Annotated in this window: 40 protein-coding genes, 1 tRNA gene and 3 pseudogenes (2 of these 44 only partly in view); 33 read left to right on the top strand and 11 right to left on the bottom strand. The window is 45.2% G+C overall.

All coding sequences use genetic code 11. From position 1 onward, the window contains the following. From FFV09_RS02325 to FFV09_RS24505, 10 genes and pseudogenes are all read left to right on the top strand, one after another. A protein-coding gene (locus FFV09_RS02325) for an SDR family NAD(P)-dependent oxidoreductase (protein WP_141446190.1) crosses the window boundary here: on the top strand, positions 1-810 show its end. The gene continues 7,254 nt to the left of window position 1, outside the view; only the last 810 of its 8,064 coding nucleotides appear in the window; the start codon falls outside the window, past its left edge; the stop codon is at positions 808-810. After that, positions 789-4,022, top strand: a pseudogene (locus FFV09_RS24520) (non-ribosomal peptide synthetase); the annotation flags it as partial. The gene FFV09_RS02325 and the pseudogene FFV09_RS24520, both read left to right, overlap by 22 nt. 153 nt (positions 4,023-4,175) lie before the next feature. Then, positions 4,176-5,774 (top strand): annotated as a pseudogene (locus tag FFV09_RS24515) (beta-ketoacyl synthase N-terminal-like domain-containing protein); the annotation flags it as partial. Between the two features lie 48 nt (positions 5,775-5,822). Continuing rightward, positions 5,823-8,147, top strand: coding sequence for an SDR family oxidoreductase (locus FFV09_RS24510; RefSeq protein WP_425472301.1), 2,325 nt, complete (start codon positions 5,823-5,825; stop codon positions 8,145-8,147). Next, positions 8,134-11,982 (top strand): type I polyketide synthase, encoded by a 3,849-nt coding sequence (locus FFV09_RS02315; protein WP_141446188.1) that lies wholly within the window; start codon positions 8,134-8,136, stop codon positions 11,980-11,982. The genes FFV09_RS24510 and FFV09_RS02315 overlap by 14 nt, the downstream gene beginning before the upstream one ends. Before the next feature lie 303 nt (positions 11,983-12,285). Then, positions 12,286-14,730, top strand: coding sequence for an excinuclease ABC subunit UvrA (locus FFV09_RS02310; protein ID WP_141446187.1), 2,445 nt, complete (start codon positions 12,286-12,288; stop codon positions 14,728-14,730). Positions 14,731-14,749: 19 nt separating this feature from the next. Further along, the gene (locus FFV09_RS02305; RefSeq protein WP_141446186.1) at positions 14,750-15,757 is read left to right on the top strand and encodes a serine hydrolase domain-containing protein; all 1,008 of its coding nucleotides are present in this window, start codon (positions 14,750-14,752) and stop codon (positions 15,755-15,757) included. A 52-nt stretch (positions 15,758-15,809) separates the two neighbouring features. Further along, positions 15,810-16,943 (top strand): ACP S-malonyltransferase, encoded by a 1,134-nt coding sequence (gene fabD, locus FFV09_RS02300; RefSeq protein WP_141446185.1) that lies wholly within the window; start codon positions 15,810-15,812, stop codon positions 16,941-16,943. A 2,172-nt stretch (positions 16,944-19,115) separates the two neighbouring features. Next, on the top strand, positions 19,116-19,793 hold the full coding sequence (locus FFV09_RS02295; protein WP_141450286.1) for an MBL fold metallo-hydrolase: 678 nt from the start codon (positions 19,116-19,118) through the stop codon (positions 19,791-19,793). A gap of 1,485 nt (positions 19,794-21,278) precedes the next feature. Further along, positions 21,279-21,347, top strand: a pseudogene (locus FFV09_RS24505) (hypothetical protein); the annotation flags it as partial. A 274-nt stretch (positions 21,348-21,621) separates the two neighbouring features. On the opposite strand, the gene FFV09_RS02285 reads toward FFV09_RS24505, so the two are convergent. Together FFV09_RS02285 and FFV09_RS02280 are read right to left on the bottom strand one after the other, a co-directional pair. Further along, a complete protein-coding gene (locus tag FFV09_RS02285; protein WP_141446183.1) occupies positions 21,622-22,722 on the bottom strand; it encodes a hypothetical protein in 1,101 nt (366 codons plus the stop codon). Between the two features lie 142 nt (positions 22,723-22,864). Further along, positions 22,865-24,808 carry a DUF927 domain-containing protein gene (locus tag FFV09_RS02280; protein ID WP_141446182.1) on the bottom strand — a complete coding sequence of 648 codons (1,944 nt, stop codon included), beginning with the start codon at positions 24,806-24,808 and terminating at the stop codon, positions 22,865-22,867. A gap of 241 nt (positions 24,809-25,049) precedes the next feature. Between FFV09_RS02280 and FFV09_RS02275 the strand changes: the two genes are divergently transcribed. The 5 genes from FFV09_RS02275 (at position 25,050) to FFV09_RS02265 (ending at position 29,897) form a co-directional block, all read left to right on the top strand. Continuing rightward, positions 25,050-26,183, top strand: coding sequence for a site-specific integrase (locus FFV09_RS02275; protein WP_141446181.1), 1,134 nt, complete (start codon positions 25,050-25,052; stop codon positions 26,181-26,183). A gap of 84 nt (positions 26,184-26,267) precedes the next feature. Then, positions 26,268-26,396, top strand: a complete 129-nt coding sequence (locus FFV09_RS24310; protein WP_281288468.1) for a hypothetical protein — start codon at positions 26,268-26,270, stop codon at positions 26,394-26,396. Between the two features lie 739 nt (positions 26,397-27,135). Continuing rightward, entirely contained in the window at positions 27,136-27,708 is a 573-nt protein-coding gene (locus tag FFV09_RS24050) for a transposase (protein ID WP_246098452.1), read from the top strand. Then, positions 27,609-28,496, top strand: a complete 888-nt coding sequence (locus tag FFV09_RS02270) for an IS1182 family transposase (RefSeq protein ID WP_246098539.1) — start codon at positions 27,609-27,611, stop codon at positions 28,494-28,496. The genes FFV09_RS24050 and FFV09_RS02270 overlap by 100 nt, the downstream gene beginning before the upstream one ends. 459 nt (positions 28,497-28,955) lie before the next feature. Continuing rightward, on the top strand, positions 28,956-29,897 hold the full coding sequence (locus FFV09_RS02265; protein WP_141446179.1) for a copper amine oxidase N-terminal domain-containing protein: 942 nt from the start codon (positions 28,956-28,958) through the stop codon (positions 29,895-29,897). A 197-nt stretch (positions 29,898-30,094) separates the two neighbouring features. Here the strand turns inward: FFV09_RS02265 and FFV09_RS02260 are convergent, their stop codons facing one another. Beyond that, positions 30,095-30,397: a hypothetical protein gene (locus FFV09_RS02260; protein ID WP_141446178.1), complete on the bottom strand. Its 303-nt coding sequence runs from the start codon at positions 30,395-30,397 to the stop codon at positions 30,095-30,097. A gap of 1,268 nt (positions 30,398-31,665) precedes the next feature. Here FFV09_RS02260 and FFV09_RS02255 point away from each other — a divergent pair. From FFV09_RS02255 to FFV09_RS02210, 12 genes are all read left to right on the top strand, one after another. Then, complete coding sequence (locus FFV09_RS02255) at positions 31,666-32,127, top strand: hypothetical protein (protein WP_141446177.1); 462 nt, start codon at positions 31,666-31,668, stop codon at positions 32,125-32,127. Between the two features lie 45 nt (positions 32,128-32,172). Beyond that, positions 32,173-33,084, top strand: coding sequence for an SU10 major capsid protein (locus tag FFV09_RS02250; RefSeq protein ID WP_141446176.1), 912 nt, complete (start codon positions 32,173-32,175; stop codon positions 33,082-33,084). 114 nt (positions 33,085-33,198) lie between these two features. Further along, a complete protein-coding gene (locus FFV09_RS02245; RefSeq protein ID WP_141446175.1) occupies positions 33,199-33,375 on the top strand; it encodes a helix-turn-helix domain-containing protein in 177 nt (58 codons plus the stop codon). Between the two features lie 91 nt (positions 33,376-33,466). After that, positions 33,467-34,324, top strand: a complete 858-nt coding sequence (locus FFV09_RS02240) for a hypothetical protein (protein ID WP_141446174.1) — start codon at positions 33,467-33,469, stop codon at positions 34,322-34,324. Positions 34,325-34,340: 16 nt separating this feature from the next. Further along, on the top strand, positions 34,341-34,511 hold the full coding sequence (locus FFV09_RS23645) for a hypothetical protein (protein WP_170314906.1): 171 nt from the start codon (positions 34,341-34,343) through the stop codon (positions 34,509-34,511). Between the two features lie 189 nt (positions 34,512-34,700). Next, positions 34,701-35,999, top strand: coding sequence for a hypothetical protein (locus tag FFV09_RS02235; protein WP_141446173.1), 1,299 nt, complete (start codon positions 34,701-34,703; stop codon positions 35,997-35,999). Between the two features lie 371 nt (positions 36,000-36,370). Next, on the top strand, positions 36,371-36,544 hold the full coding sequence (locus FFV09_RS23640) for a hypothetical protein (RefSeq protein WP_170314905.1): 174 nt from the start codon (positions 36,371-36,373) through the stop codon (positions 36,542-36,544). A gap of 2 nt (positions 36,545-36,546) precedes the next feature. Further along, the gene (locus tag FFV09_RS02230) at positions 36,547-36,957 is read left to right on the top strand and encodes a hypothetical protein (RefSeq protein ID WP_141446172.1); all 411 of its coding nucleotides are present in this window, start codon (positions 36,547-36,549) and stop codon (positions 36,955-36,957) included. A 67-nt stretch (positions 36,958-37,024) separates the two neighbouring features. After that, positions 37,025-38,632: a terminase large subunit domain-containing protein gene (locus tag FFV09_RS02225; RefSeq protein WP_141446171.1), complete on the top strand. Its 1,608-nt coding sequence runs from the start codon at positions 37,025-37,027 to the stop codon at positions 38,630-38,632. A gap of 17 nt (positions 38,633-38,649) precedes the next feature. Next, positions 38,650-40,020 carry a phage portal protein gene (locus tag FFV09_RS02220; protein ID WP_141446170.1) on the top strand — a complete coding sequence of 457 codons (1,371 nt, stop codon included), beginning with the start codon at positions 38,650-38,652 and terminating at the stop codon, positions 40,018-40,020. A 622-nt stretch (positions 40,021-40,642) separates the two neighbouring features. Next, positions 40,643-40,993: a hypothetical protein gene (locus FFV09_RS02215; RefSeq protein WP_141446169.1), complete on the top strand. Its 351-nt coding sequence runs from the start codon at positions 40,643-40,645 to the stop codon at positions 40,991-40,993. A gap of 161 nt (positions 40,994-41,154) precedes the next feature. Further along, positions 41,155-42,954 (top strand): Ig-like domain-containing protein, encoded by a 1,800-nt coding sequence (locus FFV09_RS02210; protein WP_212635457.1) that lies wholly within the window; start codon positions 41,155-41,157, stop codon positions 42,952-42,954. A 171-nt stretch (positions 42,955-43,125) separates the two neighbouring features. On the opposite strand, the gene FFV09_RS02205 is transcribed toward FFV09_RS02210, so the two are convergent. The 3 genes from FFV09_RS02205 to FFV09_RS02195 form a co-directional block, all read right to left on the bottom strand. After that, positions 43,126-44,049: a tyrosine-type recombinase/integrase gene (locus FFV09_RS02205; RefSeq protein ID WP_141446168.1), complete on the bottom strand. Its 924-nt coding sequence runs from the start codon at positions 44,047-44,049 to the stop codon at positions 43,126-43,128. Positions 44,050-44,174: 125 nt separating this feature from the next. Continuing rightward, positions 44,175-44,246 (bottom strand) — tRNA-Val (locus tag FFV09_RS02200). A gap of 92 nt (positions 44,247-44,338) precedes the next feature. After that, entirely contained in the window at positions 44,339-45,247 is a 909-nt protein-coding gene (locus FFV09_RS02195; protein WP_141446167.1) for a helix-turn-helix domain-containing protein, read from the bottom strand. A gap of 160 nt (positions 45,248-45,407) precedes the next feature. Here FFV09_RS02195 and FFV09_RS02190 point away from each other — a divergent pair, with 160 nt between their 5' ends. Beyond that, a complete protein-coding gene (locus FFV09_RS02190) occupies positions 45,408-47,756 on the top strand; it encodes a glycoside hydrolase family 3 C-terminal domain-containing protein (protein WP_141446166.1) in 2,349 nt (782 codons plus the stop codon). Positions 47,757-47,901: 145 nt separating this feature from the next. Then, positions 47,902-48,171: a hypothetical protein gene (locus tag FFV09_RS02185; protein WP_141446165.1), complete on the top strand. Its 270-nt coding sequence runs from the start codon at positions 47,902-47,904 to the stop codon at positions 48,169-48,171. A 90-nt stretch (positions 48,172-48,261) separates the two neighbouring features. On the opposite strand, the gene FFV09_RS02180 is transcribed toward FFV09_RS02185, so the two are convergent. The 3 genes from FFV09_RS02180 to hxlA all read right to left on the bottom strand — a co-directional run bounded on the left by FFV09_RS02180 (position 48,262) and on the right by hxlA (position 50,430). Then, positions 48,262-48,966: a Na-translocating system protein MpsC family protein gene (locus FFV09_RS02180; RefSeq protein WP_170314904.1), complete on the bottom strand. Its 705-nt coding sequence runs from the start codon at positions 48,964-48,966 to the stop codon at positions 48,262-48,264. Between the two features lie 230 nt (positions 48,967-49,196). Further along, positions 49,197-49,778, bottom strand: coding sequence for a 6-phospho-3-hexuloisomerase (gene hxlB / locus FFV09_RS02175; RefSeq protein ID WP_141446163.1), 582 nt, complete (start codon positions 49,776-49,778; stop codon positions 49,197-49,199). A 4-nt stretch (positions 49,779-49,782) separates the two neighbouring features. After that, positions 49,783-50,430, bottom strand: coding sequence for a 3-hexulose-6-phosphate synthase (gene hxlA, locus FFV09_RS02170; protein WP_141446162.1), 648 nt, complete (start codon positions 50,428-50,430; stop codon positions 49,783-49,785). 299 nt (positions 50,431-50,729) lie between these two features. Here hxlA and FFV09_RS02165 point away from each other — a divergent pair, with 299 nt between their 5' ends. Further along, on the top strand, positions 50,730-51,104 hold the full coding sequence (locus FFV09_RS02165; RefSeq protein ID WP_141446161.1) for a winged helix-turn-helix transcriptional regulator: 375 nt from the start codon (positions 50,730-50,732) through the stop codon (positions 51,102-51,104). A gap of 227 nt (positions 51,105-51,331) precedes the next feature. After that, positions 51,332-54,577, top strand: a complete 3,246-nt coding sequence (locus FFV09_RS02160; RefSeq protein ID WP_141446160.1) for a bifunctional cytochrome P450/NADPH--P450 reductase — start codon at positions 51,332-51,334, stop codon at positions 54,575-54,577. A 218-nt stretch (positions 54,578-54,795) separates the two neighbouring features. Here the strand turns inward: FFV09_RS02160 and FFV09_RS02155 are convergent, their stop codons facing one another. Next, positions 54,796-55,524, bottom strand: a complete 729-nt coding sequence (locus FFV09_RS02155; RefSeq protein WP_141446159.1) for an MBL fold metallo-hydrolase — start codon at positions 55,522-55,524, stop codon at positions 54,796-54,798. Positions 55,525-55,788: 264 nt separating this feature from the next. Between FFV09_RS02155 and FFV09_RS02150 the strand changes: the two genes are divergently transcribed. Beyond that, a complete protein-coding gene (locus FFV09_RS02150) occupies positions 55,789-56,337 on the top strand; it encodes a stalk domain-containing protein (protein ID WP_141446158.1) in 549 nt (182 codons plus the stop codon). Between the two features lie 122 nt (positions 56,338-56,459). Then, positions 56,460-56,780: a DUF1292 domain-containing protein gene (locus tag FFV09_RS02145; protein ID WP_141446157.1), complete on the top strand. Its 321-nt coding sequence runs from the start codon at positions 56,460-56,462 to the stop codon at positions 56,778-56,780. A gap of 345 nt (positions 56,781-57,125) precedes the next feature. Here FFV09_RS02145 and FFV09_RS02140 read toward each other — a convergent pair whose 3' ends face one another. After that, positions 57,126-57,671 carry the 3' portion of an aminotransferase class I/II-fold pyridoxal phosphate-dependent enzyme gene (locus FFV09_RS02140; protein ID WP_141446156.1) on the bottom strand. 933 nt of this gene lie beyond the right edge of the window, so 546 of the gene's 1,479 nt are visible here — the last part of the coding sequence; its start codon lies beyond the right edge, outside the window; the stop codon is at positions 57,126-57,128.

Here is a 57,671-nt window from a genome sequence, read left to right as displayed (position 1 = left end):
GCGATGCCGAGTCGGTTAGCCATTGTAACGAAAGGCAAAGAAGAACTTATTCAGGGGCTGAATGATTACTTGCAAGCCGATCAGGGCAGTCAACAGATCAATAGCGTAGTTCCGATTTTTACCGGCAACGCAGAGGAGGCATTACAAGTAAAAGCGCTTTCCTTTATGAATGAAAAAGAGTCGCTGGTACAACAGTTTGTGCAGAGCGGAAATCTCGACATCATCGCCATACACTGGGTAAATGGCGGCAAAGTGGCATGGAATGCATTATTTAATGAGGATAGAGCGCGGCTCATCCCGTTACCGACCTATCCGTTCAAAAAGGAACGTTATTGGATTCCAGCGGAAACAAAAAGACGTTTAACGGAGCGTGATAAGTCGAATGAGGAAGTTCGAGTGGATGATAATGCTTTGGTCAACGTCGTGATGTCAACTCAGGAAGAGCTCGAGAGGTATCTCATCGGGTTTTTCTCAGAGAAGCTCGAAATCGCTGAACAAAGTATCAACGTGAATCGTGACCTGCAAGACTATGGTGTAGATTCGATTCTGATGATGAAATTTATTCGGAATGTCGAACAACATTACGATCTCACGATTTCAGGTCGCGAACTTCTTCAGTGCCCAACGATTCGTTCCATTTCAGCATACTTGGTTCCAAAACTGGGAACTAGTCAACATAACAATCAGGATACTAAAGAAAACATGCAGCGCGAATACAAAGATCTAGAAGTTATCGAAGCAATGGAGAAGTTTATTCAAGGCATTATCAAGCTTGATGATCTAGAAAAATGTATAGGAGTAGATGGATAATGATAGCGAAAGAGTTGTTGGACAAGTATAGAGAAGGCAAATTATCAACATCCGAGCTACGTCAAAAGCTTCAAGAGCTGACCCCTCAATTTTTGGCAAAAAAAACGCTATCCGAGGGACAGAAGGGTCTATGGATGCTGGAGAAAGTAGCACCCGGCATGAGCGCCTACAATCTGCCGATCTGCTTCCGTATTCGAAAACGACTGGATGTTAATTTGTTCAGGCAAGCGCTGGAGTATATGTTGGAGCAGCATCCGATATTAAAGACTGTCATTGAAGAGGAAAACGGTGTTCCTTTTCAAACCTCTCGGCAATCACAGAAACTAGCAATCACGAGAGGGGATATTTCCCATTTGTTTTATGAAGAGATTATCCCATTTATTCGTACGAAGGCTAGCGAGTCCTTCTCGTTTAATGCAGGTCCATTAATGCGAGTTCATGTGTTCGAGCGATCCGAGACCGAGCACTGGGTGTTAATCAATGTCCACCATATTATTTTTGACGGCAGTTCAGTTGCAATTCTCGTAAAGTCCTTATTGGATGCTTATATTGCTCTTGCAAAGGGGGAATCGCTAACAAGCGTTTCCTCTTCCTCACACTATTATGATTTTATCGATTGGGAACAGGAAATGCTGGCAAGCAGGAAAGGGGAAGAGCATCGTGCCTACTGGAAGCAGCAATTGTCGGGTACACTGTCGATCTTAGACCTCCCAACCGATCTGCCGCGTCATTCTGCAGCCACATTTAAAGGGAAGACGCATCGCGTTTCTATTCCGTCCGAGCTTAAAGATAAAATCAAATCGTTTTCCAAACTTCAGCGCATCAGTCTGCCGGCTTTTTTCCTAGCTGTGTTTAAGGTGCTGCTACATCAATATTCAAATCAGCGCGAGCTGATTGTCGGAATGGCAAGCTTAGGAAGGCCGGAAGAGAGATTCGAGTCGTTAATCGGTTATTTCATCAACATGATTCCAATTCGTAGTCGAATTGACGAAGAGGAAGGCTTTACGAAGTTTGCTGAACAGTTACAGTTGACGATGCTCGACGGAATGGATCATTCGGACTATCCGTTCTCTGCAATGGTAAGAGAACTGAATTTGCCTCGCTCGATATCGAATGCGCCGGTATTCCAGGTCGGATATTTCTATCAAAATTTTATTTCTTCCAGCCAGATGAAGCAGTTTGCGGATTATCATAACGCTCTAGATTTTGAGCTAGTGGAGGAGATTCATCAGGAAGGAGAATACGGACTTGCGTTAGAAGTATTTGAGCACGGCGATCGCTTCCAACTTAATATGAAGTACAATCCTGACCTTTACCATGACTCAACGATCAAGCGGATGACCGAATACTTTGTACGATTAACGGAAGAAGTGATCGGTAACGGGGAGCGTGCGCTTGGACAATATCCGCTACTTTCAGCGGAAGAAGAACAAACCATTCTCTTGAATTGGAATGCGACAGAGATCACGTACTCGAAGAACAAATGCGTACATGAATTATTTGAAGAACAGGTTAGGAAAACGCCCGAGGCGACCGCAGTTATCTATGAGAACGTGTCGCTCACCTACCGGGAATTGGACGAGAGAAGCACGAAGCTTGCAATCTATTTGCAGCGACAAGGGGTTAAGCCCGATAGCCTGGTGGGGATCAGCTTCGAACGATCATTACATATGATCGTTGGTTTGCTAGGGATTCTTAAATCCGGTGGCGCCTATGTTCCTTTAGACCCGGAATATCCGTCTGAACGCTTGAGCTATATGATCGAAGACAGCCAGATATCCATTGTTATCAGTCAATCGGCATTAATGAACAAGTTGAATGAACTATTAAGTAATGAAGTTACAGCCATCCCGCTGGATACGTATTGGGAGACCATCGAAAAAACGGCAAGTGGCCAGGTGGTAATGCAGAAACCATCAGGGTCAGATCATTTAGCCTACGTGATTTATACGTCCGGCAGCACAGGTAACCCAAAAGGAGTTATGATTCCGCATGTCGCTCTGACTAATTTCCTGCAATCGATGGGACGGAAACCCGCTATTACGTCCGAAGATAAATTGCTCGCCGTAACTACGTATTGCTTTGATATTGCCGGCTTGGAATTGTATCTGCCTCTAATCAGCGGTGCGGCCTGTTATATTTGCAGTACGGCTAAACAAAAGAACGTCGAGTTACTTCAGCAGGAAATTAAAGTCGTTCGACCTACGATAATGCAAGCGACGCCCGCGATGTGGACGGCGCTTTTTCTTTATGGTTGGCGGAACGAAGAACAAATTAAAATTCTATGTGGAGGCGAAGCTCTTCCGGAGCGGTTAAAGCAGTTCTTTTTGGAAACGAATAGCGAAGTCTGGAATATGTTTGGACCGACGGAAACGACGATATGGTCTACGCTCAAGCAGATTAAACCGAATGAACCGATCACAATCGGCAAGCCGATCGCCAATACGCAAATCTATATTCTGAATGACCGAATGATGCCGGTCCCTGTTTCCATTCCGGGCGAGCTCTATATTGGCGGAGATGGATTAGCCAGAGGGTATTTAAATTTGCCTAAGCTTACGTCGGAACGGTTCATCGACAATCCATTTCAACCAGGTACCAAGCTTTATCGGACTGGAGATTCGGCAAGATGGCTCGCAGGCGGCGAAATTGAATATTTAGGACGGATCGACAACCAAGTGAAACTGCATGGATTCCGGATCGAACTGAACGAAATTGAAACAAGACTCAATCTATATCCGGGGATTCGTGAAAGTGCCGTCGTTATTCACAATCATCAAGAGCATGTACAGCTAAGAGCGTATTATGTGCGCAGTGGTCAGGAGCGCCACTGTGATCTCGTTCTGAAAGAACTGCGTAGGTATATGAAGAAATGGCTTCCTGCTCATATGGTTCCGAGCGTATTTACGGAGATTGAGTCGATCCCGCTGACGCCAAATGGCAAAGTGAACCGATTAGAGCTATCCAAACGAAATGAAGTACAACCGGATCGCGTAGCAATGAATGCGATGTCGGAGTCGGAAACCGAACAAATTATTGTGGCGATTTGGAAGGACGTTATCGGCGTTGATGAAATTAGCATGGAAGACGGATTTTTTGATGCAGGCGGAGACTCCTTCACTGCTGTAGCGGCAGCGGATCGGATTAGCAGGAAGCTGGACTGCGAAATTAAGGTAACGAACCTCTTTGAGCATGCCAATGTTAGAGAGTTAAGTAAATTTATCCTGGATTTAAAAAGTGAGGGACAGCTCCATGTTCAAGTGAAGAGTCTTCCTGAAGCCATACAGACTCCGTTGTACCCCACAGGTAAAAACAGCAAGGGCGGTAACCAGCAACACGAGTATCCGGCCTATGTTGAAGATAGCATGGCTATCATAGGCATCTCGTGTCAGTTTTCCGATGCCAACAACTACCGTCAATTTTGGGAGAACTTGCGGGAAGGAAAAGAAAGTGTTCGTCTACTATCCGAAGAAGAGTTAAACGAGTTAAACATCGACAAACAGCTTATTGAGAATCCGTCGTATGTGCCTATCCAATTAACGATAGATGGCAAAGAATTGTTCGATCCCGAGTTTTTCAAAATTTCGCCTAAGGATGCGGAAATGATGGATCCGCAGATGAGGCTTTTACTGCTTCATTCCTGGAAAGCGGTAGAGGATGCCGGTTACCGTGCTCAGGATATTCCGAACACAGCCGTGTACATGTCCTCAAGCAACAACTTCTATCAGGCGCCAGACGATCCGAAACAGGTTCATGTCGTCGATGACGCCGATACGTATGTATCATGGATACTAGGCCAAGCGGGGACGATTCCGACGATGATCTCATACCAACTGGGACTGAAAGGACCGAGCTTTTCTGTCCATTCCAATTGTTCCTCGTCTTTAGCAGGGATGTATTCCGCGTTTCAAAGCCTGCGTTCGGGAGAGAGCGACTACGCTCTAGTCGGGGCATCGACAATTCACTCTTCAACTAGTGCTGGCTATGTCCATATGCCAGGTCTGAATTTTTCGGGAGACGGTCATTTGAAAGCCTTTGATGCTTCGGCTGACGGGATGATTGGCGGAGAAGGCGCCGCTGTCATCGTACTGAAGTCTGCGAAGAAGGCCATCGAAGATGGGGACAATATCTATGCACTGTTAAGAGACATTAAGTTGAATAACGACGGGTCGGACAAAGTTGGATTTTATGCACCCAGCATAAAAGGGCAGGCCAACGTCATTCAAAGTACACTGGAATCAACGAAGATCGATCCGGAAACCATCGGCTACATCGAAGCGCATGGAACGGGCACCAAGCTGGGCGATCCGATCGAAATTGCTGCACTTAGCCAAATCTACAATCAATACACGACAAAACGGCAATTTTGCGGAATCGGATCGGTTAAAACGAACATTGGACATCTGGATACTGCCGCAGGCTTGGCGGGTTGTATTAAGGTCGCATTAAGCTTGTATCACAATCAGATCCCCGCGTCACTGAATTTCAAGGAAGCGAATCGTGAGATCGATTTACGTCACTCACCTTTCTATGTAGTAGATCAGCTACAAAGTTTGGAGAATCGCCCTCATCCATACCGGGCGGCACTTAGTTCGTTCGGGATTGGCGGGACAAATGCTCATGCCATTTTCGAGAAATATACCGAGATGAAACCGGTTGAAAGCCTTGCAGAATCAGATTACGGTCTTTCTTATTTGATTCCTCTATCAGCCAGAAACGACGATCGTCTCAAAGCGTACGCGCTTGAGCTCCTTCACTATATGAGAAGCGGCAATCGCCATCCGAATTTATCGGATATCGCATTTACGCTGCAGGTTGGCCGTGAAACGATGAGTAGCCGAGTTATCTTTCTGGTCAATGATACCGAAGATTTAATCGGCAAACTGGAGGCTTATGTGGAAGGCAAGATGAACATCGATAATTGTTTTGAGAAGCAGGCCAAGCAGGCCGAAGCATCTATTCAATGGTTTGAGCGGGATGAGGATTCAACTGAGTTGATTGGCAAATGGATCATGAAGGATAAAAAGAAAAAACTAGCTATGCTGTGGGTAAACGGGCTGAATCTGGATTGGACCTTATTCTATAATAATGCCCCGCGTCCTCGCCGCGTCAGTCTTCCGACGTATCCGTTTGCGCAAGAGAGGTATTGGAAAGCGGAATCCTCTACTAAGCCTGTGGCGGCAATAGCAAAGGAAGCAGCCCAAAAGCTTCATCCGTTCATCGACCGTAATACGTCGGATTTTGTGGCGCAGAAATATACGACAACACTAACAGGTAACGAATTTTTCCTTGTGGATCATGTCATCCATCATCAAAAGGTTTTGCCAGGCGTAGCCTACATCGAGATGGGTAGGGCAGCCGGTGAGCTGGCGGCAAAGCGGAAGATCCATAAGATTAAGCAGATCGTTTGGGCACGTCCCATCATTGTGGGGACGTCTCGTGATATGGAAATTGTACTTACCCCGCTTGATCATGAGATCGAATTTAAAGTATGTACCTACGAACAGGAACAGCAGGTCATTCACGCGCAAGGAAAGCTTGAAGTTCACCCGGATATGGATACAGAGCGGAATATCGAGCAATCACATGAAATCTTTGATATAGAGAGCTGCTTGGAAAGATGCTCAGATCGTATCGAGCATACCGATTTCTATGAATCGAATGCTTCTGCGGATGTCTACCAATACGGCCCGACATTCCGGCCAATTAAGGCGCTTTATTATAACGAATCCGAAGCGATATCGCGAATCGAATTGCCGGTTGAGAGAGAAGGGAACTTCGATGCCTTTACGCTGCACCCTTCCTTGCTGGAAGGGTGCCTGCAGACGATCGTCGGGCTGCTACAGGGAAGAGATACTTCGCCTTTCATGCCGTTCTCCATTGATGAGGTCGAAGTGATACGGCCATTCCCGAAGCAATGCTATGTCTATGCGACACGGACGGATCAGGATTCTAACAAGACAGGTGCTTCAAAGTTCAATTTGAACTTATATGATCCACAAGGCCGTATAGTGGCCTTCATTCGGAACTATTCGATTCGAACCATTACGACTACATTGGAAACGGGTCCTTCAACTTCAGATAAGCTGGAAACCTTGTATTATCACAACTCTTGGGAGAAGGCGACTTTGGAGCTACATCCTGGCAACATATCCGGGCCGCTACTTATTTTTACCGACAGCGAACAAGCGCGGGATGCCTTCAAATCGGATTTTCCTATCATTCTCGTGAAGCCTGGCGAAGCATTCAAAGATGGCCTCAACGATAATTATGTGATTAATCCGGAGCGACAAGACGATTATCGCAAGCTTCTCTCTGATCTTAAGCAGAAAGATAGACTGCCAAGTCAGATTGTTCACATGTGGTCGCATCATTCGTCTTCTTATGAGCTGGATGTGGTAATGAACGAGGGAATATACTCGTTGTTTTATTTGACGAAGTCTCTAACGGAAGTCGCTCCGTACGAAAAAGTGAAGCTACTACTTATCTATAACGAGGAGAGCACCATTGCTTCGGCTCTCAGCGAAGCGATAAGCGGCTTTGCCAAAACCGTCCGGCTGGAGTATCCGAAATTAGCTTACAAAATTGTCCGGCTTCAATCGGAAGCTGTTCTTACTGAACACATTGCAGCAGCCGAATTCGCAGCGGAGGATGGCGATGAAATTCGGTACACAGAAGAAGGTCGATTCGTGAAGCGTTTAAAAGAAGGGAATTTCGAACAAGAGACCACCGATAAGCCGATGCCCTTCCGAAACAACGGCGTCTATCTTATTACCGGAGGGATGGGCGGGATCGGGCTTGTGTTGGCTAAGCATCTTGCTAGCACGACACAAGCAAGATTGGCGCTGATTGGTCGATCGTCTCTGGACGACGAAAAACAAACTTTACTTGAGGAGCTGGAATCGTTAGGCTCGGAAGTTCTCTATATTCAGGCAGATATGTTCGTACGCGAAGAGGTCGAAAGTGCGCTAGCCCAAATACGGGCCCGATTCCAGGCGCTGCACGGTATCATCCATTGTGCAGGTGTCCTTGATGACAAGTTAATCGTAAATAAATCTTACGAAGAAATGAAGGCTGTGCTGGCTCCTAAAGTGAATGGCACCATTTGGTTAGATGAGGCTTCCAAAGAGGAATCGTTAGATTTCTTTATTTTATTCTCATCTGTGTCGCACCTGGGTAATGTCGGACAGTCAGATTATGCCTATGCCAACAGCTTCCTTAATTCCTTTGCGGAATATCGTGAGAATCTTCAGATTCGTAACAAACGTTCAGGTAAGACGATCAGTATAAACTGGCCCTACTGGGAAGAAGGGGGAGTTCGGAATGCGATTAAGTGAAGAAACGATCAAGCTACTCAAAACAACAAAAGGCATTCATCCGGTTACGGGCGAAGTCGGACTACATGCACTGCAGCAAGCCATGTTACAAGGTAATAATCAGATCATGGTTTATCATGGCGACCCAGTTAAGATTAGACGCAATGCAGGGCTTCAACCGGTTGAAGCCAAGCCGAAGCAAGTAGTAGACCATCCTCCTGTAGTGCGAACAGATAATAAAGCGCTGTTTGAAAAGGTTAACGAGGATTTGGTGGAGATCGCTTGCGGATTACTAAAAATGCAAAACATGGATATCGATCATGACCTGATGCAGTACGGCTTTGATTCCATAAGCATTACAGTATTCACTAATAAAATTAACGATCTGTACGAGCTGGATGTGATGCCGACGGTCATCTTTGAGTTAGAGCAGCCAACGATCCGGTCATTGGTACAGCATTTGTGCGAGAAGCATGCGGATCGTCTTCGTCACTATTACCGGCATGACCTCGTAGACAGTGCCGTTGCGGCTAGAGCCGATCGAGCTACGAATGTGATGTCGGATCCGGTCCCGCAACCTTCTTCTTTCGAAGAAAATGAACTGTTCAAAGCGGAAGCAGCTAAACCGATGCGGTTCAGTCATTCCGAGCGAAACGCGCCCGTCCATCAGAACACAAAGGATGTGGAAGAGCCGATCGCAATTATCGGCATGAACGGGATTTTTCCACAAGCCGATAATCTTGACGAGTTCTGGGATCATCTCGTACAGGAGAAGCAGCTAATGACTGAAATACCTGAAGAACGATTCGATTGGCGAGCGTTTGGCGACCCCAAAGTCAAGTGGGGCGGGTTTATGAAGGAGGTCGATAAATTTGATGCGGCCTTTTTTGGCATATCCGCTCGTGAGGCGGAAGTAATGGACCCCCAGCATAGACTATTCCTTCAGGTCGCATGGGGCGCGATTGAAGAAGCGGGATATAAGCCATCCGATTTATCGGGAACAGACACCGGAATTTTTGTCGGCATCGGTACCCAGGATTATGCTCAGCTTATCGATCAGCATTTAACCGAGCATAATCCGTATGCGCTTACGGGAAGAACGCCTTTCATGCTTGTCAATCGGATTTCCTCCATGTTGAATTTGCACGGACCGAGTGAGCCTATCGATACCGCATGTTCTAGCTCGCTTGTAGCGCTGCATAAAGCAGCGGAAGCGATACGTAGAGGCACGTGCAGAATGGCAATTGCCGGTGGCGTTAATGTGATCTTAACGCCTTCGGTTCATCTCTATTTCAGCGAGGCGGGGATGCTCAGTGATAACGGAGAATGTAATGTCTTCGACAAAGATGCTGGCGGTACGGTTCGAAGTGAAGGCGTAGGCGCGATATTGCTGAAAAGAATGAGCGATGCCATTGCTGATGGGGATCACATCCATGGGGTCATTCAAAACTCAGCACAGAATCATAAAGGTAAAAGTGCATCCTTAACCGCTCCGAATGCGAACGCACAGGCTGACCTATTAATAGATGTGTACGGCAAGGCAAAAGTGGATCCGACAACCATCGGTTACATTGAAACCCACAGCACAGGGACTCGGTTAGGTGACCCCATTGAGATTGCCGGTCTAAAAAATGCTTTCAGCGAGCTGTACAGCAAGAATGGTGTTTCATCATTCCAGCCTCATTGTGCCCTAGGGTCGTTGAAAACGAATATCGGGCATCTGGAAACAGCTGCAGGGATTGGCGCTGTCATCAAAGTGCTTCTTTCGTTGAAAAACAAAACGATTCCGGGTACGCCGGGCTTTAAAGAGCTGAACCCATATATTAAATTATCCGAAAGCCCCTTCTACATCAACGAGAAGAGTACGCCATGGGATCGAATTCAGCCTGATATTCCGCGCAGAGCAGGAGTCAGCGCATTCGGTTTTGGCGGCGTAAATGCTCATGTCATGATCGAGGAGTATATAGATGAGCATCCGGACCGGTCACGAGAGAAGATCATGCCAGAAAGTCCCGCCCTCATCGTACTATCCGCAGCCAATGGAGAACGTCTAACTGAACAGGCTAAGCAGTTGGTGGACGCGATGAAAAAAATGCAATTCCAGGATGAGGATTTGCGGGACATCGCTTACACGCTGCAGGTCGGGCGCGAGGCACACGAGGAACGATTGGCGTTAACCGCAGCTTCCATCGATGAACTTCGGATGAAGCTTTCAACATGGCTTCAGGGAGATAACATCCGGGGTAACGCAGTATTCCAGGGGAAGGTTAACAAACGTGATGATGTCCTTGCCCTGCTGGCGCAAGATGAAGGCATGGGGGATGTCATTGAAGCATGGTTCAAGAAGGGCGAGTATAACAAGTTATTGAGTTTATGGGTGAGAGGTCTGGCTCTAGACTGGAACATGCACTATCCAAACGCTAAGCCTCGGCGCGTATCCCTCCCGACCTATCCTTTTGAGCGGCAGCGTCACTGGTTACAGATTTCCAATCCAGAGGTGCGTCATCTGGATAAGGAATCCGGTAATCGGCATATGGCAACCATCGCCTCAGTAAAAGAGAGCATAAACAGCATTACAGAAAGCGGCGTAACCCGCATCTCGATTGGTAACAGGATCATCAACCTATTTGCTTCGTTATTAGGCGTCAATGCTTCCGAAATCGATAGAGATCAATCCATGGTGGAACTGGGAGCAGATTCAATCATTCTGACGCAAGTGCTGCAGCAGTTGCAATCCATTGATTCGTCCATTGATTTTGAGACCATATATAATTGCATCTCGATTCGAGAGATTATTAACGTCATTTCTATATCCGAAGATCCAGAAAACGAGATGACCGTTAGGGAATCAGCATACGAACAGGAAGAGCACATAGAGCCTTCCGCACCGATTCAGCTCGACCAGCGATTGGAGTATCCGGAGCTGATCAGATTAAACAAGTCAAATAAGAAAAGACCCGTATTCTGGTTCCACGGCGGTTTTGGTGGCGTTGAAATTTATCGGTTAATTTCTAATAAAATAGAGCGCCCTTTTTACGGCGTTCAGGCAAAAGGATATATGACTGACTATGAGCCAATTGAGGGAATTGAAGCGATGGCCGCCTATTATGTCCAGATGATTCAATCGGTTCAGCCGGAAGGTCCGTACGATTTTGGTGGCTTGTCTTTGGGCGGCATGATTGCCTATGAAGTGGCACGTCAGATGCAAGAGCAGGGCGAGACGGTGAATTCAATCGTCATGCTGGAATCGATATATGTAGACGAAGCGATGAGAGAGGAGTGGCTGACGATAGCACAAGGTAACTTAAAGAAAGACCGAATGTTAAGAGCCATCAACCTTCTGTTAGCTTTCTCGTCAGCTGATCAATTGGTACTCATTGCTGATCATGAAGTCCAAACGGACGTTTCCGACGAGGCATTCCTCGATCAGCTCGTTTTGCTGGCCGAACAAAAAGGCATCACGAAGCCTCCTCAACAATTGCGTAAGTCTGTAGTTCAATATGAGAAAATATTAGATACGCTTGATATGAGCACGGCTATTTATGACGGATGGCCTCTGTCTGATCCCCACAATGTACCGTGTTATTACTTCTGTAACCCAACGGGGACGCTATTTGGAGAAGACGAATCCTATTTCCGCCTCGTCGATAAAGGACGAGTCTATGATTACGTAAGCTTTGCTGCGAAATGGAAGGAGAAGATGCCTGCATTAACTGTTCTAAAGGTAAAGGCATCCAATCATTTGACGTTGTTGACTGAGCCTGAGTCACAAGAACGGATTGTTACATTTTGCGAGAAATTATATTCCGATGAACCTATACCCGATACCTATTTAAAATCGTTATCTATCGAATAAAAACGTGCTCTCTTTTTATTCGCATTTTGAGGAATCTACCAGAGGGGGGCGGATGGATAGACATTGAAACGTACAGTAGCACGAGGTTAGTACACATGGAATATGTCTGTAGTTTTTGAGTTGATCGCAGATGCTATAGGGCGTTATAGCTCTTTCTGTTTGAAGAAAAATAGCGTATTATTCATGGCTGTATCCTTCCTATCATCCACCTACTTTAGATCAAGCTCACAAAGGAGCTTGATTCTTTTTTTAGTATAATGTATACAAGAAAGGAAGCATTCTACATCAACGGGAGATGAATAAATGAAGAGTATAGACATTAAGGCAGCGCGTATTCACAATCTTAAAGAAATCAACATTTCTATTCCAAAAAACAAATTAATTGTTGCGACAGGCGTTAGTGGATCAGGCAAATCCAGTCTTATGTTCGATATCATTTTCGAGGAAGGGCGCAGGGAATATCTTCAATCGATCGGTATGTTCGCGGGACTTGAAGACGAACGAAAGTTCGACAGTATTTCAGGCCTAGGACCTACGGTCGCTGTTCAGCAAAGCATTGTTCGTCAAAGCAATCCCAGATCAACGGTCGGCTCAAGGACACAGCTGCTGGGCCTTCTCGGTCTCCTCTATGCTAGCGAAGGCCAAATTTCCTGTTCCGAATGCGAGGCACTCATTGAGAATGGCCTAACCTGCAGCGAATGTGGGAATGAAGAGGAGCGGCTGGAAATGAGCTACTTCTCACACAACAACGCCAACGGAATGTGCATGAAGTGCTCCGGACGAGGCGCTTACTATCATGTCAATATGGAGAAATTGGTTCCTAATGATAGAATTACGGTTCGCGAAATTTTTGATTCGATCGGCGTAACACCCGGCATCGGTAGAGTAATTGAGAGAAATCTCAAATCAAACATGGATATGCCGTACTCGCAATTGTCAGAAGATATTAAAGATGAAGTGATCAATGGCCACTATATTAATAATAATAGTGCCAATCAAAGCTTTTGCTTGTCCAGAATATTGCAGATTCGTCATAAAAAAGGCGAATATATGAATGGCTTGTACGAATTAATTGCCTGTCCCGAATGTGATGGGTTCCGTATTGGAGAAGAAGCACGCAGAGTATTCATCAACGGTAGACATATCGGAAAAGTAGGTAAGATGACCCTTGTAGAGCTGAAGACATTTTTCGATTCTGTGTTGGAACAAGGACGCTTTACGCAGTCTGGGATAAACCTGATTCAGGATATTCTGCGTAAGACATCTTCGTTAATCAATGCTCGCCTGGGGCATCTGTCCCTTTACAGAGAAATGTCTTCCTTAAGTGGCGGTGAAATTCAACGGTTATTCCTTAACTCGCATCTGGAATCGAAGATGGAGTCGCTCATTTACATTCTCGATGAGCCGACCGTAGGTTTACATGAATCGGAAAAGGCCGAGTTGCTTAAGTCGATCTATGCACTGAAGGAATTGGGCAACACCGTCATCGTTGTGGAACACGACAAAAGCACAATAGAAATGGCGGACTATATTATCGACATTGGGCCCAAAGCGGGGGTAGAAGGCGGTAAAGTCATCTATGAGGGCAGCTATGAGGGTTTGCTGCAATGTGAAGCCTCGTTGACTGGTCAGTATCTGTCCGGTAGGGTCAAGATGCCGGATCGAAGGTTGAAATCTGATATTTTCCAGGATGATGCATCCCCAAGGCTTACCATTCGGAATGCCAGAACAAACAATCTGAAAGATGTGACTGTATCGCTTCCGCTAGGAGTTATTGTTGGGGTCGCCGGTGTTTCTGGTTGTGGGAAAAGCTCACTCATTTCAGATACGCTAGTCCCCTTTTTAAGAAGCTATTTCCGGGATCAATCGAAGAGTAGCAGTGCAACAAATATTGAAGATAGCTCTAACGACTTCGAGGACGATTCCACCCTTATCGAAACGATAGCAGAGAGTCTGGACGGCGTAGAATACCTTTCGGGATTTGCGGAAGTCTCGCAGGCACCGATAGGAAGGAGTATTAACTCTAACCCAATCACCTTCATAAAAATTTGGGACAAAATCCGCAAGCTGTTTGCCGAGCAACCGGAAGCGCGGCAACTCAACTTGTCCGCGGGACACTTCTCGTTTAATTCGGATGGCGCTTGCCCAGAGTGCGGTGGTAGCGGCCGTAAAGCCGTTTTTCCAGGCGCGACGATGAAGATTTATACGACGTGCACAGAGTGCAAAGGCAAACGTTACAATGATGAGGCGCTGAAGGTTCGGTACAAAGGCAAAACGATTTCGGAAGTCCTCGATTTGCAAGTGTCGGAAGCCGTTTCCTTCTTTGAGGAGCATAAGGCGATCGTTGCAACCCTGGAAGTCATGGAACGGATTGGTATGGGCTATATCACGCTGGGACAACCGACCTCGACCATGAGCGGAGGAGAGGCACAAAGACTCAAGCTCGCAAAAGAAATCGGTAAAAAGAGGAAAGGGAATATCCTCTATGTGATGGATGAGCCAACAACTGGTCTAAGCTTATATGACACAGCTCAGCTCATTAAGCTGTTGAACGAGCTTGTCGCGAACGGAAATTCTGTTATCGTCATTGAACACAATCATGAGGTGCTTGAATCGTGCGACTGGATTATTGAACTTGGTCCCGAAGGTGGATCAGGCGGAGGAAGGATCATCGCGGAAGGGCCACCTCAAGCGTTAAAAAACAATCCTGATTCGATCACCGGCAAATATTTGGAGCTTCATTCATAAAATTGGGGGGATTAGCGAGATGAATCAACTAATGGAATGGGAAACGCAAGATGCTGAATCGGTTGGCATCAATCCAGAGAAGTTGAAAGAGCTAGATAACGGACTGAACTTCCAGCTTGGATTTATTAATAGCGTCATAGTTGTTAGAAAAGGAAGCATCGCGTATGAGAAATACTTTCACGGCTTTGGACCGGAGGATCCTCATGATGTGACTTCGGTTACGCAAGGGATCATCTCTGCCTTGATCGGAATTGGAATCGATCAAGGTCATATCCAAAGTGTTGACCAGAAAATCATTGACTTTTTTCCGGAGGCAACCGCAAGAGCAAGCGTTTTATTGAAAAGTACGCTGACCATTAAGCATCTTCTCACGATGACGGCGCCATATGCATGGAAGGGGAGCGATCCTTTGGATCGACTTCGGAGGCAAAAGAACTGGACGTCGTTTATTCTCGAAATGCTCGGCCAGAAAGGAAAAGCCGGTGATTTTCAGTACAGTTTGTCTAGCGCACATTTGCTGTCGGCCATCTTAACACGAAGCACAGGCGTCTCGACTCGCGAATATGCGAATGAACATTTATTTCGGCCGCTCGGTATTCGAGAAATTCCGGATCAGAAAATGAAGTCATTCTCGAAAGAAGACGTGCTTGGAAAAAACATTACTGGCTGGATCAAAGATCCTCAGGATTACAACATTGGTGGGTGGGGGCTGACGTTAACACCAAGAGAGATGGCCCGTTTTGGTTATTTGTATGTGAATCGCGGCAAATGGGGCAACAAACAAATTGTTTCGGAGAAATGGATAGAAGAGTCGTTGTCACAACATCTTGAGGATTATGGCTACTTATGGTGGTTACGGGAAGATAACGGAATTTTCACATATATAGCGGCAGGAATAGGAGGTACATATATTTACTGCATGCCTGAGAAAGAGTTGGTCGTCATCGTTGCTTCTAAGATGGACAAAATGATTATCGACCGCTGGGAGCTTCTGGAGGATTACATCATTCCTGGCCTAATCGATTAAGAAGCGTTTCAATTATTCGAAGTTATCAATGACAAAGAAAAAGGAGGCACATATGAAAACCTATGTATTCCCAGGACAAGGCTCGCAAGCGAAAGGCATGGGAGAAGGTCTCTTCGAAGCATTCCCTGATTTGGTCGAGAAAGCCGATGCAATTCTAGGTTATTCGATCAGAACACTTTGTCTCGACAATCCCGAAGGAAAGCTTCGTTTCACACAATATACGCAGCCTGCCTTATATGTAGTCAATGCACTGACGTACTTGAAAAAACTTAGAGATGGAAACCCGAAGCCAGATTTTCTGGCTGGGCATAGCTTGGGTGAGTACAATGCCATTTTGGCGGCGGGTGGTTTCGATTTCGAAACAGGCCTAAAGCTGGTGAAAAAAAGAGGGGAATTGATGAGCCGGGCCTCCGGTGGCGCAATGGCTGCTGTAGTTGGCCTCATCGAAGATCAAATAAAAGCGGTACTAGTAAACAACAAATTGACGGAAATTGATATCGCGAATTTGAATACAACGACGCAAATTGTCATCTCAGGAAACAAGGACGATATCGATCGTGCCAAGCCATATTTTGAAAGAGAAGGCGCTGATTATATCCCGCTGAATGTTAGCGCGGCATTCCACTCCCGCCACATGCAGGAAGCAAAGGATGAGTTTGAACAGTACCTGAAAGAGTTCTCCTATTCGGAACTTACGATTCCAGTTATTTCGAATGTGACCGCGAGACCTTATAATCCTGCAAAAATCATGTCCAATTTAGCTGAACAGCTGTGTTCATCGGTCAGATGGACCGATAGCATACGCTACTTGATTCGGCAAGGAGGAATGGAGTTTGAAGAACTTGGTCCAGGGGGGGTGCTAAGCAAAATCATTGCAAAAATTAAAGTTGAAGCTCCAGCCACTCAACAGAGGGTTTCCAGTAGTCCGAGAGTGACGAGCTCGAGTGTCCACAAGGAAGTGAATAAGGAAGGTCAAGCCGAATTTGAACGAAAAATTAATAAGGCATATCAGCAAACGTCGGACTGGAATCAAGCCTATCCAATTGGAATAAAGGTAACCTGCAAAGGATATGAGAATGCTTTAATAACAAGAACGGAAGCCATGGTGTTGTTTGGGCACAGAGCAGTCGTATACGTGGAGGGCTACAATGGCTATTTTGCTTTGGATGAATTGACGTGTCTTTAACTCTTATATATTTAATGAATTGTCAATCCAAGTGCAACCGTTCGTAAGAAAAAGGTTGCACTTGGATTGACAGCCTAAACATGTACGAGGCGGATTTTTCATAAAGTAAAAGCTTTTTTTAGTATGGGATGGGTTACATGTGCAAAACTCGTAGCCTTTAGGTGGGAAATCCGGAAGCAGGCCGTTTGATATTCTCGTTTGAGGCTCGCTACGAGGAGGAATATGGATGGGCGAAATAAACGTCCACGCTGTGCAGGCGCTCTAGCGATTCGTGACAAGCGAATTCCTTCCCTCAGTCTACCATCGCTGTTTGAATAGCTGACTTTGGACACTGCCTGGCCAGCACGCCAAATGCAATTTCTAGCTACAAAGTGGCCCGTTTCGGCCTCTTGATCGCTGGGTAAAATCGCGTTTTTCGCTCCACAAACGTAGCGGTGCAAGTCTTGCTTCTTTCCATGGCTGAAAACGACGGTTGTCCAGCTCTCTGTGATCGAATATTTCCCGGTTGCAATAGCCTTAAGGCGCTGCCAGATCGACTTTCCAATAGCAAAGCGTACAAGTTTGTCGGTTGGTTTCCGGCGTGTTCTTTATGCCAGAGAACCGCAGAATTTCTTCGGCTTAACCGGACGACATAGAACCAGGTGTATAGTGTTTTAAAAACCATCGTGAGGAGTTCTTAGGCTTTGCCGCAGTGCTGAATTTCTTCAAGCGAATACGTCCGTTCAAAGTCTGCCTCGGTTTCGCTTGCCAACTCCGGATTCAACTTTCTTTAGGGCTTCGAAGTTTTTCTTCTAGAAACGTAGGCATTATGTGCTTTCGGAGTCTTCTTACCCCTCGGGTGCTGCATTCGCTCAAGGTCTCGGCTGATGGTTCCTGCCGAGCGCCCGGTCAATGGATTGGACAACGGCTCCCTGACCGAGAAGTAGCTTTATTTCCCTCGTTTGATTGAAATGAAATGAATATCGTCCAGGATTGGATTATTCCGTGAATGTATTGGGGTGACTCTATTCTACACGAATCCAGTCCTGGGCCATTTTGTATTCAATTTTGATTATTGTACTTCATTTTACAAGTGGTCACACAAAATGAAAAATCACCTACACCTAGCAACTCGCTACAACGAGATAACGAGCACGTTCAAGAATTTCTTAGCTTTAATTTCGGCTTGTATGTATAAATATGTAATAAAATATAAAATTATAAAGTGATCTATTATAACGAATCGCCAAGCGAAGATAATTTTTGAATTTCTTAAACAAATCTTCGACTAGGTGACGTTGTTTATATAGCTAATGATCGGTATTTCGCTACACCTTTCAATGCTTTCGGCTTAGAATCACGGCGTTGGTTTCACTTTCCTTCAGTAGATTCAAAATGTTGTTCGTATCATGGAATTGATATGTCAAAATATTATTAAGTGGGTTTAATTTCCTGAAGTAAATCGGTAATCAGTCACGCAATCAATGACGTTTCCTGCCGCAAGTTCTATTTTAATTGGATTTTCCAAAGCACCGATGATGGCATAGGTTTTGGCAGTCGACCCTCCTTGGGACCATCCGATTGATTGTCTTGCCTCGTTGTGCCAGTTCCGTATTCATGAGCTCGGAGAATTGAGAAATCGATCATGCGAATTTCTTCGTTGGAGTCGGCGGACAGCTCTTGTAAGGTTCGACCAAACAATCGGCTGGCTCCCAGTGCCGCAAGTAGGCGCATACTTCTCCAAGGCCCATAATGCTCCGACGTATCTCGCCAAAATGTGCCCGATTGAGTGATCTAGGGCATTCGCTTGAGCATCGTTCAATTATCTTTGGCCGTTCGTCTGCTTATTCCACCTTTTATTTTTTATTCTGGAGGCAACAGGTCTTGAATACGTTCTACTGGTCATTGCTGATTTTATATCATCTTCTCATAGGAATAGTTTATCCGATTTCAGGCCCTTTGCTGGTTCGAAAACACGCCTAGTAAAAGAATGCCTTTGTAAATTTAATAGTCGGTTTTTCGTTCCTTTCAAGAGAAAGAGTGCAAATTTTTAAATGTCAGGCTTATAGCTACCGGAATATGGTTCGTTTTATGTATTCACCAGACAATTTGTAATGAAAAATTTATAAATACAAGCCATTTAGTAAAAAGAGGATCAGTTTGTGATTAGGGAGTGATAAAATGAGTTCAGCTATAGACTATGGTTACGAAATAGACATATTGCGTACCAGCTCTTCAACATTTATTAATTATTGTTACATTGTCACGGATCTCACATCAAAAAAAGCTATAATTGTTGATCCTGCTTGGGAGCTAGAGAAGATTGTAAATAGAATTAAAGAACTAGGGGTTCACCTTAAGGCTGTCCTACTAACTCATTCACATTACGATCATGTTCATTTAGCAAATCCGCTTGTTGAAATTTATGGATGTAGTGTGTACATGTCAAAGATTGAGATTGACTACTATCAGTTCAGTTGCAATAATTTAAATGGTCTTATGCATCTCGATCAAATTGATATAGGAAAGCTGCAAATTACATGCTTAACGACACCAGGACATACGGCTGGGGGAATGTGTTACTACCTTCCTTCTAGTTTGTTTACAGGAGATACTATATTCACAGAGGGTTGTGGAGCTTGTTATTTCGATGGAGCATCCGCTGAGCAAATGTATAGGAGCGTCCAGTTCATCAAAAAAAGCTTATCTAATTCCACACATATTTACCCGGGACACTCCTACGGTCGTTCTCCCGGATATACGATTAAGGAGTTAATGAAATACAATATTTATTTCCAAATAGATGAAGAAAAACAATTTGTAAGTTTCAGAATGCGCGGAAATCAGAAACGGTTACTTGATTTTAAATGAGGAATATTTGAGCTTAATGACGAATTTTAAAATGAAGCATAACACCTCGAAAGGAATACAAAAAGTCCTGTGACTGGATTTATGTAGAATAGAGTCACCCCAACACATTCACACTGAAAAATCCAATCCTGGACGATACTCATTTCACTCAAACGAGGGGAAATAAAGCTACTTCTTAGTTAGGAAACCGTTGTCCAATCTATTGACCGGATACTTGGCAGGAAGTGTCAGCCGCAATGCAGCAGCCGAGGGAGATACGAAGAGCCAAGGGGCACACAATACCTACGTTTCCAGAAAGAAAACTTCGAAGTCCCACAGAAAGTTGAATCCGGAGTTGGCAAGCGAAATCGAGGCGGAATTCGAAAAGACGTATTCGCCTCAGCAAGTTCATTACAGCCGCAAATCGAGAGGGTCTCTCTTAAAATGCTGTACAACTGATTGTATGCGGGGTTACTAGGTTGAGAAGATTCCCAAGTCCTTCGGCACAAAATAATTTCCGAAAATTGATTGATAAAGCAGACTTTCTAAAATAAACAAGTCAATCTGAAAGTGTCCGAATGCCATTTGCGACCGGAACACGTTCGGTCACAGGGAGCTGGACAATCGTCGTTTCAAGCTGTTGAAAAACCAAGGCTTGCGTCATTGTATTCGTAGAACAAAAAGAGCGATTATACTCAACGATTAAGAGGGTTAATCAGATCGCTTTGTCGAGGGGAATTACATTTGGCGTACTGACCGGTCGGTAACAGAAAACCGGTGGATTCGCCTGTCATGAAGCATCGAAAAGTCTGCGCAGTGTGGATGTTTATTTTCTCGCCTCTATTCATACTGACAGCGAAGCTCGAACGAGAACGCTAACAACCAGCCCCGCAAATGTTTAGGTTGAAGTCCACACACGAATCTTTTTAAGATGAAATGTTGTACGGGAATTGACAATCAGCCAATAAAATGAAAAATACTGATGCCTAACTATTCATTACAGCAAGCCAGTGAATATGTTCAAGGCTTTTTGACTTTGATTTCAATTCGAATTTGACTCAAACAAATTACATACTAGAGCTAATTGTCTAAACGTACCAACCTAAAATTAATATTGGGGACGAAATCAAACAACCTCTATTCAAAAGCAACCCAAAAGATACAAAAACCTAATCGCAAATGCTTATAAATACCGATATTACACTGCAGTTTCAAACCGCAACCAACCCGCCTATGTTCCCGCAGACGGTGCATGTGCAGGTTGTGGTACTGCTGAGTAGGCACTATTTGTAATTAGTAGATAAAGTAGGTACGCAAGTTTTCTTGTGCCCCTCGTTTATAAAAAAAAAATTTTAATAAAAAATATGAATGTTTTGATATATATTATTTCTATCTGACGGATTGTAAAAGGAAGTGCAACACCTCGAACTGAATACAAAATGGCCTATGGCTGGATTCGTTTAGAATAGAGTCACCACAACTACCTTCTACAAGGAGAATCCAACCATGGACTATACTCATCTTACCCTAATCGAACGTGGGAAAATAGCACTGCTTCTTAGTCAAGGAGCGGGTGTCCAGGCCATTGGCCGGATACTCGGACGGTCAGTAGGGGCCATCAGTCGAGAGCCCGGCCAATGGCCCGGACATCGGCTCCTTGGCGCATTGAGAGTTCTAGTTTGCTGCGTTCGATTATGCTAAAATGAGTATAGCTCATGGTGGATTCTCCTTGTAGAAGGTGTTGTGGTGACTTCATTCTACAGTAATCCGGCCATGAGCCTTTTTGTATTCAGTTCCAAGTGTTGCACTTCATTTTACAATCTGTCAAATACAATGTCATATACTTTAATCAGATTAATTCCTCCAAAAAATATTCAAATATACAAGGTAGAAATTCTAATTTTTCTGAAAATGGAATGGTGACAGCGTTTATACCTAGTTTATTGAGCTTATTAATATTTTCATTGAATTTTTTTTTATCTTTAGATGCTTCAGAAGCTTTCGCTATACTACGCTTTTGACTTACAAGATCAAGTGTATCTGAAAGTTTATCTTTAGTACTTTGTCTTACACTACTTTGCATCAGTACTTTTTTAGCTGCTGATAAACTATAGTAATCTCCAAAACCTATAGTCTTTTTAAAGTATGCTTGGATAATTGAATTGGAAAGTTCTTCTTCAATAAATTGAAAGTAACTTTGATTCTCGAATTTTTTGCTTTTAGTGATTCTATAAACTTTATCGTAATGACATTGAACTTCGAAACGAATTATATTTCTAATTTGTTCAGCTCCATTCAAGTTATTTTCATGGAGCTGAACGTTTTTATTGTAGCAATTAATAGTTATTGATTTTTTAGATCGATTACCTTCTTTACCTAGCTTTTCTCTGAATATATAAAAACTATCTTTCGGAGGAACATGACGTTTGCCTATAGCATTAAACTCAGTATAAAGCTGAAACCCTTTGGGAATATTTGATCGTCTAATTAACTTCATATATATCTCGGGGTAAGGGACATGTAAGTTTGTTGCAATGTCGATTCGTTTGACTTTATAAGAAGATAATAAATCTAATTTGAATTTTAAATTCGGGTTAATTCTTGTGTGGTTAAATCGCTCTTTTACAAGCGCCCAAATTTGATGAAAAGCTTTTTCAATTTGAGATCGGTAACTTTGCGAAGCTAAACTAATATAGTCTTCTCCATTTAATAGCCGCATTGGATTCATAATAAGTTCTACTGCACGGTAACTGATACCATCTTCAAAACTCACTTGAACTAATTGAATTTGAATTCCATTTTTTTTGAGTAATTCAAAGCGATACAAACTTTCTTTATAAATCTCATAAAATTTACAGCCACGGTCTTCTGAGACTTGAGCAAGAGCTTTGAATAAAGCTGAAAATTCATGTGTATTGCATTTATAAAATAAGTGAACAGTATGATGCATAACAAAAGCCTCCAATCAATTTGGATTTACACTTTTGTTATGCGCAATTTCATTTTTTAAAATTAAAGGTTAAACGCTGTAAATCTGTAAGGCTTAAAGAAATATAATGATCAGAAATAAAAAAACAATATATACGTATAAGTTATTCATCGTCATAAAATGAGCTTAAACCGCTAGAGTTCACTTTAACAAAATTTGCTTCTTTAAATGCTTTTCTTATCCTTTTTTTACTTTCTTTAGGACTCTCTCTAAGTTCTTGATTTTCAAAATATTCATTTACATGTAGGCTCTCACTTCTTTTTAGGATTTGTTCATCGATTCGTTGAGGCAAGTGTTTCAAGCTTTCAATTTTGGTCATTTTTTCTATCCTAAGTTGTAAAGCGCGGCCGCCTAAAGCACGCATAGGTTTTGCACTTCTATTATCATTTTGTGAATCAATTAAGTTTTCATTAGAAAGTAGTTTCCCAATCAAGGTTTTAGTGAGAATTTTTTTCTTGAGATTCTCGGCTTGATCGGCTACAGCTTCATAGAGTTTATTCCAATTCACGCTTAATGTAATCTTGCCCTCATATTCTTCTAAAATACCGTTTAACATATCGCGATCTTCTCTTATAGGAATGAAATTCTTAAATACTTTGAATTTTTCTTCTTTTACAAGATCACTAATAATTTCAAAGAAAACCTCTATGTCAGGATTTATAACTGGCATTTCTTGCTCTATTAAGAGAGCTTGAAACACATTTTCCGCATAATTGTTATATTTTGCGAATTCACCAGGACTAAGAAATTCTTGTTCTTGACCGTACGCTAAATAGAAACGAAAAGATACAATCAAATGTGTAATTGCCTCTTTATGTCTAGGCAACCCTTCTAACTTGGTATTCATTTCTTTAAAGTCAATTTCATATTCCTCAAAAAAGTTAGAATTCAATTTTTCTGCAATCCAATTTAAGTAACCTTTAATGCTTTTAGCCAAGTAAGAGGTCTCTGAATATTTTCTATAACGTTCGAGTTTGCATGGATCAAATCCTGATTCTTTCTCGTTGAAAATATTGTCCATTTTAACTCTTATTACTCGATTTATTGAAGATGTATTTTCTTCGTTAAAAGGTAAAAATGTTTCGCCAGTAATGACAGTCATTCCTTCTGGAGTTATAGAAGAGGCTGTTTGAGGTTTTCTATCTCCAACCCAACGAAGGATAGATTCAGCTTTTTCTATCGCCGCAGTGCGTGTCTGATTTGACTTAGCAATGCCAAAATCATCAAAGATTGAAACTGCATCTTTAACGACTAAAGCTTTACGCAGATCATTTCTGTAGTCATCTATTCGGATAAACTGCTTAAACTCAAAGATCTGTGTAAAGGAACTTGCTAATGTTGTTTTTCCAAGTCCCGACCTTCCATAGATCCATAAAACGAAATTTGGAGATAAATCATTTTTCATCAAAGGAGTAGTTACTAAAGATAGAAGCAAGAGACCAAGAAGAGAATGAGTCAGTTTTGCATCACAAATACTTAACATCTCTAACGTATTAATATAAGCTTGCTTATCGCCTAAACCTTCAGGTGTTTCAAGAAAATTTTTGCTGGTATCTTGTGTAATAACCTGCTGATTAGCTATTTTTCCAAAAGCTTCATTGGAACATAGATAGATCCAATCATTGTTAAAGGTATGCCATCCTGATTTTTGTACTTCAATTATTTTAGGAGTTTGTTTAATTGTAACAAGGATGAATTCCTTAATAGCTTGGTATCCCTTTTTATCAGAGACATACATGCTTCCTAAAGGAATGTTTTTTTTGAGCCACTTTGCCGAAGAGAGCTCAGAATGTAGTACTTCAAATTGGGGAATAATTTCTTTCTCAAATCCATCATATATATAACCCGTAAAAACATATTTATAAATCGAAACTGAGCCATCAATTTCTTGGTATATACTTTTGATAGGAAACACAGAGTAATTAGATACTTGCATATTTTTTCCATCAACAATTGAAAAAAATTCTCCGTTTTGATTTATCTTAAACTTATCATTTTCGAAACCTTGTTCAATTTTGTTGATATCAAAAGGATTAATTATATTCAAAATGACACCCCTTTTTTTCGTGATAATGTGATAATTTAAATTTATTATCACATTATATTAATCAGAGTCACTAAAAAATGAAAAATAGCGCCTTGTAAATATATATTATAATTCTGAATCATTGAAAAGCAGAGCGGTAGCTAAAAAGTTACTGCCCTGCTTTTTTGTGTTTCCAATTAAATTTCAAAATTCAACAAACAAATCCTTGAGAACAAAATAATGATTATAGGAGGTTCGGGAAATGGCAGGAAGAACTGTGAAAAAAGACGATAAGGCTGGTACTTGGTATTACACCTTAACTTATGGGAAGAATGAAAAAGGGAAGCCGAAGCAATATAAAAAAAGAGGCTTCAGAACAAAACAAACTGCTTTACAAGCTATGAATGAGCTGGAGCATTCTTTGATGAACGAAACATATATTAAGCCCAATAAAACTCTTTACAAAGAATATATGACTGAACAATGGCTTGAAGATAAACAAACTAAGGTAAAGCGCCAGACACTTGAAACGTACAGATGGTTAGTAACAAAACATGTGATCCCCGTTTTAGGCAGCATTGAATTAAGCAAAATGAGACCTGAGCAAATTCAAGGCTTATATAATAAATTGACTAGAGATAAAAACTTATCAGATGAAAATATTCAAAAGGTCCACACTTTAATTAACGACTCCTTGAAAAAAACAGAACGTTGGGGACTTATTCAGAAAAATCCAGCTGCCTTGGTTGACCGTCCTAAGTCTGCTCGTAAGGAAATTAATGTATGGAATATTGATGAAGTGAAGCGATTTTTAAATCATCCCGATAATGATAGTCGATATTCAATAGCTTTTCTATTGGCTTTAACCTCTGGAATGAGGCAGGGAGAAATATTAGGTTTACGATGGAAAGACGTAGATTTTGAAAATGGTCTAGTGCGCATTACACAAACGCTTAGCAGCGACGGCAAAGAAATCCAACCTTATACGAAAACAAAGGCTGGAGCAAGAACTATAAATTTGCCTAAAGGCACTATGAATGCATTGAAAAAGCATAAAAAAAAGATACAAGTAGAGCGAGAGGAAGATCGGGCAGGAGAATACGTAAATTTAGATTTAGTAGTTTGTTCGCAAAATGGAACCCCGACAAATAAAAGCAATATTCGTAGGGCATTTGAACGAGCAATAAAGTTATCGAAAGTCAAAAGAATCAAGTTTCATGGAATGCGTCATACGCATGCTACCATGCTTCTTATACAAGGAGTAAATCCAAAAGTAGTATCGGAAAGATTAGGCCATAGCACAGTTAGGATGACGCTTGATGTCTATTCACATCTATTACCGAGCATGCAGAGAGAGACGGCAGATCAGCTAGGAAAAACTCTCTTTGATGAATAGGTGGTACAACCAAATAAGATGTGTCTGGAAATATGTATTTAAGGAGTTTATAGTAAAGAATATAAGTCAAAGGAGGAGATGAAAGTGACTCAAAAAAATGAAAAGGATCCCAAAGAATTGACTGGAGAAAAGAAAAGCATGACACTTGAACAGGCGATGAAATTGTCGAAAGATAGATATGGGGAAGCTTACAAAAGGTTGTCTAAATCTTAATTCTTATTATATGGATATTGATTTAAAGCTTATTTAATTGCAAACGAACTGATAAGAGCTGCCTCATTTTGAGGCGGCTCTTAAAATTGAAAAAGTAAAATATAACCCTGAAAAGGATTTCAGTTCTGATACATATCTTTGAATTGGAGCTCGATAACGAAACGAGCTATAGAATGAATTTCATATATGGTAGTTTGGAAGTTTTAACTCGAACAAGAGTTCACAGGGCCCTACAAACAATAAAATTAATCTTTAAGTATATTATCAATTGAATATTTAATTTCTTTACTCAAAAATTTATCTGTTTCATCTGGCAATTCCCGTTTAATATCATTTTTTTTGCTTTTTTGCTGCCTCTTCAATATTTTGAATAAAATTATCTCCGCTTGTAGCAAAATTTTATGCGTTACTGAATAACATGCTGTCTACAGAGGAGGGAAGTACTTTAGTTATCTAAGAATCGACGGCTTAAAGCTTACAGAAGCCGTTTATACGTACGAAGCTCCTTTTATTCGAGGGTTTGTAGAAATTAGTACTTCCTGACGGTCATGGATATATCGACAAAATGGGGAATCATATCTATGAAATCGCTGATAAAAAGACAAAAAATAAGACCCGGATGGGTCTTCAGGCTGTCGAGAAACTCTCGACAGCCTTTCTTTATGTTCATTTGATTCATGACGACACCGCGTTAATGTTGTATAATAGAAGCAACTTTTAATGAACGGAAGGTGTTCGCATGCTGCGTCCAAACCGAGAAAAACAACAAACCTATGAACTCGTTTCGATTGAAGATCTCGTTCCTGAAAACCACATGCTGCGCAAGATTGATCGGTACATCGATTTCTCCTTCATCAATGAAAAGGTACGTCCTCTTTATTGCGAAAACAACGGCCGTCCGGCGATTGACCCGACCGTTCTGTTCAAGATGATTTTCCTCGGTTACTTTTACGGCATTCGTTCCGAACGCCAGCTCGAACGCGAAGTCCAAACCAACCTAGCTTACCGTTGGTTTCTCGGACTTGGACTGACCGACAAAGTGCCCGACCACTCGACGATTAGTTGGAATCGCCGAACGCGCTTCAAGGACACGACGATCTTCCAGGACATTTTCGATGAGATTGTGCTGCAGGCGATTTCGCACAAGATGGTGGGTAGACGCGTCTTATTCTCGGATTCGACTCACGTCAAAGCCAGCGCCAACAAACACAAATACACGAAGCAAGAAGTGCTGCAAAACACAAAAGACTATCTGGACGAGCTGAACACCGCTGTGGAAGCCGACCGGAAGGCCCATGGAAAAAAGCACTAAAACCGCGAGAGGAGGTGGAAGAAAACAAAGAAGTGAAAGTGAGCATGACCGACCCGGACAGTGGCTATATGGTCCGTGATGGGAAGCCGGAAGGCTTTTTCTATCTAGACCACCGTACCGTGGATGGGAAGTACAATGTGATTACCGATGTGCATGTGACGGCCGGAAATGTGCATGATTCCGTGCCGTATTTGACGCGCCTGGACCGGCAGTGTGAGCGATTTAAGTTTCAAGTGGAAGCTGTGGCGCTGGATGCCGGTTATTTAACAAACCCGATTTGCCGTGGACTTGAAGAACGACAGATTTATGGCGTGATTGCGCACCGAAGATTCCAGCCAGTGAAAGGTCTTTTTCCGAAAGCCAAGTTCCGCTACAATGCCGAGCACGACCACTATACCTGTCCAAACGGACAAGAACTACCGTACCGAACAACCGACCGACAAGGGTACCGCCAGTACGCCTCCGATCCCAAGGTCTGCCAGGATTGTCCGCTGCTCAACTCTTGTACACGCTCAGCCAACCGACGAAAAATGGTGACTCGGCATGTGTGGGAAGACAGCAAGGAAAAGATGCGGGAAAACCGGCTGAGCCGCTCGGGCAAGCAGCTGTACCGCAAACGAAAAGAAACCATTGAGCGAAGCTTTGCAGATGCGAAAGAACGGCATGGGTTTCGTTATTTTAGGCTGCGCGGACTTACAAATGTGACGGAGCAAGCGCTCCTGACGGCCGCCGTGCAGAACATGAAGAAGATGGCGAACCACCTGGACCGACAGGCCAAGCAGGCCTAACCGGCCTTCTTGGCCTGCCGGCCGAGGAAAAAACAGACACTCGACGTAAAAGAAACCCAACTCTCCGTTTGGAGAGTTGGGTTTCTCGACACTCTGACCCCTTGAGTATCAAGGGGTTTTCTGTATAGGACGGATGGGGATCGAACCCATGACCCCTACCCTGTCAAGAATAAAAACTGACAAAGGTGAGTACCATTAGGTTCTACACGTTCAAAAGTGGACGAACCACTATCTTGTAAATCTGATACTTCTAATTATAAAGTGGTCGTGAGAAGAAGTAAAGTGTCTAATTAAATTGCTTGAAAAGTTGTGTTATTTAAAAGTAGATCTGAGACCACTATCTTACTTTTTCATCCATAAATAAGATTTTGTGATTGTTACTTACTATCTTTGAGGTGTATACTTTTTTTGAACTGATTTTACTTAAGATTAGTTACAAAACTGTTGAGGGGTAAAAGGATGAAAAAATATTTAGTAACAACATTGGTTGTTTGTACAATTCTCACCTCATGTTTTTGGCAAACAGCGACTGTATCAGCGGCAGAAAGTTCTATGACGGTTAAAGTGGATAATTACACAGTTCAATTTAATGCTAAGCCGATTGTTCAGCAAGGAACAACAATGGTACAGATTGCTCCTATTTTTAAAAAGCTTGGAATAACCTATACTTGGGATCAAACGAAAAAGCAGATTATTGCAAAAAAAATGGACACTGAGATTATTATGACGTTAGGAAGCAAAACAGTGTATGTCAAAGGGAATCCTACAACTATCTCACAAGCTCCGATTTCTAAAAATGGATATATAATGGTTCCTCTTCGTTTTATTAGTGAGACAACGGGCGCTTCTATTTCTAAAGTTGGAAATACAATTAATATCTATAGTTTAGATGAATCAATAGTTTTCTCAACAGGAGGCAAAAAAGTAACACCTAAATTGATCGAAGAGTATTTAAATAAAACCTATCCTAATGTTTGGGATGGGACTAACCGATTTCCTGTGAGATATGAAGTATCGAAAAATGATACGGACAATGCCTACGATATTGAAATTGTTTTTAACAAAATTGAGGATATAGAGTTATTAGTAAAAGAAATCCGTAGTAATAGAAAAGTTGTTGAGAACTTAACAAATAGCTTAGCACTTACAATTCAAAATTTGTTCAAACAAGATGAACTTTACTTTTATATAGTTTTGAAGATGGAAGTTTCAGAACCGCTAGATGTTGATATCCCAGCTATTGATTATCAAAAAATGAGTAATGGAAATTATCTTCTTGTACTTCCAGAATACGCTGCTTTTTATGATTTCATTACCGATACTGCTGGCTACTACTTAGTAGATTCTTATGGAAAACTTGAATTAATGTATGTTACGGATACAAAATGGACGATTGAATAATTAATTTAATAACAAATAAAAATCTACATTGCATATTCGTGAGTTTAACTTAAACGAAAATACGGTGTGGATTTTTATTTTAAAATAACTTTCTTTTATTTTAATGACTTGATTCATAGACAGGTGGAGAAATAAAAATTCACGCTCAAAATAAGCACCCGATTAAGGATGCTTATTATCCACTAAACTTACCAATCCTATTTGTTATGATTAGTTGGTTCAGCTATACAGTGGAGAGATTCACGATTAGCTGCTTCTTCCGCTCTACGATCTGCAACAATTCTAATCCTTGTCAATACCAACGTCCAAAACACAATACATACGCCAGAATATAATGCCATTGTACTCCAAGCACCAACACCTGATTCTGAACCGATTTTGTGCGCATGATGCCAAACGAACAAAGATAAGACGAATAACATAATGGATGTGAGATAGAAGAAGTTCATCCACCAAAGTACTTTTTGTTGCATAATTTCTTCATCGGTTGGAAACTGCATAGTTTGTCTCCTTCTTTGAAAGATGTCTTGATATAGTAATCGGTTATTTGGATCTATAAGAATAGTAAATAACCGAAAAATGCGAAATGTCTAGTCGATTATCTTATAGTTTTTACCATATAAAATAAGGGAAAATTAACTTATCAAGTTTTTCAAGCAATATGGTATAAGATCCAATACTTTTAAACCTCGTGCTGACCGAGTTTTAATTATAGCAGACATAGCAGAATGCACTTTTCGGATGTCGCAATTCACGACTTTTGGAATCCGCAAAAAGTAATCGGCACATCTGCCGACATTAGAAATTCCGAAACTGTCTAACGAACCGTTATCGAGTTTTAGAAATAAAGCGACGCTTTCAAACGATTAGAATGATAAAAAATTCTTATTTTATAATGAAAATTTGATAGTGAGATAATCCGTAACAAATGAGAAAAATGAAGGTTTTGTCCATAAAATAAAATATCTATACATCTAATAAACCTTATTTTATAAGTAAAATTTGACCAATAGATAATCCTATACAAAGGGAGAAAAACGAAAAACTAGACAAAGCAAAGGACATAAAGTTCCAATAATTCTTATTTTATAATGAAACTTTGATAGTGAGATAATCCGTAACAAAGGAGAAAAAAGATCCTTTTGGAAGAAAAATAAATTACCCGTCCATCCAAAAACTATTATTTTATAAGAAAAATTTAACAAGCAGATAATCCTATACAAAGGAAGAAAAATTGCTTACGAAATTTAAATGAATTCCCCTACTAAACTAACCCAAAGGGAGATATTAAAAATAACTTTCATCCGAATATTCCCGATTCGGTCATTTTTTCATGCCTATTTTTCTATACCGTTACTGGATTAATCACCTATGGCAAAAGGTCGGTATATGGTAGAGGAATATGTAACGGAAATAAATTTGATACGGAATAAAAATAAACCTTATCAATCTATCCTTATTTTCTCTATAAAATTGCTGAAGAAAATTGATGATTTTGGGCAAAAAGATAACAAGGTACTATGGAAGGCCATTTCAAACATTTCATTGACTCTATGAATTCCGGTTTAGGACTCTCCCTTTGTCTAAACATTCATAGAGTAAATGAAGGGCTTGAATTACCCTTCTTCATTTGTTTTATATCTTCTAACTCAATTTAGTTATTAGTCGTTTTCTAGTGCTATGAGTTGGTATACGTGACAGGTGTGAGAATCACTTGTCACCTTTTTTTGTTAATTTCTAAACAGTCAAAACTATAAGAGGTGAAAAAATGGAAGAACCACAGATTAATCAGCCGGAAATCACGTTTACGGAAGAACAACAAGCGCATATCGATGCTTTGTTCGATACGAAAAAGAACGAGTGGGCAGAGGAGTTTCTTAATCCAGTTGTTGCGGAACGTGACGAACTAAAAACCAAGATTATTCCTGAACCAAGTGAACAGGAGAAAGGTTTAGCAGAACGAGAAGCAGCATTAACCCAGAAAGAAATAAAATTAGCATTTCATGAAAATGGAATCGCTGACTTTACCAATCTGGTGAAGGTTGATTCAGTAGAGGCAGTAGAAGAAACGATCCAAGCTATTACTAACATCTTAAACGCTCGAAAAGTAGATGCATCTTACCAGCCACAAGATCATAAGAGTCAAACCCCTTATGAAAGCGCATCAAGCAAGAGTGATGTTCTGGGTATGATTGGTTCCAAACTACAGCAAGCATTCAATAGAAATTAAGACAACAACTAAACTAAAACAAACTTAAAGGAGATTGATTTAAACATGGCAACATTCACAAGTAATAACTTCACTTCAGCACAATCTATTTCACTGGTAAACGAGATCGCCCTGGTAGGCATTCAAGATGCTCCGTTGCTTTCTATGCTCACAGCTCGTGGACAAGTAGGTAAGGCGCAAGGACGAATCCAAACGTGGTTAGAGTACGCTCTGGACGCTTCTAATGCAGCAGGTAAACCAGAAGGTGAAGACCCGATTGGAACAGTATTCAGCGGCCGTAGAGAACTCAATAACGCACTTGAAATCTTCTCAAAGGCAAGCAAGATTACAGGCACAGCACAGGCAATTGAAAATGGTATTCTTAGCCAAGAAATTCAAATGCGCTTGAAAGAACTCAAAGTAGCAATGAATCAAAAGCTTATCTCTGGTACATTCAATGACGGCTCTAACGGTCAGCCAAGAACTATGCGTGGACTTGAAAATTGGGTTCCTACTGCTGGTGTTGTAACTGGAACGGCGGTTACAGAACAAGCAATCAAAGATGCAGTCCGTGTGCTTTATAACAATGGGACAAACACAGGAGACGTTGTAGCGATTCTTAATGCAGATATGAAAGAAGCGGTAGACGAAATCTTTGTTAATCGTACTTCTTATTCTCACAACGTAGATGCTCCATTCGGCGCAAATACTTATGGTATGAAAGTAGATCAGCTTCAAACTAACTATGGCACAGTGAATTTCCTTGTAGATCGTAGTGCTGGTGCAAATGCAATTACATTCGCTAATGCAGATTACCTTTTTGTTGACTACTTACGCGCTCCTCATTTTGAGTCACTTGCAAAAACTGGCGACGCTGAAGGCGGGTTTGTAGTAGCAGAGGCAACTTTACGTGTTATGAGTGATAAAGCAGTATCTAAGCTTACAATCGCTTCTGGTGCTCGTACGGCAAGTAAATAAAATAGAATCCAGTAGTATACAGACAAGGGTAGGGGAATGACTCCTATCCTTCTTTGTTCTACTCAAATCTATTTTAAATTAATCGAGTTGAAATCTTAGATAGGGAGCATTGATATGAATGCCAAAGAAAAAATGGATTATAAGTTGAAACGAATATCAAAAGGAATAAAGCAAAAAGACATAGCTAAAGAGTTACAGGTTTCGGCTGCTCTTGTCTCTTATTTTGAGAACGATAAAAGAGAAATGACACCAACAACCATTCAACACTATAAATCTATGATCGATAACTAATCAAAAGCGAGGTGTAAGGATGAGCAAATTAGGCGGTTCCCTGTAATTTAATTCAGTAAACCAATTACTGAAAATTACTTGGGAGGGTACAGTGAAGAATTGGTTAGTATTGCAACATCTAAATCTATTGAAACAAAAACTAAAAGAACAATTTCCAGCATGGGTTAATGAAGAACAACACGGTAAGTATCATTTATGTCTAAGCGACGATATTGATTCCTTAATGAGCTGCGTAATCTTGAAGCAACTATTTGACCACAATATTAAGTTTTTCTATTCATTTCAGGACTTGTATGCTGCACCAAGAAATGAACAGAAAGAAGTTGTAGGAGTAGATATTGCGTTCGAAAAGCATAAAGCTTGGGATAATCATGTGTGTTGTATTGATAAGAGTGATACTATCAACCCAAATTCAGCAAACTTAAATTCTATTCAAAAAGTTAATCAATCGAACTACAACAGCAAATATGCAGGAAGTACATTATTGCAGATTTTTAGCTATTATGACGTTCCGCTTCCTGAAGATCGGGAAGCTTTGATGGTACTTTTGACAATAGACGTGGCGTACAAAGGCCATTTCAATGACTATTATAAAAATACACATAATGATTATTTTAAGCAGATGGAATTAGAACCGCTACTTGATGTATTAAACGACGAACAATCAACCGATTCATTTATTAAAGTGATGAAAAAATATAATCTTAATGGGAAAATTCAGATCAAAGATGGAAAGCTAACAACCAATATTAAGCTTAAAGAATTAAGCGATTTATTTGGATTTGAGATTGCTTTACCTGACCTTAGTTTTTATCTGAAACGGCAATACAATAGAGGCAGCTATAATATGCAAAATAGTCGTCCTTTGGCAAACAAGCCGAAGGGCTTATTTTCGTTTGCGCTTACTCGTAAGCATATTTTCCAATATACACAATCCAAAACTAATTAAAAGGAGATTTACAATTATGACAACTCATCAGTATTTCTATGTTTACGATAAGCGGCTTGCAAAATTCTTACGCTATAAAAAAGGTATTGTTTGGGAATGCCATGCATTACATGCCAAGACACAAGCTCCATTCTGGCAATTTGCACAATCTCAAGAATTACGCGATGCGGTAGAGGACTTCAAATAATCAAATTCAACATAGGTCGGACAAGCTAACAATTATTGTTTATGGTCGACACTGAATCTTTTCATCATTATCTTATGGTCTTTACGAAAAGAGACATTTTGACTTAGAATGACCAACTGAAAATTCAAAGAAGACCGAAAGTTCGGCATTGGTCTTCTTTGACATATTAAACCTAAAGGGGATAATCCAATGAAACCAATTAAAGTAGTAGATTCAATCATGGGAAGCGGGAAAAGTACCGCTTCAATCAATCTAATGAATAATAGCAATTATTACACTAAGTATATGTACATCACTCCATTCTTAGACGAGATTGATCGTGTCAAAAAAGAGTGTTCAAATAGATATTTTTACTCGCCAGAAAATTATGATAAGGACGGCAAATTCAGATACAAAATGGATTCCTTTATTGAATTATTGAGTGAAGGTAAAGACATTGCAGCTACTCATGCTTTATTCAAAGAAATCTCGCCTAAAACAACTGAACTTATTCAAGCCGCTGGTTACACGCTTATTTTGGATGAAGTTATGGATGTAATTGATGATCTTCCAGTTTCGAAATCAGACCAAGTATTGTTGATCGATAATAACATTTGGATGAAAGATAAAAAGGGTTTTGTAAGTTGGAATATGAAGAATGAAAAAGCAAGGGATTACGAAGGGCGATTTGCGGATTTGAAAAGAATGTCCCTCAACCGAAATATTGTTCCTTATTCAAATAAAATGATGATCTGGACATTTCCTTATGAAGTATTTCATGCCTTTACCGAATGCTATGTTTTAACCTATTTATTCGACGCTCAAATCCAAAAACACTATTTTGATCTGCATCATATTCCATACGAGAAATACACCGTTCAATTGGATGAATTTAGCGAAACCTTTCATGAGTTTGTTAAAGGAGAGAATAACCAAAAAGAATTAGAAATTAGACAGCAGCTTAAAGAGAAAATCCATATTTACGAAGGTTGCTTGAATAAGATTGGAGAAGGCGACACCCGATTCTATTCGGATTTATCCAAAGGATGGTACAAGAAGAAAAAGCATCTTCACCAAATACTTAAAAATAATGTGGATAACTACTTCCGTAACATTATGAAAGCAAAAGCGGGAGATGTCATTTGGACAACGTTCAAGGACTATAAAGAGAAGATTGGGCCGCGTTATAAGAAGCACTTTCTCGCCTGTAATATCAGGGCTACCAACGAGTATAAAGATCGAACATGTATTGCTTATACCCTCAATCGATATATGCGTCCAATAACAGTTAACTATTTCGGTAAGCACGACATTATCGTTAATCAAGATTTATGGGCAGTTTCTGAAATGATTCAATTTGTATGGCGATCGGCTATTCGCGAAGGCAATGATATTCATATCTATATTCCATCCAGAAGAATGAGAACTTTATTTATGGACTGGTTGGAAGGGGAAGATATTGAATTCACAACTTCTATTCCTGATGGAGTAGCGGACGACGATGAATAGTTAGACAAAATCCATGTCTAAAACGTCATTTTTGATGCCATTTTTTTCAGTAAATTTATAGAAAATTTGACTGCCTACCCTTAGAACAAAGAAAGACAATACTAAGCCGGAAAGGGGTGAATTGGCGTAGCCAAGAGGGGAACCGAGGCAGGTTCACGGATTCCGGTTTTGAATCCGGGGAGTTGGTAGGGTTCCCCTGTATTTAAAAGTACAACCCAAGTGCCTACCGCGATTTTCTTTCAGAAAATCTTTGGTCGATCATTTTATTTCGCAAAACCGGCTCCATAAAATGATCGTAAGTTTGATGCTCTTTTATCCTTAAAATAACTCTAATCAATAAATACTCTAAACAATTAAAGGGGAAATATAAAATGATTAATCCTATCCATACAGTTAAAGCAGATCAGGCATATCACAACTCAGGAAACAAAACGATTCAACGTGTATTCGGCACAAAAAGGGTTATCATGTTAGTTGCAGCAGGCATGATTACTATTTATTATCCAGTTGCCATAATCGTTCAACTTGTTACAGGAGTTAACTAAGGATGAATATGAACTATGATCTTAATCAAATGTTGAAGAAGCTTCCCTACAAAAAACAGTTATATATTAAGTACAAATTTGATCTCTGGTTTGGGAATCAAGGTGTTCATAGTGAAGAAGATTTCTTGCGGCTGGTTGATCTTAAAACAATGAATACGTTTCAGCGTTATGAAAAAACAGACGAGTTTCGACATATTGTTTCAATGATTCTTGCAAGTAGACAGGCGAACGATTTACTTGAAATTTACGATAAGGTTAAAACGAAGGTAGCTAATAAGAATCCCGATAACAAGGATATTGAAATGCTGTTAAAGCTTCATAAAGAAATCACTTTCCACAACAACGAAGCTAAGAGGTATTTCAGTAAAGCAAGTAAAGGCCAAGAAGAGGTATCAGACGGGTTAGAAATCTAATATCAAGGCAGGTTTAAAGGCGCTCCCACTACGGAGTGTCTTTTTTGTCGTGAAGAAAGGAGAAAATATGAGTATAGCAGCACGTAAAGGAAAACTCAGTACGAAAGAAAAATTCAATTTGATCATGGACGACTTTCAGTTGTTCGCTAGAAATTTCATCAAGATTATCGACAATAACAGTCAAGTTATTCCGTTTGTGATGAATGATGAGCAATCCGATTTTATAGGAAAAATGCAAAAGTTCAATATCATTTTAAAGAGTCGCCAAATTGGATTCTCAACCATGAGTTTAGGATACTGCTTATTTAATGCAGTAAAGTACCCAAATACAAGATACATGATTGTCAGTTTATCTAATGAATCCGTATCAGGATTGTTCAATACATTGAAATTCATGAATGATAACTTACCACGTGATAAATTCTCATTCCCTAATACAGTTAGAGATAACCGAGGAGAATTGGTTTTAAACAATGGCTCACGGATTCAAGTAGCATCGGCAGAAGGTAAATCTTCCGGAATTGGGCGAGGTCAAACTTTTAATTACATCCTTTTGTCAGAGTATGCTTTCTATCCCGGCGATCAATCTAAGATTTTGGTGTCACTGGAACAAGCGTTAGCGAAGAATGACAAGAGTAAATTGGTTATTGAAACTACTGCTAATGGAGCAGCCAACTTTTACTATGATCTATTTCAACGTTCATGGAAAGGGAAGACCAACTATAACGCAACATTCTACGGATGGATTTCATCAGCTCATAGAAAGCAATTCAAGTATGAAATTGACCTAGCTGAAGAGTGGTATAGAGCCAAGAATAAAGGCCAGCGGCTACATGAAAGTGATTTAAGCAAGATCCAGCAGAAGTTGTTCGAAGATGGAGCAACACTTGGTCAATTAATGTGGCGAGAATGGAAGCTTTCGGGTATGGCAGATTCGGATTTCCAACAGGAATTCCCCTCTAATCCCACAGAAGCGTTCAAGACCAGCGGACAAAATGTATTCGATCAAGCCAAGATTCTTGAGCGTTTGGAATATATCCCTGAACCGCTTGATAAGTTTGAACTTCAGTCCGAATTGCCTGAACTACTTTACTCCTTATTGGATAAGGGTTTGTCTATCTACCACTTGTGCAAACATAATCAAAGGTATTATGGCGGAGTCGATGTAAGTTCAGGTTCAGGAAACGATTTTCAAGCGTTATCAATTATGAATGTAGACGGTGAACAAGTCGCTACGTTTAGCAATAACAAAGTGTCTGTTTATAAATTTGCTGAAATTATAGATGCAATAGGGAGATACTTTAATTATGCGTTAATGGCTGTAGAAAGAAACGGATATGGATTGCCAACCATTGAACGTTTACGTAATGATTATGAGTATATGAATCTTTATAAACATAGAACTTTCGATAAGAAAGGTAACAAGCGTCTTGAACTTGGCTGGCTTACGACGGATAAGACAAAAGCTATTATGATAAGTGACTTTAAAGAAGCATTTGAAAAACGATTTCTTCTCATTAACGACAAAGAGACGTTAAGTGAAATGATGATCTTTGTGGAGCAGAACGGTAAAACGGGGAATAAAAAGGGCAGCAATAACCATGATGACAATGTTATCGCGGCTTGTTTGAGTTGGCAAAGTATCAAAAGTAATAAGTGGTATGTAGACAATTAATAAAGGAGTGTCGAGGGATGAACCCATTAAAACCGATTATTGGCCTTGAAACGGCTGTAAATCCTATAGATTCATTTATACAAGAATACGGCTACGGCAAAGATTGGTTTGTCGAGTATTGCGGAGATTATCAGCAGCAAAACCGAGTTATGGATATCGTAAATAAAAAACTATATCTTGCAGGGGAACATGCTATTTTGAACAAGCGATTTACAACACTGGATAAGGATATTCATATTCCAAACAAGATTGTACTTCAATATGCCAAGCAGCTTCTTACCTACGCGACAAGCTTTCTAATTGGGAATAAGATTACTCTGAGCGGGAATGAACGAGTTGTAGAAGAGTTTAGGAAGATTTATAAAACAAGCGATTATGATAAAAAGGATTTCGATTTGGTTCATAACGTGAACAAATTTGGGAATGCTTATGAATACGTATGGATTAAGCCAGGACAAGCCCGTAAGATTTCCAGTAAAATTATTGATCCAGCAGATAGCTTCCCTGTTTATGGCCATGAGGGAGAATACGTTGCATTTGTTGAACATTATGTATCTGGGAATGTCTCTTACTACAATGTGTACTATCCTGATCGAGTCCAAAAGTATTCAAATGCTGGCGGTAGCTTAATGTTGAAGAATACTTTCAGTAATCTATCTGGATTACCCGTTGTTTATCGTAACGATAACCCGCTGGATAGTCGTTATGGGAGAAGTGATCTTGAAGATTACATGACGATTCTGGATTCATTGGAACTTCTACTTACTAAGTCAGTGATTAGCTATTATAGCTTCATTAGCGGAATTCCAGTGATTACAGGACAGCGGTTATTTGATAAAAAAGCGTATAAAGATGCAGAGGGACTAGATCGTAATGTTGTAGGGGAAGGATTACAGCTTGATAGTGATAGTACATTCAAGTTTGAAAGCAATGAGATTAGCCATGAAGCATTTGAGAAGCTATATAAGACATTAATGACTAGTTTACTTGATGTTGCTTCCGTACCGGCTGTAGCGATGGGTAAGGCAGATGTGAGCAACCTTTCAGAAATCTCAATTAAGCTTATGTATTCGATGGCTTCAATTCGTGCTAGAGTGACTGAGAAGTACATTAAGGAGTCCATGAGAGTACGATTCGATAAGATTAGAACATTGCTTGAATATAAAGGAATTACATTTAGCGATGAGGAATATGAGAGTTTGGATATTACATTTACACATTCTATCCCTCAATCAGAAACAGACATCATTTCTAATCTGAAGACACTTAGAGAAATGGGAGCAATGAGTATTGAGAGCGTGGTTACAAACAGTCCATATACGAGTGATACTAATTCTGAGTTACAGAAGTTGCAGAGTGAAATTAAACAAGACACGAATAATGTGTAAAGGTTATTTACTTGACAGATGTTGATAGAGCATTAACGGCCCAGCGGAGTAATATATACAGCATTGTTAAATAAGAATATGTGAAGAAAAGAACTATATTTTCTCACGCGCTCCTTTACCTATTAGTATCTGGTACTAATCCGAATCCTATTTTAACTAACAGTTACAATCTTCATGAAAAAATGAGTTTTTTTGCATTGTTGAATTTTTAAAAAAATGCGGAATTTCAGCATTTCATGATTTAGTTTCGAACAATTAAATTCCATGAAACTTTTCTTTCATATAGATTGATCCGCTTATGTAATGATGTAGAATAGTGCAAATCACACGATAAATACGGACAAATGAGCTGTAATCTGGTGTATAAGCTATCTTATGTACCAGATTGATGATTCAAGCCGCTTCTTATCCATTAATTGGATATTTTTAGACCACTAACTCTTGTAGATAGTGGTCTATTTCTATTCTTATTCTAAGTTTTATGTATGATCCGAACTAAATTGTATTCTTTGGATGCAAATCGTAAAGCGGAATAGCGATACCCCAAATCGATTTTTTGGCCTTTCAGCATATTGCCTCACACATAATCATAAATTTTAGAAAATAGAAAAGGGGTGACCTTATGAATAATCTATCTCGTTTAAAAATGGAAACGCCTAATCTATCTATTACAGATGACCAACTATCCATTTATCTTTTGGAAAACTCAATTATTCCCGAAGCGGATTACCTTCCAACAGATAAGCTTAATCAAATCGCTATCTATTCGTGTGCATTATCTGTACTGGAATCTATCGCAAATGACCCGCAACTTATGAAATCATATCGTACTGATGACCTTACCGTTTCAGAATTTGCTGAGAATATTCAATCTCGCATTGATCAACTCACGACTAAGATTCGATCAATGAAAGCTGAACAAGTAAGATCCAGTCAACCACAAACAAATGTATTTTCCCTATTCAAAAATTAAGGAGTGATGTTTTATCTTAATGACTCTATTTCATACGATTCGTAACTATATCTTTCCTGTAAAAAGAGAAACCGTAGATACGTTGATTGAGGAAATCCATTTGATTTACAAAGAAATACAGCTTTTGAGAGAAGGCATAAACAGAAGAAAGGAGTGAACCTATGTTCAATTATTTTAATCTATCTGATACAAAGGATTACGAATATCTATTACGTTCAATCGGATCGGATGTAACGAAAAATGGTAATCCAATTAGAGCACTTATTACTCAAACGGAATTGGAACAAAACTATTCAGATTTCCGTATATCTTCGCTCAATGCTTTTAATCGCGGAGATATTATTGGATATGATGGTCAAAACTATATGGTTATTTCAGAAGAAGCAAATAAGCGATATAACAAATGGAAGGGTATTATTCGTTCTCTTCCACATTCAATCAATTTCAATATGAATTGTGAAGTGTTTAGAATTCCGTGTTTCATTACAAGCGAAGATTTTAGAGTTGTGTCAGGAAGTGTTATTGCTCAGGCAGCGGGAGTCATTAAACTTCATTTTCCTAACAATGAATTATCCAAGCAGATCACTATTGATACTCGTTTTATTCGTTTGAGACAAGCATTTAAGGTTACGGGCATTGATCCTTATTCTCGTCCCGGAATGATTATTATTTCAGCCGAGAAGGATTCGATTAGCGTTGAAACGGACGACCTGGCTAATGAAATATCTTATACTTCAGGCAATACGAATTGTACGTTTAAGATCACCAATACAAAGCCGATTAGCATATTAAAAGGTAACACGATACAGATTACAACAAGTCCTACCGTATCTACGCGAGTATTTGAATCTTCTGATCCCTCTATTGCTACAGTATCGAGTTCAGGACTTATCACAGCACTTGCAGAGGGTAATGTAACCGTTACGGCTTATCGCTCTACAAACTCTTTCTTTAAAGATACGATTCAAGTCGCGGTCGCTCTACCTGATATGTATTCTCTATCCGTTGATAGTCCTAAAACCATTTTAGATTATATGGAATCCGTTACTGTAACGAATACAGTATCCAATAATGGCCGTCCTGTTGACGATGCTGCTGTTACTTATGATTTATTGTATTCTGACCGTATAACGCTTGTTCCAGACACAGTAGCGGCGCTAGGCAATATTACAAATCGTTCTGTAACGATTCAGAATAGAAATAATGAAGGTCAAATGAAGGATATTGTGTTAAGGGTTACTCTTGTAAGCGATTCGACTCAAATTCAATATGTTCCGTTTAATCTGGCTTATTACATTGCACCAAACTACTCCGTTGTTATCTTTACAGGGCATCAGCCGCCTAATGAAGTTGAATTTGGTGACAATGTATTCTTGGGTCGCGTTGTCTACAATAATGGAATTCAAGATGATACGAAGCGAGTAACTTGGTCACTCGTTGGGATAGATAAGATTTCTGATGTTCCAGAAAACATTGCTAAGATTACGTTTGAAGATTCTTTTAACCAAGTATATGTAAATAACTATAATGAAACGGGAACCGATACAACTATCTACGTCAAAGTTACTCTTGATGGATTCCCAGAAGTTACAGATTACTATATGCTTAACATCAAATCTAAAGTGATCGTTATCACAAAGTCGGTTGATATCGGTCGTGCAGATGGGGCTGCTATGTTGTCGAATACATTTAACGGCACGTCTACTGACGATACAATTAACTATCAGAAAACGATTAATTATCGTTCAAATGCTATTCCAGCCAATGAAGCGGTAACGTGGACGTTGACTAACTTCACAGGAGGATCACCGGCTACAGGAAACTCTATTACAGTTCAAGATGGATTCACTTGTACAGTTAGAGCGGGTAATGCAGCAGCAGGAATTAAACTCACGGCTAAAATGGTATCTGATCCAACAGTTATAGATTCTATTTTAATCCGCGTTAAGAGTTTGCTTTAATCAGACCCTCTAACGTCGATTCTTAGGTCATATTTCATTCTAATTAGAATATCAATCAGATGTTAGATGAATAAGAGGTAGTAAGTATACCCTTGATTCTCTAACGTCTGATTTCATTGTAATTAGAATAGAGACAGGCGTAAGCCCGTCTCTACAAATGACTCTATTATTTTATATATCCAGATTATTGAGCGGATTGAACTTTTCATTCTGTTCTGCAAGTGCCGTTCCCCATAATGCAAAGTATCTGAGTGTCATAGATACGTTGGAGTGTCTTAGTATCTTTTGCACTGTACCAATATCACAACCAGCCATAATCATTCTATGTGCTGCTGTATGACGGAAGGTGTGAGCAGAGAGACGAACGTTCTTGAAGTTCATTTGCTCTTTCAAATGTTTAAATAGCATCTTCAAAGCATTGTCCGTAATCTGTTTACCTTCTCGATCAGTGAACACATATTCAGGCATGACGGCAAAGTTAGTTTCTACAAACAACTTGTATTCAAGAAACTCTTTTTTTAATTTATCTGCCATAGGAAGAGAAGAAGCAGTACGTTTCTTTCCTGTTACGGTAATGACCTGATCTCTAAGATTTACATCACTCCAACGAAGATTGACTGTTTCTCCTAAACGGCAAGCAGAGGAGAGGAGAAAGATAATCAAGAAGTAACCGCGATATGCGTGAAATGTCTTATCCCGATATTTCAAGCGTTGGAAGTAGTTAAGCATTTGCTTAATCTGAGCATCGGTAAATACTTCAATCTTCACTTCTTCTTGAGCAAAGCCAATTCGTTTTGTAGGATTCGTTTTCTGAGTGAAAATCTCCATCTCTTTCTCGAAATAGTTAAAAAAGATTTTCAAGGTGTGGAGTTTGGAATTAACCGTAGTGGGATTGTTCTTTTTCTCTTTGCCGCAATAAACCAAGTAACTTTTAACGAGGGATTGCGTGCAGTCCTCAAGGTTCAGAACCTCATGCTTAATCGCATACTCATGAAACTCGTTCAACGTCATGAAGTAGGAAGAGAGAGTACGAGGGGAGACATTTCGATATTCCCGATCTGACTTGAATTCCGCCAAAGCAAACTTTAAAAGCATAAAAAATAACCACCGTCCTATAGTTTTTTCAAACTACAAGATAGTGGTTATCTTTTTTGAAATCGTGTCTGAGGTTGACCACTAATCAAGTGATTACCTCTAAACCCTTACCGTTACTGCTCGTATAGGACGGATGGGGATCGAACCCATGACCCCTACCCTGTCAAGATAGTGCTCTCCCGCTGAGCTACCGTCCTTCATGTGGGTCGTTCAAGTTATTTTCTCTTGCCGAAAAGAAAGATCATATCATGAAACCTAGAAGTATAGCAAGCGATTTTACAAAAAAACTTTAATTTTTTTTCGGAACGCGTTTGCGGTACGTGCCGGGGGTGACGCCGACCCACGTTTTGAATACCTGCGTGAAGTGGCTTTGATCGCTCCAGCGCAGCAGCGCGCAGATCTCGGACAGCGTGTGTTCGCCGATTTCCAGCAGCCGTTTGGCTTCTTCGACTTTTTCTCGGCGGACGTAGGCGGAGAGGGAGAGTCCGGTTTCTTTTTTGCACAGCCGCGACAGGTAAGCCGGGTTCAGCCGCATGGCCTGCCCGAGCCGCTCCAGCGACAATTCTTCATACAGGTGATTGAACACGTACAGCCGGCACGCTGCGAACGTGCCGCTGCCGGTGTGCTCGCGCGCCTGCCGCACGCGGTCCGTGAATTCGCGGATCGCGGACGTCGACAGGAGATCGACTTCTTCGGGCGTGTGGGCTTCTTCGACGCGCTGGATCAGCAGGTCGCTCAGCGTAAACGCGACTTCCGCGTACAGCCCGCCTTCGATCGCGGCCCGCGTGTACAGCGTGATGCCGCAGATCGTCAGGTTTTTGCGGTGGCGCAGCAGGCTGCTGCGGGACAGAATGCCGAAGTCCTGCCTGAGGTTCCAGTCGGCGAGCAGCTGCTCCAGTTCCTCGCGGCGGCCTTCCCGCACGAGCTGAAGCATCTTGCGCTCGGTCGCCAGATCGTGGTGCAGCCGCTCGTTCTGCCGGCTCAGCGCCAGGCTGCGCAGCAGTTCGCGGTCGTCCGCGTAATCCGGCACGTACGCCGCTTGTTCGCCCGGCTGCTGCGCTCCGCCCGCGGCTTGTTCGCCCGGCTGCTGCGCTCCGCCCGCGGCTTGTTCGCCCGGCTGCTCCGCTGCGCCCGCCGCTTGCCCTGCGCCCGCCGCCTTCGCCGCCATGCCTTTACGTGCCCGTGCCGTCTTTTCCATCCGCCGCGCTCCTGTCCGTGTTCTTTTCCCTATTGTAACGAACCGGTACGAAATCTACAAAAAAGGTCTGTTTTCTCATAGAATCTCACTATGTAAACGCTCTACAATGGACGAGAAGAGATCTTTTTACAGCATTGCCCATACGGAGAGGAGCACCAACATGACTCAATCAAGCCAACCTTCCGGTACGCCGGATATCCAACATCTTATTTCGCAAATGACGCTGGAAGAGAAAGCAAGCCTCTGTTCCGGCAAAGACTTTTGGCATACGCAGGGCATTGAACGCCTCGGCATTCCGTCCGTGATGGTGACCGACGGTCCGCACGGACTGCGCAAGCAGGCGGAAGGCGCGGATCATCTGGGACTGCACGACAGCGTGCCCGCGACCTGTTTCCCGTCGGCGGCGGGCATCGCGTCTTCGTGGGACCGCGACCTCATTCAGGGCATGGGCGAGGCGCTCGGCGAAGAATGCCAGGCGGAGAACGTGGCCGTGCTGCTCGGACCGGGGGCGAATATCAAGCGCTCGCCGCTGTGCGGCCGGAATTTCGAATATTTCTCGGAAGATCCGTATTTGTCGTCGGAGATCGCGGCCAGCCATATCCGGGGCGTACAGAGCCGGGGCGTCGGCACGTCGCTGAAGCATTTTGCCGTCAACAACCAGGAGCATCGCCGCATGTCGGTCGATGCCGTGGTGGACGAGCGCACGCTGCGTGAGATTTATCTGGCGAGCTTCGAAGGAGCGGTCAAAAAAGGACAGCCGTGGACGGTCATGAGCTCGTACAACCGGGTGAACGGCACGTATGCTTCGGAACACGAGGAACTGCTCAGTGGAATCCTCAAGGAAGAATGGGGACTGGAAGGCTTCGTCATGTCCGACTGGGGAGCGGTCAACGAGCGGGCAGCCGGTCTTGCGGCCGGACTGGAACTGGAAATGCCGTCAAGCGGCGGGATCGGCGCGAAGAAGATCGTGGATGCGATTCAGGACGGCTCGCTGCCGGAACACAAGCTGGACGCGGCGGTCGGGCGCATCCTGCGCGTCGTGCTGCGCGCCGCGGCGGAGAAAGTGGAGAACGCTTCGTACGATCGGGACGAACACCACGCGCTCGCCCGCAAAATCGCCCGCGAAAGCATGGTCCTGCTCAAGAACGAAGCCGGCATCCTGCCGCTGAAGCGGTCCGGCCGCATCGCGGTCATCGGCGAGCTCTCCAAACGTCCGCGCTATCAGGGCGGCGGCAGTTCGCATATCATTCCGACGCAGCTGGGCCGGATCTATGACGAGTTCGTCAAGGAAGCGGGCGAAGCGCAGGTGAATTACGCTCGCGGCTACAGCCTCAAACAAGACGATACGGACGAAGCGCTGATCGCGGAAGCCGTCAAGGCTGCGGGCGAAGCGGACGTCGCGGTGCTGTTCGCCGGGCTGCCGGACGCGTACGAGTCGGAAGGTTACGACCGTACCCACCTTCGTCTGCCGGAGAACCAACTGCGGCTGATCGAGGAACTGTCGCAAATCCAGCCTAATCTGGTCGTCGTGCTCAGCAACGGTTCGCCGGTCGAAATGCCGTGGCTTGGCGGGGTCAAAGGGCTGCTGGAAGCGTATCTCGGCGGGCAGGCGCTGGGCGGAGCGATCGCGGATCTGCTGTTCGGCACAGTCAGCCCATCGGGCAAACTGGCCGAGACGTTCCCGGTACGTCTGGAAGACACGCCGGCGTTCCTGAACTTTCCGGGCACCGGCGACCGCGTGGAGTACCGGGAAGGGCTGTACGTCGGCTACCGGTATTACGACAAGAAGGCGATCGAGCCGCTGTTCCCGTTCGGCTTCGGTCTGTCGTATACGACGTTCGACTATTCCGATCTGCGGGTGAGTTCGGCGCAGGCGTCGGCCGATCAGGGTGTCGAAGTGAGCGTGAACGTGACCAATACGGGCAGCGTCTCGGGCAAGGAAGTGGTGCAGCTGTACGTGCGCGATGTCGAGAGTACGGTGGACCGGCCGGAACGCGAATTGAAAGGGTTTGGAAAAGTAGAGCTCCAGCCGGGCGAGACGGCGACCGTATCGTTTGTGCTCGACCGCAGAGCGTTCGCCTACTACGACGTGGAAGCGGCGGATTGGCGCGTCGAGAGCGGCGTGTTCGAGCTTGGCGTCGGATCTTCTTCGCGCGACATCAAGCAGACGGTCGAAGTCGACATCGAAGGCGATGCGCCGATCATGGAGCCGGTCCATCGCAATTCGCTGATCGGCGACCTGATGCGGCCGGGCCGACTGACGCCGGACCAAAAAGCGCTGCTGGACGATTTCCTGCAGGGCGGGCTGTTCACGCCGCCGGCGGAAGAGGCGGCCGATACGCCGGCCAATGAAGAAGGGTCTTCTTCCGAGGACGAAGACGAGCACGGCAGCGCGGACATGATGGCCGCCGTCGGCCGCTATCTGCCGCTTCGAGCGGCGGTCGGCTTCGCGGGCGACCCGGACGGCGAGCACAAGCTGAACGAGCTGCTGGAGCGGATCAACCGCTGATGCCGCGGTCGAGCCGCGGGTAATTTGGGCCGGGGACGCGTGCGGCTGAGAGAAGATGGCCCGAATCGTGTAATAGAGAGTGAGGGCTTTCGTTGGGAGCGCGAGCGATGAGCCCCGCGATCCACACACGAAGGAGGAGAAGTCTTTGGAACGCATGGGACAATTCAACCGCCGCCGCGGTCTTCGGCGCGAAGTGTTGGGCAGGCTGTACGACAGTTGGTTCGAGTTGGCCGGCGAGCCGGTCATATTGACCGGGGACGAGATCAACGGCGAGATCGAGCGCAAGCTCGCGTACCGTTATCTGGCGGAGAAAGGGCTGCTGCGCATGAGTCCCGTCGGCGACGGCAGCTTCGAAGTCTCGATTACCGTGCAGGGCATCGACCGGATCGAAATGACGACGGGCGAGAACGAATAGCCGGTCGGACAACGCGCAGGATGCAGGGCATGCCAAAGAACCGGAGTTTTCCATCCGGTTCTTTTTCGTATGGACGGAAACAGGCGGGAGTTAATGCGGTGCGATCGTTTGCGCGCTGCCGAACACGTAGACGAGCACGCTGCGGTCATGGGGGAAGACCCAATCGAGATAGACGCCTTTGAGGCTGCGGTTGGCGGTTCCGCCAAAAGGGGGTTCTTCGCAGAAGCGCTTTTTTTCCACTTTGCGTTTGGACATCCGCAGCACTTCGCAGTGTCCGTCTTCGATCAGCGCCCGTTCCACCTCGGTCATCGTGCCGTCCCGAATCAGGATAAGCATGCGCTGTTCCAGCCAGAACGAATAGATTTTCTCGGGAAAACGCTGTACGTCGTATGTAAGGGCGGCGATATGGCGATGAATTTTGTTTTGATCGGGATAAGGCACGTTTTCGCGCAAAAAGGCCGGTTCGGCAAGCAGCATGAAGATCAGGCAGGACAGGTCTTCGTCGTTCCAGTCGTAGCCTTTGGTCTCGATTTTGAGGCCGCAGTCGTCCTGAACGTAGCGGCACAGTTCGGGCATCAGGTAGCCGACCATCAACTCCCGCATCGATTGCAGCGCGCCGTGCGATTCTTCGAGAATCATCGATTCGACGAGCGGTTGAAGAAATCGTTCGGCGCAGATGATGATGCAGCTGTCGTTCAGAGTCACGTTCACGCGGGCGGGCGAGATGCCGAAATGTTCGGCAAATAGGGAAAGTGTTTTGTAACGAATGGTATCGGAAGTCGTGTAATTGGACATGGGAAGCCGGCTCCTTCTAAAGTTTGACATCGGGTGGGAGGATTGGAAGAACGAAGGGGAGATAGCAGGTAATTTTGTCTACTTTAAAATAAACCTAATTGAAGAATTGAAATCGCTTGAAGCCGCAGCAAATAAAATAAAGAAGGTCAAATCCACTTATTTTTAGAAAAACGCCACAAAAAACCGACATTTTCCTAAGGAATGTCGGTTTAATTAGTTATAAATACAATTTATTCCAGGTTGGCGTGCTTGCCGTACATACGGTCCGTGTCGAGTCCGCGCCGCTGCATCAGCCGCAGCACGGACGCGTCGCAGAACAGCAGCAGCGTCTGCTCGAACAGCGAACCCATCGGCTGGATCGTCGCGTAGTCGTCGTTCTCGCGCGACTTGGACGCGCCCGGCAGGCGCACGACCATCGTCGCAAGCTTCGCAAGCGTCGAGTCGGGCTTGAGCGTGAGCACCGCGACGTCGGCGCCGAGTTCGCGCGCCTTCTCGGCCATCGGGACCAGCGTCCGGGTCTCGCCCGAACCGGAGCACATGACGAGCAGGTCGCCCGGGCCGATGCCCGGGGTCGTCGTCTCGCCGACCACATGGGCCTGGCTGCCCGCATGGACGAGACGCATCGCAAGCGCCTTGCCCATCAATCCGGAACGTCCGGCGCCGGCGGTGAATACGTTGGCCGCGCGATCGAGCGCTTCGGCGAACGATTCCGCCTGCGCCGGGTCGATGCCCCGCACCGATTCCGCGAGTTCCGCGGCGATCCGTGCGGCGAAGCCGGCTGTGCCCGTCGGTTCGGCAAGTGGGCCGCCCATCGACTTAGACCTGCGCGGCGGAGCCGGCTTCGATCAGGCGGCGCATTTCCGCAGCCGTACCCGCTTTGTCGTCCTGGCCGGCGATGCCGCCGCCGACGATGACCAGATCCGGCTGCGCTGCGATAACGCCCGGCAGTGTGTCGAGCTTGATGCCGCCGGCTACAGCCGTTTTGGCGTTTTTGACGACCGCTTTGATTTTTTGCAGGTCTTCAAACGGGCTTTGGCCTTCGGCCTGCAGATCGTAGCCGGTGTGTACGCAGATGTAATCGACGCCCAGTGCGTCAACTTGCGCCGCGCGCTCTGCCAGGTTCGGCACGTTGATCATGTCGATCAGGATTTGCGTGCCGTGCTTGCGGGCTTCTTCGACCGCGCCGCGGATCGTCGAATCGTTCGTCGCGCCGAGAATCGTTACGATGCTCGCGCCGGCTTCGGTCGCTTTCATGACTTCGTAGCCGCCGGCGTCCATAACCTTGAGGTCGGCCAGCACGTCAAGCTGCGGGAAAGCTTCCTTCAGCGCTTTGACGGCGTGCAAGCCTTCGTTGATGACGATCGGCGTGCCGATTTCTACGATATCGATATATTTTTGAACTTCCGTCACGATTTCGATCGCGCCCGGGATGTCGACCAGATCCAATGCCAATTGCAATTTCATATTCAAACACTCCTTAGTGGGTTGGGATGGGGTAAACCGATTCGGCGTGATGCCGGTAGACCCATTGTAAGCCCGGAACAGCCGCCGGCGGAAGAAGGCACTTTGAAGTGGGGAAGTTACGTGGAGGATACTATTGCGCCCCGCGCGGGTTTGCGATCATCCGGTATAGCGATCGGACGTACTTTCTTTGCGGGGAGGTACGTATCTAATGTATACTATTGGGAGCGGAGCGGGTTATATCGGACGTCCGCGAGACGTATAAGGTCCGCCAAGCACGGACGAAACGGAGGTCTTTGAAGATGGCAAGCGAAGTGAAAGAACGGATCGACCTGCAGGCGATCAACTGCGAGAAGGAATTGACGCTGGCCGTCATCGGCGGCAAATGGAAACTGATCATTTTGTGGCATCTCGGACTCGAAGGCACGAAGCGGTTCAGCGAATTGAAGAAGCTGATCCCGAATATCACCCAGAAGATGCTGACCAATCAACTGCGCGAACTGGAAGAAGACCTGCTCGTGCACCGCGAAGTGTACCGCGAAGTGCCGCCCAAAGTCGAATATTCGCTGACCGCCTACGGCGAGAGCCTGACCCCGGTCCTGCGCATGATGTACGATTGGGGCAAAAAGTACGGCGAAGAAGTTATCTGGAAAGACGCCGGCCAAAAAGCCGAATAAGCTCTTTTTTCCATAGCAAGGTTGACAGCAAGTGCAGCTCGGGAGAGCCCTTCCCGCTTTCCGGTCCGTTCGTACGGGTTCCGGTCTGCCGGGGGAGGGCTTTTTGCTCATTTTTGCGTCAAATCGTTTCAGCCGGGGCGGAATCGGGCAAGGGATACAGAAGAACAGAACCCGTTGCGAATTTTGGTCATTCAGTCATTTTGCTTTTTTAGAAAGGAGATCGACCCATGAATACGCCTCAAACGGTCATCCCGCAGCCCAAAACGTTCGGCCCGCTCGGCAATCTGCCGCTGGTCGACACGAAAGCCCCGGTTCAATCGCTCATGAAGCTGTCGGAGCAGCAGGGCCCGATATTCAGAATGGATCTGCCCGGACGCCCGGGCAATCTGTATATCTCCGGCCCGGACCTGGTAGCGGACGCCTGCGACGAATCCCGCTTCGAGAAAAACGTCTGGGCGCCGCTGCAAAACGTGCGCTCGTTTTCCGGTGACGGCCTGTTTACCAGCTGGACCGAAGAACCGAATTGGCGCAAAGCGCACAACATCCTTATGCCGAGCTTCAGCCAGAGGGCGATGATCGGCTATCACGACATGATGGTCGATATCGCCATGCAGCTCGTGCAGAAATGGGCGCGGCTGAATCCGGACGAATACGTCGACGTGCCCGAAGACATGACCCGGCTGACGCTCGACACGATCGGGCTGTGCGGCTTCCATTATCGCTTCAACAGCTTTTACCGGGAAGCGAACCATCCGTTCGTCGAAGCGATGACGCGCTCGCTGGACGAATCGATGAGCCAGCTTCAGCGCCTCGGCGTACAGAACAAGCTCATGCTCGGCAAAAAAGCGCAGATGCAGCGGGATATCGACTACATGTTCACGCTCGTCGACCGGATCGTCAAAGAGCGCCGCGAACGCGGCGACCGGGGCGAGAACGATCTGCTGAACAATATGCTGGGCGGGCAGGACCCGGATACGGGCGAGTCGCTGTCGGACGAAAATATCCGTTACCAGATCATCACGTTCCTGATCGCCGGCCACGAGACGACGAGCGGGCTGCTGTCGTTCGCGCTGTACTTCCTGCTGCATCATCCCGACAAGCTGCGCAAAGCGCAGGCGGAAGTCGACGGCATTCTGACCGACGCGGCGGCGCCGACGTACAAGCAGGTGCGGGAGATGAAATACATCCGCATGATCCTGAGCGAATCGCTGCGGCTGTGGCCGACGGCTCCCGCTTTTTCGCTGCGCGCCAAAGCGGACACGTCGCTCGCCGGACGTTATCCGATGGCCCGGGGCGAAGCGGTCAACGTGCTGATCCCGATGCTGCACCGGGACACGGACGCCTGGGGCGACGACGTCGAAGACTTCCGGCCGGAGCGGTTCGAAGATCCGTCCAAAGTTCCGACCGACGCGTACAAACCGTTCGGCAGCGGCCAGCGGGCTTGTATCGGCCAGCAGTTCGCCCTGCACGAAGCGACGCTCGTGCTCGGCACGCTGCTGCGCCATTTCGATATCGTCGACGGCGCGAATTACGAATTGAAGATCAAGGAGACGCTGACGCTCAAGCCGGACGGCTTCACGATGCAGGTGCGTCCGCGCGCGGGCGCCCCGATGGCGCCGTCGCCGTTCGCGCCAAGCGCCTCGGCAGGCGCCGCAAGCGCAGTCGCTTCCGCAAGCGCGGCAGGTTCCGCGAACGATCCGCAGGCCGGCGCGGCGAGCCTGCCCGAAGCGGAGCGGCACGGGACGCCGCTGACGGTGCTGTACGGTTCGAATCTCGGCACCGCCGAGGGCATCGCGCACGAACTGGCGGAAGAAGGCGAACGCCTCGGCTTCCGGGCGCAGGTGTCCAAGATGGACCGGGCCGCGGGGCATCTGCCGACGGAAGGGCTGCTGCTCGTCGTGACCGCTTCGTACAACGGCCGGCCGCCGTCCAATGCGGAGCAGTTCGTGAACTGGCTGGAGCAAGCCGGCAGCGGCGCGGCGCAGGGGCTGCATTACGCCGTGTTCGGCTGCGGCGACCGCAACTGGGCGAGCACGTATCAGCGCGTGCCGCGGCTGGTCGACGAAGCGCTTCGGCGGCTCGGCGGCACACGCGCGGCCGAGCGGGGCGAAGGCGACGCCGACGACGATTTCGAGCGGATGCTCGAGCAGTGGAAAACGGCGCTGTGGCCGTCCGTGCTGCGGGCGATGCGGCTCGAAGCTTCCGTGCCGGAAGAGACCGAAGCCGCGCCGGCCGGCATTGCCGTCGAGTTCCTCGACGAGGCCGCGCCGTCTTCGCCGCTTGCCGACGCGTACGGCGCGGTGCCGATGCGCATCGTGCGCAGCTTCGAGCTGCAAGCGCCGGCCGGCGGCCGGAGCACGCGGCATATCGAACTGGCAGTGCCGGTCGGCGCTTCCTATAAGGAAGGCGACCATCTCGGCGTGCTGCCGCGCAATCCGCGCAGCCTGGTCGACCGCGTGCTGGCGCGGTTCGGGCTGCAGGGCGACGCTTCGCTCCGTCTGGAGGGCCGCGGACGGGCCGCGGCGCATCTGCCGCTTGGCCGTCCGGTGCAGCTGCGCGAGCTGCTGAGCGGCAGCGTGGAACTGCAGGAGCCGGCTTCGCGCGCCCAGCTCAAGGAACTGGCGGAGCGGACCGTATGTCCGCCGCACCGGGTCGAGATCGAAGCGCTGATGCAGGGCGAAGAGACGTACAAGCGCGAAGTGCTGTTCAAGCGCCGGACGATGCTGGACATCCTCGACCAGTACCGGGCCTGCGAAATGGAATTCGAGCGGTTCCTGACGCTGCTTCCGCCGCTCAAGCCGCGCTATTATTCGATCTCCAGCTCGCCGAGAGCGAATAAGGACACGCTCAGCATCACGGTCGCGGTCGTGCGCGGCCCCGCGCGCGGCGGAACCGGCGAATATGCCGGCATCGCGTCGAATTATTTGGCCGGCCTGCCCGAAGGCGCCGAACCCGCGGCCTTTATCCGCGATCCGGGCAGCGGCTTCGCGCTGCCGGAAGATCCGGCCGTGCCGATCGTCATGGTCGGCCCGGGCACCGGGCTCGCTCCGTTCCGGGGCTTCCTGCAGGCGCGCCGCGCGCTGCGGGAACAAGGCGCGGTGCTTGGCGAAGCGCAGCTGTACTTCGGCTGCCGCAGCCCCGAGAGCGATTTCCTCTACCGGGACGAACTGGAAGCCTACGCCGCCGAAGGGCTGGTCCGGCTGCATACCGCGTTCTCCCGCGTCGAAGGCCAGCCGAAGACCTACGTGCAGCACCGCATGGCGGAGAACACGGACGAAGTCATTCGCCTGCTCGACCAGGGCGGCGTCTTCTACGTCTGCGGCGACGGCGTGCATATGGCGCCCGACGTCGAAGAGTCGCTGCGCCGCGCCTACCGCGACGTGCACGGCGCGGACGAAGCCGAATCGGTCCGCTGGCTGGACGGGCTGCAGGAAAGCGGCCGCTGCGTGAAGGACGTCTGGACAGGGATCTGAATCGGATTCCGCTGCCGTCTCCTGCCCGTAAGCCGGGCTCGTCCGAACTTGTCTGCGGTCATCCGCGGCTGTCCGGACACGCCGAAAAACCGGCGCATCGATCACCGATGCGCCGGTTTTTTTGACGAAACTTTTTAAAGAAACTTATTAACGGAATTTATTGGACGAACTTTTGTTGAGCGAACGTTTTTTGGGAGAGTTCGGTTTCGCGGCCGCCGTCAGATCGGATACACGAGTCCCTGCTCCAGAAACTCCATTTTGCCGGTCCGGCCGACGAACTGCTCTTTGTTGTCCGCGTAATGCATCAGCTTGATGATCGACTGCATCTCTTCCGGCAGCGACAGCAGCTCGTCCAGCGTCGTATGCACGGCTCCCGGCCCTTCGAGCTGGACTTCGTGCAGGATGCGCCGGATGCCGCGGTCGCGCACGAGCGTCGTCAGCAGCTCGGGCTCGAACGTCATGTCGGCGCTGTAGAACACGTCGCGATTGAGAATCAGCGAATAGCTTTTTTTGCCGGCGATATGCGAGGTGGGAACCAGTTCCACGCACAGGTTCGGCGCCAGTTCCTGCACGTCGCCGACGCGCAGCGCACGGACGTCGAACGCGTCTTCGAGCTTCTCCAGCCCTTCCTGCGTCATGCCGCCCGACAGCGTGTTCTGCCACAGCGGGTCGACGAGCGCTTCGGGCAGCAGCAGCACCGGCCGCCGCCCGTGCTTGAACTTCATCTGGAAGCCGTATTCTTCGAGGCCTCCGACGTGGTCGCCGTGCGTATGCGTCACGAGCACCGCATCCAGTTCTTCCATGCCGATGCCAAGCTCGTACAGCGCCAGAGGCGCCGTAATGCCGCAGTCGATCAGCAGCTTGAAGCCGTCCTGCTCGATCAGCGCGTTATTGTTGAAATATTTTTTGGCAAAAGCGTTACCCGTCCCGATCATTTGAAGGTTCATTGCGCATGCCCCCAGTCCTGTATTCGACGAGCATCGAAGCCGCAGCCGGATGCGTGCCGTTTCTTCCGCATCATTATGGACGATTTCCGCGTCGGAATCAACAAAGTGACCGCAACTTGACAGGGACGCGCGAGTATACATGTATAAGAACGGTCTTCCGAAAAGGCCGGCAGGCGCTGCAGAGGGGAATGCTTCGACCTGTAGGTATAGGAAAGCTTGGACTTGCACACGATGCAAACGATACAGAGAGGATGACGCCCGAATATGAGGTGGAAAAGAATTGCGGCCTGTACGCTGGCTCTGTCGCTGCTTAGCGGCTCCACGGTCTTTGCCGAATCGGCTTTTCAAAAAATAAGGGTTCTGATCAACGGGAATGCCGTCAGCACGGGCGGTTACCTGATCGACGGAACGACTTACGTGCCGGTGCGCGAATTCGACGGTCTGGCCGAGTACAACGAGAGCAGCAGGACGGTGACTTTTAACAAGCCCAACGTCGATATGTTCCTGTTCAAAGGAGATACGCCGTTTGGCAACGTCAGCGTAGGGAAACTGAAATTCTACATTTTCTCGCAGATTGACGGCTTGAACACCGATATCCAGTCGGTCAAAGTGTCCATGCGCAATCCGGCGGGGGAAGTCAAAGATATCCAGTCGCAGGATCTAAGTTCGCGCAAAGACAATTTCTGGTTCAAAACGTACGATTTCACGTACGATTTCAGTCGGGCGGGCAAGTATTACGTCGAGTTTTATATCAAAAAAAGCGGCGGCGCCTACTCGATGGTCGCGCAAAAAACGATCAACGCCGTCGACTGATTGCGGACGCGTTTCTCAAATTGACCTCTACAGGGCGAAGTGGTAGGATAAGCGGTGTGCTTTAAATTTTGGGGCGTACATGCGTCAGGCGCATACGCCGTAGGAAACGGGGTTTTACCACAATGAGCGAACACGAACATAACCACAATCATGCACACGGGGATCATGCCGGTCATGACCATAGCGAAGACGAAGAAATCGTAGTCGCGTTCAGCGACGAAGACGGCAACGAGAAAGAAATGGTGCTCGTGCAGACTTTCGACGTGGGCGAAGACGTCTACGCCCTGCTGCTGGAGCGCAACAATCCGGAAGCGGACGGTTTCATTCTGCGCCTCGAAGAAGAAGACGGGGAGACCGTGCTCGTCAACATCGAGGAAGAAGAAGAGTGGGCCAAAGTCGAAGCGGCTTACAACGAACTCGTCGCGGCGCAGGGCGAAGAGTAAGCGGAGCTTGGCTCTTGGGCTGGCGGCGCTAAGCCCGAACCCGGAAGCCGACTCCAGAGGATGTTCCCGATCGGGAACATCCTCTTTGTCGTGTCCGCGAGCGGCAGAGGCAGGGCGGCAGGCGAAAAGGCAAGGGGAACGGCAAGCCAAAAAATCCGCACTTAGCCGGCTTCGGGCAAGAAAAAACCGGCCCAAGCGCCAAACGCCGAGAAGGCGCTTGTTCGCTTGGGCCGGTCGCATGAATCTGCATCGGATTCCGCTTCGGAAGCGGACGGAAAAACGTGCTTGTCCGGATCGGGCTTGCGACGAATCGGGTATTGCGGTTTTTCTGTTGCGGTTTTGCGTTTAGCGGATCGCGCCCGGTTCGACGATGACTTTGACGAACTGTACGCTGCGGTCTTCCGGTCCTTTGACCGGGAGGCCGACTTCGACGTGATCGACGATGTAGTCGATATTGTCCTGCGAGATAACTTCGCCCGGCAGCAGGATCGGAATGCCCGGCGGATAGACGTAGATGAACTCGGCGATGATGCGGTCCGCGGAGTCCTTCAGCGGAATCGATTCGGTCTCGCCGTAGAACGCGTCCCGCGGCAGGATGGCCAGATGCGGGATGTCCGGAATCTTGACGACCAGCTCTTTGACTTCTTTGCCCTGATTGAGGAAATCTTCGGACATTTCGCGCAGCGCGTTCAGCAGGATGCGGATCGTGTCTTCGCTGTCTCCGGCCGTGATAAGGCACAGGACGTTGTACATGTCGCTCATTTCGACTTCGATGTTATGGTTGTCCCGCAGCCAGTTCTCGGCTTCGTAGCCGGTGATGCCCAGATGCCGGACCTGGATCGTGATCTTGGTCGGGTCGTAATCGTACGTCGCTTCGCTGCCGATGATGTC

The sequence above is a fragment of the Saccharibacillus brassicae genome (assembly GCF_006542275.1).
GTDB classification, from domain to species: domain Bacteria; phylum Bacillota; class Bacilli; order Paenibacillales; family Paenibacillaceae; genus Saccharibacillus; species Saccharibacillus brassicae.
Note: the sequence above shows the minus strand (reverse complement) of the source record. Positions and strands in the feature narration are given on the sequence as shown.

Coding starts and splice junctions, on each gene's coding strand:
- FFV09_RS24510 (WP_425472301.1), top strand. CDS start 5,823: ATGAAGGATAAAAAGAAAAAACTAGCTATGCTGTGGGTAAACGGGCTG.
- FFV09_RS02315 (WP_141446188.1), top strand. CDS start 8,134: ATGCGATTAAGTGAAGAAACGATCAAGCTACTCAAAACAACAAAAGGC.
- FFV09_RS02310 (WP_141446187.1), top strand. CDS start 12,286: ATGAAGAGTATAGACATTAAGGCAGCGCGTATTCACAATCTTAAAGAA.
- FFV09_RS02305 (WP_141446186.1), top strand. CDS start 14,750: ATGAATCAACTAATGGAATGGGAAACGCAAGATGCTGAATCGGTTGGC.
- fabD (WP_141446185.1), top strand. CDS start 15,810: ATGAAAACCTATGTATTCCCAGGACAAGGCTCGCAAGCGAAAGGCATG.
- FFV09_RS02285 (WP_141446183.1), bottom strand. CDS start 22,722: ATGCATCATACTGTTCACTTATTTTATAAATGCAATACACATGAATTT.
- FFV09_RS02275 (WP_141446181.1), top strand. CDS start 25,050: ATGGCAGGAAGAACTGTGAAAAAAGACGATAAGGCTGGTACTTGGTAT.
- FFV09_RS24050 (WP_246098452.1), top strand. CDS start 27,136: ATGCTGCGTCCAAACCGAGAAAAACAACAAACCTATGAACTCGTTTCG.
- FFV09_RS02265 (WP_141446179.1), top strand. CDS start 28,956: ATGAAAAAATATTTAGTAACAACATTGGTTGTTTGTACAATTCTCACC.
- FFV09_RS02260 (WP_141446178.1), bottom strand. CDS start 30,397: ATGCAGTTTCCAACCGATGAAGAAATTATGCAACAAAAAGTACTTTGG.
- FFV09_RS02255 (WP_141446177.1), top strand. CDS start 31,666: ATGGAAGAACCACAGATTAATCAGCCGGAAATCACGTTTACGGAAGAA.
- FFV09_RS02250 (WP_141446176.1), top strand. CDS start 32,173: ATGGCAACATTCACAAGTAATAACTTCACTTCAGCACAATCTATTTCA.
- FFV09_RS02245 (WP_141446175.1), top strand. CDS start 33,199: ATGAATGCCAAAGAAAAAATGGATTATAAGTTGAAACGAATATCAAAA.
- FFV09_RS23645 (WP_170314906.1), top strand. CDS start 34,341: ATGACAACTCATCAGTATTTCTATGTTTACGATAAGCGGCTTGCAAAA.
- FFV09_RS02235 (WP_141446173.1), top strand. CDS start 34,701: ATGAAACCAATTAAAGTAGTAGATTCAATCATGGGAAGCGGGAAAAGT.
- FFV09_RS23640 (WP_170314905.1), top strand. CDS start 36,371: ATGATTAATCCTATCCATACAGTTAAAGCAGATCAGGCATATCACAAC.
- FFV09_RS02230 (WP_141446172.1), top strand. CDS start 36,547: ATGAATATGAACTATGATCTTAATCAAATGTTGAAGAAGCTTCCCTAC.
- FFV09_RS02225 (WP_141446171.1), top strand. CDS start 37,025: ATGAGTATAGCAGCACGTAAAGGAAAACTCAGTACGAAAGAAAAATTC.
- FFV09_RS02220 (WP_141446170.1), top strand. CDS start 38,650: ATGAACCCATTAAAACCGATTATTGGCCTTGAAACGGCTGTAAATCCT.
- FFV09_RS02215 (WP_141446169.1), top strand. CDS start 40,643: ATGAATAATCTATCTCGTTTAAAAATGGAAACGCCTAATCTATCTATT.
- FFV09_RS02210 (WP_212635457.1), top strand. CDS start 41,155: ATGTTCAATTATTTTAATCTATCTGATACAAAGGATTACGAATATCTA.
- FFV09_RS02205 (WP_141446168.1), bottom strand. CDS start 44,049: ATGCTTTTAAAGTTTGCTTTGGCGGAATTCAAGTCAGATCGGGAATAT.
- FFV09_RS02195 (WP_141446167.1), bottom strand. CDS start 45,247: ATGGAAAAGACGGCACGGGCACGTAAAGGCATGGCGGCGAAGGCGGCG.
- FFV09_RS02190 (WP_141446166.1), top strand. CDS start 45,408: ATGACTCAATCAAGCCAACCTTCCGGTACGCCGGATATCCAACATCTT.
- FFV09_RS02180 (WP_170314904.1), bottom strand. CDS start 48,966: ATGTCCAATTACACGACTTCCGATACCATTCGTTACAAAACACTTTCC.
- hxlB (WP_141446163.1), bottom strand. CDS start 49,778: ATGGGCGGCCCACTTGCCGAACCGACGGGCACAGCCGGCTTCGCCGCA.
- hxlA (WP_141446162.1), bottom strand. CDS start 50,430: ATGAAATTGCAATTGGCATTGGATCTGGTCGACATCCCGGGCGCGATC.
- FFV09_RS02165 (WP_141446161.1), top strand. CDS start 50,730: ATGGCAAGCGAAGTGAAAGAACGGATCGACCTGCAGGCGATCAACTGC.
- FFV09_RS02160 (WP_141446160.1), top strand. CDS start 51,332: ATGAATACGCCTCAAACGGTCATCCCGCAGCCCAAAACGTTCGGCCCG.
- FFV09_RS02155 (WP_141446159.1), bottom strand. CDS start 55,524: ATGAACCTTCAAATGATCGGGACGGGTAACGCTTTTGCCAAAAAATAT.
- FFV09_RS02150 (WP_141446158.1), top strand. CDS start 55,789: ATGAGGTGGAAAAGAATTGCGGCCTGTACGCTGGCTCTGTCGCTGCTT.
- FFV09_RS02145 (WP_141446157.1), top strand. CDS start 56,460: ATGAGCGAACACGAACATAACCACAATCATGCACACGGGGATCATGCC.